The organism is Pseudoalteromonas sp. NSLLW24, from assembly GCF_015864725.1.
Taxonomy (GTDB): Bacteria; Pseudomonadota; Gammaproteobacteria; order Enterobacterales; family Alteromonadaceae; genus Pseudoalteromonas; species Pseudoalteromonas arctica.
Map to the genome: position 1 here is coordinate 57,672 of NZ_JADYWQ010000006.1, position 57,671 is coordinate 115,342.

The 57,671-nt window shown below is 38.7% G+C and carries 48 protein-coding genes; 25 read left to right on the plus strand and 23 right to left on the minus strand.

Annotated features, from left to right (window positions below; translation table 11 throughout):
• Positions 1-459: 459 nt before the first annotated feature.
• Positions 460-936, plus strand: coding sequence for a PD-(D/E)XK nuclease superfamily protein (locus tag I6E72_RS07975; protein WP_197111762.1), 477 nt, complete (start codon positions 460-462; stop codon positions 934-936).
• A gap of 314 nt (positions 937-1,250) precedes the next feature.
• Positions 1,251-4,403 (plus strand): DUF3427 domain-containing protein, encoded by a 3,153-nt coding sequence (locus I6E72_RS07980; RefSeq protein ID WP_197111764.1) that lies wholly within the window; start codon positions 1,251-1,253, stop codon positions 4,401-4,403.
• A gap of 13 nt (positions 4,404-4,416) precedes the next feature.
• On the opposite strand, the gene I6E72_RS07985 is transcribed toward I6E72_RS07980, so the two are convergent.
• From I6E72_RS07985 to I6E72_RS08005, 5 genes are all read right to left on the minus strand, one after another.
• Positions 4,417-6,951, minus strand: coding sequence for a tetratricopeptide repeat protein (locus tag I6E72_RS07985; protein WP_197111766.1), 2,535 nt, complete (start codon positions 6,949-6,951; stop codon positions 4,417-4,419).
• Positions 6,951-8,318 (minus strand): trypsin-like peptidase domain-containing protein, encoded by a 1,368-nt coding sequence (locus I6E72_RS07990; protein ID WP_197111768.1) that lies wholly within the window; start codon positions 8,316-8,318, stop codon positions 6,951-6,953. Before I6E72_RS07990 ends, I6E72_RS07985 begins: the two co-directional genes overlap by 1 nt.
• Positions 8,315-9,418, minus strand: coding sequence for a ComEC/Rec2 family competence protein (locus I6E72_RS07995; protein WP_197111770.1), 1,104 nt, complete (start codon positions 9,416-9,418; stop codon positions 8,315-8,317). Before I6E72_RS07995 ends, I6E72_RS07990 begins: the two co-directional genes overlap by 4 nt.
• Before the next feature lie 449 nt (positions 9,419-9,867).
• On the minus strand, positions 9,868-10,968 hold the full coding sequence (locus tag I6E72_RS08000) for an HNH endonuclease (protein WP_197111772.1): 1,101 nt from the start codon (positions 10,966-10,968) through the stop codon (positions 9,868-9,870).
• Entirely contained in the window at positions 10,965-11,561 is a 597-nt protein-coding gene (locus tag I6E72_RS08005; RefSeq protein ID WP_197111774.1) for a class I SAM-dependent methyltransferase, read from the minus strand. The genes I6E72_RS08000 and I6E72_RS08005 overlap by 4 nt, the downstream gene beginning before the upstream one ends.
• 341 nt (positions 11,562-11,902) lie before the next feature.
• Between I6E72_RS08005 and I6E72_RS08010 the strand changes: the two genes are divergently transcribed.
• The 7 genes from I6E72_RS08010 to I6E72_RS08040 all read left to right on the plus strand — a co-directional run bounded on the left by I6E72_RS08010 (position 11,903) and on the right by I6E72_RS08040 (position 18,431).
• Positions 11,903-12,643, plus strand: a complete 741-nt coding sequence (locus I6E72_RS08010) for a substrate-binding periplasmic protein (RefSeq protein WP_197111776.1) — start codon at positions 11,903-11,905, stop codon at positions 12,641-12,643.
• Positions 12,644-12,656: 13 nt separating this feature from the next.
• Positions 12,657-13,397 (plus strand): substrate-binding periplasmic protein, encoded by a 741-nt coding sequence (locus tag I6E72_RS08015; protein WP_197111779.1) that lies wholly within the window; start codon positions 12,657-12,659, stop codon positions 13,395-13,397.
• Between the two features lie 293 nt (positions 13,398-13,690).
• Positions 13,691-15,289 carry an ABC-F family ATPase gene (locus I6E72_RS08020; protein ID WP_010555514.1) on the plus strand — a complete coding sequence of 533 codons (1,599 nt, stop codon included), beginning with the start codon at positions 13,691-13,693 and terminating at the stop codon, positions 15,287-15,289.
• Positions 15,290-15,701: 412 nt separating this feature from the next.
• Positions 15,702-16,166 (plus strand): REP-associated tyrosine transposase, encoded by a 465-nt coding sequence (locus tag I6E72_RS08025; RefSeq protein ID WP_121954143.1) that lies wholly within the window; start codon positions 15,702-15,704, stop codon positions 16,164-16,166.
• 196 nt (positions 16,167-16,362) lie between these two features.
• Complete coding sequence (locus tag I6E72_RS08030) at positions 16,363-17,106, plus strand: ferredoxin--NADP reductase (RefSeq protein ID WP_101164395.1); 744 nt, start codon at positions 16,363-16,365, stop codon at positions 17,104-17,106.
• A 251-nt stretch (positions 17,107-17,357) separates the two neighbouring features.
• Positions 17,358-18,101 (plus strand): nuclear transport factor 2 family protein, encoded by a 744-nt coding sequence (locus I6E72_RS08035; RefSeq protein ID WP_165728790.1) that lies wholly within the window; start codon positions 17,358-17,360, stop codon positions 18,099-18,101.
• Positions 18,102-18,110: 9 nt separating this feature from the next.
• Positions 18,111-18,431, plus strand: coding sequence for a hypothetical protein (locus I6E72_RS08040; protein WP_197111781.1), 321 nt, complete (start codon positions 18,111-18,113; stop codon positions 18,429-18,431).
• A gap of 557 nt (positions 18,432-18,988) precedes the next feature.
• On the opposite strand, the gene hemH is transcribed toward I6E72_RS08040, so the two are convergent.
• Positions 18,989-20,008 (minus strand): ferrochelatase, encoded by a 1,020-nt coding sequence (gene hemH / locus I6E72_RS08045; RefSeq protein ID WP_197111783.1) that lies wholly within the window; start codon positions 20,006-20,008, stop codon positions 18,989-18,991.
• A 74-nt stretch (positions 20,009-20,082) separates the two neighbouring features.
• Positions 20,083-21,411, minus strand: a complete 1,329-nt coding sequence (locus I6E72_RS08050; protein ID WP_165735969.1) for an HD domain-containing phosphohydrolase — start codon at positions 21,409-21,411, stop codon at positions 20,083-20,085.
• Positions 21,412-21,610: 199 nt separating this feature from the next.
• Between I6E72_RS08050 and I6E72_RS08055 the strand changes: the two genes are divergently transcribed.
• From I6E72_RS08055 to arfA, 3 genes are all read left to right on the plus strand, one after another.
• The gene (locus I6E72_RS08055; protein WP_197111785.1) at positions 21,611-22,564 is read left to right on the plus strand and encodes a sensor histidine kinase; all 954 of its coding nucleotides are present in this window, start codon (positions 21,611-21,613) and stop codon (positions 22,562-22,564) included.
• A gap of 253 nt (positions 22,565-22,817) precedes the next feature.
• Entirely contained in the window at positions 22,818-25,358 is a 2,541-nt protein-coding gene (locus I6E72_RS08060; RefSeq protein WP_197111787.1) for a TonB-dependent receptor plug domain-containing protein, read from the plus strand.
• A gap of 215 nt (positions 25,359-25,573) precedes the next feature.
• Entirely contained in the window at positions 25,574-25,774 is a 201-nt protein-coding gene (gene arfA, locus I6E72_RS08065) for a ribosome alternative rescue factor ArfA (protein WP_002963106.1), read from the plus strand.
• A gap of 1,118 nt (positions 25,775-26,892) precedes the next feature.
• On the opposite strand, the gene I6E72_RS08070 is transcribed toward arfA, so the two are convergent.
• Entirely contained in the window at positions 26,893-27,873 is a 981-nt protein-coding gene (locus I6E72_RS08070; protein WP_197111789.1) for a helix-turn-helix domain-containing protein, read from the minus strand.
• Between the two features lie 220 nt (positions 27,874-28,093).
• Here I6E72_RS08070 and I6E72_RS08075 point away from each other — a divergent pair, with 220 nt between their 5' ends.
• The 3 genes from I6E72_RS08075 to eat are packed head-to-tail and all read left to right on the plus strand — an operon-like array spanning position 28,094 to position 31,850.
• Positions 28,094-29,500 carry an ethanolamine ammonia-lyase subunit EutB gene (locus I6E72_RS08075; RefSeq protein WP_165741313.1) on the plus strand — a complete coding sequence of 469 codons (1,407 nt, stop codon included), beginning with the start codon at positions 28,094-28,096 and terminating at the stop codon, positions 29,498-29,500.
• Positions 29,497-30,384: an ethanolamine ammonia-lyase subunit EutC gene (gene eutC, locus I6E72_RS08080; protein ID WP_165722936.1), complete on the plus strand. Its 888-nt coding sequence runs from the start codon at positions 29,497-29,499 to the stop codon at positions 30,382-30,384. The genes I6E72_RS08075 and eutC overlap by 4 nt, the downstream gene beginning before the upstream one ends.
• Before the next feature lie 59 nt (positions 30,385-30,443).
• Positions 30,444-31,850 (plus strand): ethanolamine permease, encoded by a 1,407-nt coding sequence (gene eat / locus I6E72_RS08085; RefSeq protein ID WP_197111791.1) that lies wholly within the window; start codon positions 30,444-30,446, stop codon positions 31,848-31,850.
• A gap of 129 nt (positions 31,851-31,979) precedes the next feature.
• Here eat and arfB read toward each other — a convergent pair whose 3' ends face one another.
• The gene (gene arfB / locus I6E72_RS08090) at positions 31,980-32,393 is read right to left on the minus strand and encodes an alternative ribosome rescue aminoacyl-tRNA hydrolase ArfB (RefSeq protein ID WP_007583522.1); all 414 of its coding nucleotides are present in this window, start codon (positions 32,391-32,393) and stop codon (positions 31,980-31,982) included.
• A 192-nt stretch (positions 32,394-32,585) separates the two neighbouring features.
• On the opposite strand from arfB, the gene I6E72_RS08095 reads away from it, so the two are divergent.
• Complete coding sequence (locus tag I6E72_RS08095) at positions 32,586-33,158, plus strand: hypothetical protein (protein WP_010555231.1); 573 nt, start codon at positions 32,586-32,588, stop codon at positions 33,156-33,158.
• A gap of 162 nt (positions 33,159-33,320) precedes the next feature.
• Here the strand turns inward: I6E72_RS08095 and katG are convergent, their stop codons facing one another.
• Positions 33,321-35,501 carry a catalase/peroxidase HPI gene (gene katG / locus I6E72_RS08100; protein WP_165728797.1) on the minus strand — a complete coding sequence of 727 codons (2,181 nt, stop codon included), beginning with the start codon at positions 35,499-35,501 and terminating at the stop codon, positions 33,321-33,323.
• A gap of 908 nt (positions 35,502-36,409) precedes the next feature.
• On the opposite strand from katG, the gene I6E72_RS08105 reads away from it, so the two are divergent.
• On the plus strand, positions 36,410-37,300 hold the full coding sequence (locus tag I6E72_RS08105; RefSeq protein ID WP_007583526.1) for a tetratricopeptide repeat protein: 891 nt from the start codon (positions 36,410-36,412) through the stop codon (positions 37,298-37,300).
• 1,414 nt (positions 37,301-38,714) lie between these two features.
• Here the strand turns inward: I6E72_RS08105 and deoD are convergent.
• A complete protein-coding gene (gene deoD, locus I6E72_RS08110) occupies positions 38,715-39,419 on the minus strand; it encodes a purine-nucleoside phosphorylase (RefSeq protein WP_002959109.1) in 705 nt (234 codons plus the stop codon).
• The gene (locus tag I6E72_RS08115; RefSeq protein ID WP_010555228.1) at positions 39,419-40,651 is read right to left on the minus strand and encodes a phosphopentomutase; all 1,233 of its coding nucleotides are present in this window, start codon (positions 40,649-40,651) and stop codon (positions 39,419-39,421) included. The genes deoD and I6E72_RS08115 overlap by 1 nt, the downstream gene beginning before the upstream one ends.
• Before the next feature lie 192 nt (positions 40,652-40,843).
• Between I6E72_RS08115 and udk the strand changes: the two genes are divergently transcribed.
• The 3 genes from udk (at position 40,844) to I6E72_RS08130 (ending at position 43,739) form a co-directional block, all read left to right on the plus strand.
• Positions 40,844-41,476 (plus strand): uridine kinase, encoded by a 633-nt coding sequence (gene udk / locus I6E72_RS08120; RefSeq protein WP_007583533.1) that lies wholly within the window; start codon positions 40,844-40,846, stop codon positions 41,474-41,476.
• A 17-nt stretch (positions 41,477-41,493) separates the two neighbouring features.
• On the plus strand, positions 41,494-42,720 hold the full coding sequence (locus I6E72_RS08125) for a NupC/NupG family nucleoside CNT transporter (RefSeq protein WP_007583535.1): 1,227 nt from the start codon (positions 41,494-41,496) through the stop codon (positions 42,718-42,720).
• Between the two features lie 308 nt (positions 42,721-43,028).
• Positions 43,029-43,739, plus strand: a complete 711-nt coding sequence (locus tag I6E72_RS08130; protein WP_197111794.1) for a substrate-binding periplasmic protein — start codon at positions 43,029-43,031, stop codon at positions 43,737-43,739.
• Between the two features lie 868 nt (positions 43,740-44,607).
• Here I6E72_RS08130 and I6E72_RS08135 read toward each other — a convergent pair.
• The 11 genes from I6E72_RS08135 to I6E72_RS08185 form a co-directional block, all read right to left on the minus strand.
• On the minus strand, positions 44,608-44,817 hold the full coding sequence (locus I6E72_RS08135) for a cold-shock protein (protein WP_002959120.1): 210 nt from the start codon (positions 44,815-44,817) through the stop codon (positions 44,608-44,610).
• Positions 44,818-45,052: 235 nt separating this feature from the next.
• Positions 45,053-45,769 (minus strand): hypothetical protein, encoded by a 717-nt coding sequence (locus tag I6E72_RS08140; RefSeq protein ID WP_024607818.1) that lies wholly within the window; start codon positions 45,767-45,769, stop codon positions 45,053-45,055.
• Complete coding sequence (locus I6E72_RS08145; protein WP_101216026.1) at positions 45,766-46,506, minus strand: iron transporter; 741 nt, start codon at positions 46,504-46,506, stop codon at positions 45,766-45,768. Before I6E72_RS08145 ends, I6E72_RS08140 begins: the two co-directional genes overlap by 4 nt.
• Positions 46,493-46,846, minus strand: a complete 354-nt coding sequence (locus I6E72_RS08150; protein WP_024591521.1) for a cupredoxin domain-containing protein — start codon at positions 46,844-46,846, stop codon at positions 46,493-46,495. The genes I6E72_RS08145 and I6E72_RS08150 overlap by 14 nt, the downstream gene beginning before the upstream one ends.
• On the minus strand, positions 46,839-48,152 hold the full coding sequence (locus I6E72_RS08155; RefSeq protein WP_197111796.1) for an ATP-binding protein: 1,314 nt from the start codon (positions 48,150-48,152) through the stop codon (positions 46,839-46,841). Before I6E72_RS08155 ends, I6E72_RS08150 begins: the two co-directional genes overlap by 8 nt.
• Positions 48,153-48,178: 26 nt before the next feature.
• Positions 48,179-48,838, minus strand: coding sequence for a response regulator (locus I6E72_RS08160; protein ID WP_008166960.1), 660 nt, complete (start codon positions 48,836-48,838; stop codon positions 48,179-48,181).
• A 10-nt stretch (positions 48,839-48,848) separates the two neighbouring features.
• Positions 48,849-49,493 carry a hypothetical protein gene (locus I6E72_RS08165; protein ID WP_197111798.1) on the minus strand — a complete coding sequence of 215 codons (645 nt, stop codon included), beginning with the start codon at positions 49,491-49,493 and terminating at the stop codon, positions 48,849-48,851.
• Between the two features lie 21 nt (positions 49,494-49,514).
• The gene (locus tag I6E72_RS08170; RefSeq protein WP_121953520.1) at positions 49,515-50,285 is read right to left on the minus strand and encodes an SDR family oxidoreductase; all 771 of its coding nucleotides are present in this window, start codon (positions 50,283-50,285) and stop codon (positions 49,515-49,517) included.
• Positions 50,282-50,971 (minus strand): TenA family transcriptional regulator, encoded by a 690-nt coding sequence (locus I6E72_RS08175; protein ID WP_101216030.1) that lies wholly within the window; start codon positions 50,969-50,971, stop codon positions 50,282-50,284. The genes I6E72_RS08170 and I6E72_RS08175 overlap by 4 nt, the downstream gene beginning before the upstream one ends.
• Positions 50,964-52,433, minus strand: a complete 1,470-nt coding sequence (locus I6E72_RS08180) for an AMP-binding protein (RefSeq protein WP_197111800.1) — start codon at positions 52,431-52,433, stop codon at positions 50,964-50,966. Before I6E72_RS08180 ends, I6E72_RS08175 begins: the two co-directional genes overlap by 8 nt.
• Positions 52,430-53,083, minus strand: a complete 654-nt coding sequence (locus tag I6E72_RS08185) for a thermostable hemolysin (RefSeq protein ID WP_024592423.1) — start codon at positions 53,081-53,083, stop codon at positions 52,430-52,432. Before I6E72_RS08185 ends, I6E72_RS08180 begins: the two co-directional genes overlap by 4 nt.
• Positions 53,084-53,357: 274 nt before the next feature.
• Between I6E72_RS08185 and I6E72_RS08190 the strand changes: the two genes are divergently transcribed.
• From I6E72_RS08190 to I6E72_RS08210, 5 genes are all read left to right on the plus strand, one after another.
• Entirely contained in the window at positions 53,358-53,981 is a 624-nt protein-coding gene (locus I6E72_RS08190; protein ID WP_007583564.1) for a fused MFS/spermidine synthase, read from the plus strand.
• A complete protein-coding gene (locus tag I6E72_RS08195; RefSeq protein ID WP_024607812.1) occupies positions 53,974-54,858 on the plus strand; it encodes a spermidine synthase in 885 nt (294 codons plus the stop codon). Before I6E72_RS08190 ends, I6E72_RS08195 begins: the two co-directional genes overlap by 8 nt.
• Positions 54,859-54,992: 134 nt before the next feature.
• Positions 54,993-55,460 (plus strand): MarR family transcriptional regulator, encoded by a 468-nt coding sequence (locus tag I6E72_RS08200; protein WP_007583567.1) that lies wholly within the window; start codon positions 54,993-54,995, stop codon positions 55,458-55,460.
• 8 nt (positions 55,461-55,468) lie between these two features.
• Entirely contained in the window at positions 55,469-56,533 is a 1,065-nt protein-coding gene (locus I6E72_RS08205; protein WP_024591513.1) for an HlyD family secretion protein, read from the plus strand.
• 10 nt (positions 56,534-56,543) lie between these two features.
• Entirely contained in the window at positions 56,544-57,593 is a 1,050-nt protein-coding gene (locus tag I6E72_RS08210) for a DUF2955 domain-containing protein (RefSeq protein WP_007583570.1), read from the plus strand.
• Positions 57,594-57,671 lie beyond the last annotated feature (78 nt).

The following is a 57,671-nucleotide window of genomic DNA, read 5'->3' on the forward strand; positions in this document are numbered from 1 at the left end:
CCATAGACAGCAACTAATAACGTGGGGAAGTTTTTATCGAATCCATCATCTACCAATGACTTTAATCGTTCATAAAAGTCTAAACTTAAAACCTGATGCTTAATCGTTGCCTCTTTAACTCGCGATACTAATAATGGTAGTCCTATTATAAATATAATCAGAGAAACTAATATCGAGATAACTTTTAGGTCTAAAATATAATCAGTAAATTGCAATTTTTTTCAACAAATCAAAACTATAGTTACCTATTTATACTACAAAAATATTTAAAATGTCATTGCCGATTGGGGTTAAGCATAACAGACCAGCTCTAAGAAGCTAAAGTTTGAGCTTAGCTTTAGAAAATCCAAGCCATCCGAGCATTTTTATTTTTCTAAACAAATAAATATAAACATCGCAGTTGCTTTGACTTCACCTTTTTTAGTATGTTAATTGTTCAAACCTAAAGGAGAAAGTTACATGGATGATCAATTACCTTTATTCGATAAAATACCTGATAAGAATGAATATACAGGTACGCCACAAGAATCAAACCGTAAGTTTTGTACTGAACTAGAAGAGGATCTTACCTCTATTGGCTTTACGGAATGTACAGACTCTCAACCGCAACAGCAAAAGTATATAAAGCGTGCAGCCTACCAAGATATGTACGGCAGTACTCGACATAGTACTTTTTTGATACACCATATAACTAAAGGCTTATTAAGAATAGAGGCTCATAGACAGGTACAAAGTGGCTCTGTAGATCAAAAATTTCCATTCTTCTATGAGTCGTTGAGTAATGCGCCTGAGAAAACTGTAATTATTGTTTTCGATGGGAAAGGCTATAAAAAAGAAGCATTTGATTGGTTGTTAACACAAACTGAAAATCATATAGGTAAAGAATTTAGAGTATTTTCATCAAAAGAAGACTTTCTTAATTACCTTATTAACTAGCCAATATCGCGTTGGCGACAGCAACCAAGGGGCGGATACCGCCGACCGCCCCTTGGAACCCCACGGCGCCCCGAGGATCACACTATTCCCTCAATTTAAATTAATGATATGAACGTAAACGCGATGAAAAGCGTCCTTGTGTAAGTATCGCTTAACGCGCATCCATGCGCTGTTATTACTCATCATTAATTAAATTTCGGGTGTGATCACGGGGGAGCGGCCTAAGCAACCGCCTTCAATTCAATAATGAGTTAATGCTTGTTTACAATGCACTTTTAAGTAAACTAACCACTCGCAAACAGGGAGTGGTTTTAATGCAGCAAATTGGTATTTACGAGCAGTTAATTACGCAAGTAATTAAGCAAAACTTAAATCGTGATCAATTTTATGTGGGCGAACGCCAGCTTGAAACGGCCGAAGCCGCAACATGGCTTTCACGCTTTTTAAGTAAACTTGTAACGCATGCAATCGATGCCATTCCCAACTCGAACGAGCGCCTACATGAACAGATTAGCCTAGCTAATAGCCTTGTACTTTGGCTTAAAGATCATATTCGCGATGACGAGCTAATTAACGAAAACCTTATCGACAGCCAAGGCCGAATACTTACCGCGCTGTTTAATACCCAAAACCCTATTGCGGCCAACCTTAAAGATTACTCAAGCGATATATTCCCACTTACAGGCCTTACGCAAAGCGAATTATTTAGCGGTGCTAATGCAGGTATATCACTCGAAACCGAGCTAAAGCGCGAGATTAAATCGTCCGACACTATTTACTGGCTTGTCTCATTTATAAAATGGACGGGGCTGCGCATTTTTAAAAATGAGCTTGAAGCGTTTACTAAAAGCGGCAATAAACTCAAAGTTATTACCACCTCATATATGGGCGCGACCGATGCTAAAGCCGTTGAGTTTTTAGCAAACCTACCAAATACCGAAGTAAAGCTAAGTTATAACAATCAGCAAGAGCGCTTACACGCAAAGTCATACTTGTTTATGCGCAATACGGGTTTTCATACAGGCTATATTGGCTCGTCTAACTTATCGCATTCGGCGCTTACCAGCGGCCTTGAATGGAACTTAAAAATTACCGCACAAGAAATCCCGCACATCATAGCTAAAACCAAAAGTACCTTTGAAACCTACTGGGAATCAAAAGACTTCGAGCTATTTACAGGCGCTGTTGAGTGTAAAGAAAAGCTCATTAATTCACTTAACGAGCAACGCGGTGTTGGACAATCAAGCAGCCAGTTTTATTTTGATATAACACCAAAAACGCATCAGCTCGCTATTTTAGAAAAGCTAAGTGCTGAACGCAGCGTACATAATCGTTTTAAAAACTTAGTAGTTGCCGCAACCGGCACAGGTAAAACCATAATATCGGCGTTCGACTTTAAAACTGTTTACGATAAAAACCCAAACGCACACTTTTTGTTTGTAGCCCACCGAGAAGAAATACTAAAACAAGCGCAAAGCGCTTACCGTGGAGTGCTTAAAAATAACGACTTTGGCGAGCTGTGGGTAGGTAACTACAAACCACAACGCTACAACCAATTATTTGCATCAATCCAAACGCTGAACAGCCAAATTGAATCACTCAACTTAACCAATGATTACTACGACTACATAGTGATAGACGAAGTACATCATGTAAGCGCTGCAAGTTACCGTGCCATTTTAAGTTACTTTACGCCCGCAATATTACTTGGCTTAACCGCTACACCAGAGCGACAAGATGGTGCAAATATACTCGATGATTTTTGTGGGGTAATAGCCGCTGAAATTCGCTTACCAGAGGCAATAAATCAACGCCATTTATGCCCATTTCAATACTTTGGATTGGATGACGACACCGACCTAAGCCAAATAACATGGCGAGGCGGCCGTTACGATATAAGCGAACTAAGTAACCTTTATACAGGGGAGAACAGCCGCGCTAACAAAATTATATCGAGCCTTGCTGATATCGTAACCAATGTTCAAACTATTAAAGCACTCGCGTTTTGTGTAAGCCAAAAACACGCAGAATTTATGGCTAAAAAGTTTAACCTAGCAGGCATAAACGCCGATGTGCTGACCAGCAAAAACACCAATGAGCGTGCAGCCAAACAACAAGCACTACGCCAAGGCGAAATACAAATACTTTGCGTGGTTGATATTTTTAACGAAGGTGTCGATATTCCAGAGGTCGATACTTTACTGTTTTTACGCCCAACTGAAAGCTTAACGCTGTTTTTACAGCAACTCGGCCGTGGCCTGCGTTTACCCGACAATAGCCAAAAGCAATGCTGTACCGTGCTCGACTTTGTAGGCAACGCCCGCCCAGAATACGACTTTGCCAGTAAGTTTCGCGCACTCATTGGTAAAAGTAATCAGCCAATAAAAACCGAGATTGAAAACAACTTCCCGCATTTACCGCTGGGTTGCCGCATAGAGCTACAAAAGCGTACGCAACAAACAATATTAAAAAATATTCAGCGAGCTATAAACTCTAAACGCCGTTTACAGCAACTTATAAATAGCTATTCGCAACACACTAACGACGCACTTACGCTAAGTAGCTTTTTACGCATAAACCCACAAGTCACGCTTGAAGATATATACAAACCAAAAGATAAAAAGCTCGGTGGCTGGCACTGGCTAAAAGGCGATGAAATACCCGCAGAGCAAGCCGATATTTACGCTGCGTATTACCGCGCCATCAACACTCAACTACTCGGCTGCGACTCACTCAGCTATTTGTGCTTTTTACGTGATTTATGTAATAACAACTTTAGCTTTACCCCAACAGCACAAAACCAACAGTACGCGCTTATAGCGCATTACAACTTTTGGGATAACGCAGGTAAAAGCTTGGGGTTTAAAACGCTTGAACAAAGCTTACAAGCACTTAAACACAAAGACCTACAGCACGAACTTGCTCAAGTAATTACACTATTAATAAACCGTATTCACCAACAAGAAAGTGATTTAGTGTGTTTACCTAATCACGCAATAAAATTACACAGCCGCTATACGCGACAGCAAATACTCGCAGCTTTTGGGGCTCACACGTTTGATAAAAAATCGACCGCCCGCGAAGGCGTTTTAGAATTTAAAAACCAAAACTTAGAGCTGTTATTTGTAACACTGAATAAATGCGAAAAAACATATTCACCAACCACGCTGTATCACGACTACGCAATCAGCCCCACCCTGTTTCATTGGCAAACGCAAAACAGCGCCCGCCCTGAACATGGCCGAGGTTTGAGTTACTTGCAACACAAAAAAACAGGCAAAACCATCCTGTTATTTGTGCGTGAACAAGGTAAAGACGAAAACGGCCGAACCATGGGGTTTGTAAACTACGGAGAGGTTAAATACCAAAGTCACAACGGCAGTCAGCCGATGAATATAACGTGGGAGTTAACCAACCCCATGCCAAGTGAAATGTGGCACGAGGCTGGGAAGTTGGCGGTTGGGTAAATGTTACAGTTTTTTAACTTAAAATTTCACATCGACCTTGCATTAGGTCTTTAGAAAACCTCTTGTACTTTCCTTTTTTAACGAGACCACCTATGTACCTAACACTCACTATTTCTTTTTGGGTATATTGGCGAGTATTCGTTTTATTCGAAGAAGGGAAAACTTTACGTTTACCAAATTCAAAATCATATTGCACTTCTTTCATTTTTTTCTCAAATCCAAATATAGATTCGAAATGTTCAACATTAAGATATTGAGTTTCTTTATAGTTAGAGTTATTAATTATCGAAGTAGTTTTAGTAAAATAAGCAGAAGCCTGATATTTATCATCAAGTAGGAGGTGCACTACGCCTCTCCAAAAGAAAATAGTAGAACTAGTAAGTAAGCTTATTTCGTTACAATCTTGATTACTCAGCCTCAACTCTAAATCTTTACAGACCTCAATGGCTTGAGTAAGTAATTTAAGATTATAAAATTCTTGTAATGCAATACCATAAAGATATAAATCTTCTTCAGCTAGCTCAAACATTTTAATTGAAGTTTTATTAAACAAATTAAAATAATATATAAATGACTTTGTACCGTGCGAAATTATAGATAACTGCCGATATAGCTTCAATTGAAGATTTAAATTTATCGTATCTATATATTTTTCAAGTTCAAATAAAATATCTTTATTTACATTATCTAGTATGGCTGCGTTAAAAATAAATTCATAAGTTGTTTGCTCATCCAGCCTCAAGTTATTATTGGCATATTTTACCAGCTGATTAAAGTGCGACAAATCACTTTTATCAAAAAGAACTTTCAAACACTTTATAAAAGTATCCTTGTTGAAACCCAAGTTAAACTCACTATGAGACTTAAATTTCAAGTTATTGTTTAATAAAGTTTTTACTAAATCTTTTTTATCTGATTCAGAATTTGAAATAGAACATATCTCTAACTTTATGGCGATACTTTCAGAAGGATTTGCATATTTCATTGCATCCTCCAGTGCCTCAATTGCTTTTGAGGGATTAGAGTTCTGAACCTGTATTTCATGCTGAGTATAAAGAGAAGCTAATTTGAATTGATTATTGCTTTCCTCATTTGAGGAGCTATCAATTTTCTTTAATAGAAATAATGCTCTTTCTTTATCTTCAATATTTTTTGCCAAATTAAGTAGTGCATTATTAGATGTAAAAGAGTCAGTATCATTGATAACTTTTTCTAACTCATCAAGCCCACTTTTATCATCTCTTTTTAATTTGCAAATACCACCTAAACATATAGCACGGTTTCGGTAAGGGTTTTCAGTGAAGTTGAAACAAAATACTTCTTCGGCTTTTTTTTCCAAACCTAACCTAAAATAACTAAAGCCCAAAAGGTATCGAATATCATCACTTACATCATCATTATTATTAATTAAGTATTCAAACACCTCTATTGCTTCTTTATAATCTTCACTATCGAAAAAAGCTAAGCCATACGAGTGAGTATATTTCTTTTTATCATCCTCATTCCATATTAATTTTAGCCAATTCAATTGCAATGACTTTTCTATTATAGGATTTTTAAACTTAGTTACGCCATTAAAATCCGATGTAATAATTCCAAATAAATATAATTTTTTCTTAATTTCATCTGTAATTTTAATATCAGGGTGTTCATGTATATCTATAAGAGAACTAATTATTTTCTTATTTGACTTGACCAACTCCCTGATATGATCAATAGGAGCATGATCATAACTAATTAAATACTTTTCTTCTATTAACTTATCTAAGGCCTTAGCATTGATTTGACCTTCCTCAATTACTAAACTTTCAACGTCTGAGCATATATCAAAAGTTAGCCTTGGATTACCATTGGTCCAATAAAATATTCGTTCTGCAATATCCGCATCGATACAGATATTGCTCATCTCAATGAAATTATTGAACTCAGATTTGTTGAAATCATCTAGATATATTTTATCTCCAATATTAAATGGAGATTTATTTCTATCTTTAATTAGTTCTATTGGCTCAATTACACCTGATAGGACATAAGTTAGCCTCTCAAATTCAGGAAAGCTTGTTCTTGCAAAATAATTACTGCGTATTTGCGCAAAAATATTATCGGAATAATCTGATGTTTTTAATGCGTCGATCTCATCAAGAATCACAACTAAGTCTCCATCGAAATCGTTCAGAATTAACTTTAAAGATCTTGTATATTCTTTATGAGGTGGTAAATCACGTTTTCTTAAATCATATATTTCACTCTCAAGTGATTCGGATAACTTCCTTTCATTAGGTTCAATAATTAAGTCTATAATATTTTGGTAGCATTCCCTCTCACGATTAAAGGCATTAGACATATCTACATAAGCAAAAATTCGTCTTTCATTCTCCATCGTCCTTTTCGCATTAAACAATAAATTCGTCTTACCCATCTGCCTTGCAACTAATACATAACCAGGCCTTTGCATATCATTAATAATGCCATTGAGCTGCTTATCCGCTCTACGATTAACATACAGATGAGGGGGAATAGTAGTATATTTCTTTAGTATTTTTTCCATTAAACAACCACTTCACTTATAGCTTTAACAATAGCACTTTCAATATTTTCACCTTCAGAGTTATCAAAAGATATAATGTTTTTTATAATTGATTTTAAAACTCTTGGAGAACCATTAGATGAACTAATTATTTCGTCTTTTTTATATGCAATTCTTAAATTTAAATTTTCACAAATTAAATCAAAAATATTATCTAATTCATTCCGCCAAACATCACAATGTAAAAATTGAAAATAGTCACTTGCCTTTGAACTATTTTTCAATAAAGACTTTGGATCGTAAATTGTTGAAACAGCAAAAATCAGGCTATCTTGCCTATAGTTTCGTGTGACGTATACAACGAGCCTCATCATTTTTTCTGCTATTTCAGCTAAAATATTTTCATCATCCACACTCAATTCATCTATCACAATGACTATTTTAGGCATTTTAGATTCACAAATAACATTTGAAATTTTCTTTATTATATTCTCATCAGAGTGCGGAATTGAAACATCAAGCTTTTCCTCTAAGCACTCTAACACTTCATAAAACACGTCGTCTGCTTTATCAATTATTATAGGGCTAAGGTCACAATAACAATATTGAATGTTATTTGTTATTAAATTTCTATTAATTATTGCTGTTTTACCAACTCCAGACTTACCAAAAACCCATACATTATTTACTTCTATAAATTTCTTAAAATCTAAATCCGTTGCCCTTTCATAATAATAGGGCTCGTTTTTAGAGGTGTAATTATTAAAAAGAACAACTTTTTTATCTGGTAAGGGGGTAGTTTTAATAAAGCTATTTAACTCTTCAATATTTTTCGATATATCCGCAAAAGAAATACAATATAATGAAGTACCAGCCTGTTGCGCTAATAAAACTCCAACTACAAAATCACCTAAGAATACCGGGGAACCAGACATACCCATATAATTATTAATTGTTTTAATCGGTTCAATTTCAAATGAGTATATAGTTGAACTTATAGATTCATACGTATTAGTGATTTTTGTAGTCATTGCAGCATGCTTGCCTGCCTTCTCTTTAGGGAAACCCCAACTATCAACTACAGAATTTAAGCCACAATATTTAATACCAATAGATAGATAGTTGTTCAATACTTTATTCTCTATCGATAATATTGCAAAATCATAAAGCTCACATACTTTATCTACTTTTACACTATATGATATGCCATTAATATAATCATCTGTCGTCAAGAAAACCTTGATTTTAATCATAGATTCAATTACATGTAATGCTGTTATAATCTTACTTTCGCTAATTGCGAAACAAGTTCCTTGTCTTACATTACCTTCTGTTTCCCCAGTTAATATGAAAATAGAGTTTAGAATAAGCTTATGATCGACACTCATAAGTTAAATTCTTTTACGTTAAGAATAATTTCAGTACCATTATAATCAAGAAAAGTTTTTACTACGTTTTTCGTAACATGCTTTATAGGGTTATTAATCATTATTTTAACTTTTTTATTAATTGAATATTTAGCTAGCAATGCCAAAGTCTCTAAATCAGGGTGTTTAAAAACCTCCCCATTAGTACTTACTAAATACATGCCACAGTTTAGCCTTTTAACAAGTTCCTTATTGATGTTATGTTTGCTCCCATGGTGAGATAGCTTTACTGCGTCAACTTTTAGCTCTTTGATATTTTTTTTATCTAACCACGTAAGAACATCTTCAGCGTGGCAATCACCAAGCATTAAAATAGAGCTTTTACCATTCTGTAAAAGAAAAGCCAAACTCGATTCATTAGCTAAGGAGGAGTCTTTTTTGTATATAAATTCAGCTAATGTATCTACATCTAAGTATGTATTAGCTGTTATTTCTTCAAAATTATCTTCTTTCAACGATCTTAAATAATTTTCAAAAGCTAAACTGTGACTTTTCGTCAATATTTTTCTTTTGACTCCCTCATCATTGAGCACCTCGAACCACTGATTTTTAAGTTTTTTTAAAGTTTTCATTGAGGGGCTTATGACCTGCATAGAGATTTCCCCAACATTTATTGAGTTATACACATCAGATGTTATAGCCTTTTTGTTTGATTTGATATTTTGGTTACGTATCAAGTAAGATAAAGAAGTTCCTTCTGAAAACCCAATATTAAAATCTTCGTCTGGCAGTGAAGCTAGCCTCGATGAAAGAGCATCCACCTCAATATCCTCAATGACACCGCACAAACAATCTTCTAACTCTAAGACTTCATTTGCACTATTAAATAAAATATTATTTATTATAGGCTTCTGATTACTTTCGAGTAATTTGATTATTCCATTGGTATGATCGCTATCAAAGTGGGTAACTACAAGGCAATCTAAATCCCTAAACCTATTGACATTCTCTTTCCACTTTGAGTATGAAGCGGCAGTACCACCATCAAATAATATTCTAGTATTGCCACTCTCCACCAAAATACAGTCACCATTACCCGCATAGTTTAAAGTTATTTTCAATTTTTAGCCTTATTTACTACCTTCGCAAAATTGTGTTTTTATATATTTAAAAATCAATTAGTTTCATTAACTTTTTTATAACGCTATTCATAAATAGAAGAGAAACGCCTACCGTCATTCATAAACACCAATCTACCAACACACTCCAATTCCCCGTGATTACACTTGAAACTTAGTTAATGATGAGTAATTTACAGCATGGCGGAATTTTGTTCCCGACAAATTCCAAGTACCTAAATCCCTTTAGGCAATGCTGTACAAAGCGTAGCTTGGCCATGGATGGCCTATCTACGCTGGTTACGTTCACATCATTCACGTAAGTTGAAGATAAAGTGTGATCCTGGGGTGCGCCGTGGGATTCCAAAGGGCGGTCGGCGGCAGCCGCCCTTTGGTTGCCATCGCCAACGCGAGATAAACTCACGCCTACAGCACGAACTACAAATTTTGTATTACACGTCATACCTTGGCTTTTCTTCCGCCACTAAATCAAACCCTGCACTTGGCTGCTGATATTTAAAGCTAGCCGCTTCTTCAAAATAACCTTTCTTTACCCATAATTTTGCACTGTTAGCCTGTGCAACCTGATACGCCCAATCACTAACCGAAAACGACTTATCTGAATCACAATTAAAGTAATCACTAAGTTCAGTTGTTAAATGCTGGCTATTAATCACTAAATTTTGTTCTTGCCAGCGTTCGCGGTGAAGTTGCGCAGCTAAAAAGTCACTTTTACTGTTATTACAGGTGCTATGTGCTGCCACAAAGTTATGACCTAAATCATTTGCGTAGCGAGCAAACGGTATAAAGTGATCAACCTCGGTTTTACTGTTCAATGGTTTTTCGCAATAAAAACAACTACCGTGCTGAAGTTCTATCAACACAGGCTTTGCCTTACTCAATGCATTGCGATCAAAGCCGAATAAAAAATCATGTAGTTGGCTTTGTGGGCCAATTAAGGCTTGGTTATGCTTAATACTTTGAATTTTTTGCAGCCATGCATTTTTTGCTAAATAAACAACTAGGTCGTAAAAACGCCTAAAGCAGCCTGCAATACCTTCATTTAAGGTAATGTATGATTGGCCTTTAATATGGGGATACAAGAAACACTCTTCTTTGCCATTTAATTTTTGTAATAACCAAAGCGGGCCGTCTTTAATGGTTTGTAATGTTGAGCTGCGTATATTTTTCCAACCGTGGCTCTTTTTTAATTGGCTAATTGAATTAATATTATTTAATTTTGCATCATGAAGCGTAGTTATAATTTTGGCTTGTTTATTAGAGTTGGTATTTTGTAAAAGTAGTTGCTCTCTATTATTACCAATTGCGTCAAATGGCGATGCTTGGTGCCAATATAAAGTAATAAATTTATCGACTAATTCATCAAATTTTATTTGTAACTGTGCTTGCGGATCGGCGTGATGTTTTTCGATACTAATATCAGCCAGTGCATGTAAAAGCGCAAACTTATAAGTAGCGCTAAAATCACCTTCAACTAATAAGCGCTGAATATAAGCAATAAAGTCGAGCTGTTGCTGCATTGCTCCAATCATAAAACGTGCACTCCTTTTATAAGCGCATTTAGCCATACTTCACTTTCTCGCTCTGGGCGCTTGTCAACACTTTGCCATTGTTTAATAGCTTTTAACTGCGTATGGCTAAGTAAATGCGTTAAAGCATTTTCGTTTAAATCGGTAAATTCACGACCATTATGCACACGCTCTGTATCGCCATATTTAAACGATACATACAAAACACCATTCGGTTTAAGCGCATTTTGTAGGTTTAAAAATACCTGCGGTAACTCAGCTTTTGGAACGTGTAATAAACTAGCGCAGCACCAAATACCGTCGTATTGGTTTACACTATTTAGCTCTTGGAATGTTTTAACCGCTACAGGTTGCTGTAAGTAACTACTTGCAAACTCTGCCAGCTCTGGGCTTGCATCAAACGCACTTACAGTAAAACCCTGCGCTTTAAAAAAAGCGGCATCGCGCGCACTGCCACAACCGGCATCTAAAATACTCCCATGTTGTGCAACGTGCGGTAAAAACTCAGCATAAAGCGCCGACATATCAACGTTAAGTGTTGAGTCGCTAAAGGCTTTGGCATTTTGGTTGTAATAAGTAAGTGTGGTGTTTGACACGAGACTCACCGCTCCTTGGCTAATCGTTTAACAGCTAAGGCACTGTTAATACTGCATTCATTATTTGTTTAATCTACAGGAACAAGCGCATTAAATATAGGCTTAATAAGTAGAAATTTTTAAATTAATACGCCATTGTTATTAAGCACTGATGTTAAGTGATACATACGCAGTATAAAATTTAAAATGCAATACAAACGCCCTTCAATAAACACCGGCATACTAGGCGCTCTCATAATTACGGATGGTTTTTACATATTCATACAAACCCGCGCCGCTAAAATACAAAAGCTGGTTTATACTGTTGTAATAATAAGCAAAAATAATAACTATGAGGCGCAATGAATAAATTAATTACTGTATTTTTATGTTTGCTGTTTACGGCTCCATTTAATGTATTTGCTTGTGAGAGAACCTTTAGCGTGGCATCGCACGATGCTTTTTGGCCGCCTTATGTAATGGGCATTAACGGTAAGCTGCAAGGCTTGGAGGTTGATGCGCTTAACATTATATTTGCTGACTCCCCTTTTTGTTTTGAAGTTAAGTTACTGCCAAATTCTAAGCGGGCTTTTATTGAGCTTAAATACGGCCGTATTGATTTAGGATGGGCTGCAAGTTATACAGACGAGCGCGCTAAATATGTGCACTTTAGTGATAACTACCGAACTGAGGTTATGCGCTTATACGAAAACAAAAATAATCAGCATAGTGTTAAAAACCTCGAAGACATTTTTAAACAAGGCTTTATTGTTGGCGCTAACTTTGGAAGCTATTACGGCGAGGAGTTTGAGCAATATAAAACTAAATATAAAAAGCAGATTGAATACACCAGTGCAACCAGTAAACGCTTTGAAATGCTTAATAAACAACGTATTGATTTTGCTATTGAAGACGAGTTAGTGGGGGCTTATTTTGGCAAAAAAGGCTCAAATATAAAATTAGTAACCAATATTGAGCATGTAAATAAAGACGATATTTATTTAATGTTTAGCAAAAATACGGTGTCGGTTACTGAACTTGCGGTAATTAATGAATATATAAACAAAAATAAAACAGCACTTAAAGCGCTGTTTGAACACTAATTTAAGGAGTGTAATGAAAACTTTATTTTTAGCGTTTACTACACTGTTATTTACTCAATTTAATGCCTTAGCATGTACAAAAACATTGGTGATGGGCACTAACGAAACCAATTGGCCGCCTTATCTTGTTAAACAAGGTGATACATTTTTAGGCGCAGAAGTGGATGCTGCAGACGCTATTTTTAAAGATTCAAAATTTTGTATTAAATGGACTTATTTCCCGAGTTTTTCACGTGTTCAAGCTGAGCTTAAAAATGGCCGAGTAGATATAACCTACGCGGCAAGTTATACAGAACAACGCGCTCAATATGCGCATTTTAGCTTGCCTTACCGCGACGAGGTTATGCGGCTTTATAAACATAAAGATTCGCCTGATGTAACAAGCTTACCTGAGCTTTTTAGTAAAAAGTTTACAGCGGGTATTAACCGAGGGAGCTTTTTTGGTAACGAGCTTGAACAGTTAAAAACTAAGTATCCAACACAGGTGGTGCTTACTGCTCAAGCAAATAATCGATTTAGTATGTTAGATAAAAAACGAATTGACTATGTTATTGAAGACTCTGCTGTTGCGCAGTACTTTGTAAAAAAACACCCCTCAATTACGCAGGTAAAGTCTATTACACCGATTAACGTTAACAACGTGCATTTTATGCTAAGTAAAGAGTCGCTAACTCTTGATGACGTGGCGACGGTTAATCAACTAATTATCAAAAATGCGGCCGCTATAAAGTTGATTTATCAGCCTGTGCATTAAAGCATGGGCAATAACGTGGCTATTTGGCTACAACACTTATTTAATGTTATTGGCGGTAGTGGTTATTTATATTCCTGTTATAGGTAAACCTAACGCCTCTTATGCTAAAAATAGTGACTTAAAATTGAGAATTGCCGTTATTTTCGCTTGGTTATAAATTAGCTACCTTTTATCTTTCATTCGTTGTGGCTGATCTGTATAATTCGCCAGCTAATTTACCCTATTGTCTGGTTCTTGTTTGTGGCGTTTTGCTGCAGCGTACTCCTGTCAGTACTAATCTAGGATTACCCTTTTTGATCTCCACCGCAAATATTACGATGCAGTTTGGCGCAGAGCCGTTGTTTGAAAACATTTCAGCTAAATTTGGTAACGGTAACCGTTACGGTTTAATTGGCGCTAACGGCTGCGGCAAGTCGACTTTCATGAAAATTTTAAGCGGTGCGCTTGTTCCAAGTGCGGGTAATGTATCTATTACTCCAGGGTTGAAATTAGGTAACCTAAGCCAAGACCAGTTTGCTTTTGAGCAATACAGCGTTGTAGACGCGGTAATTATGGGCGACGTGGAGCTTTGGAAAGTAAAGCAAGAGCGCGAACGTATTTACTCGTTACCAGAAATGAGCGAAGACGACGGAATGAAAGTAGCCGATCTTGAAAGCGTATTTGCTGAAATGGACGGTTACACGGCAGAAAGCCGCGCTGAAGAAATTTTGCTTGAAGCGGGTATCGATAAAGAATTTCATTACGGGTTAATGGCAAACGTAGCACCAGGTTGGAAATTACGTGTGCTTTTAGCACAAGCGTTATTTGCAAATCCTGACATTTTGCTACTGGATGAACCTACCAATAACTTGGATATTCATACAATTACATGGCTTGCTAACGAGCTTAACAAACGTAAATGTACGATGATTATTATTTCGCATGACCGTCACTTTTTAAACTCGGTATGTACACACATGGCCGACATTGATTACGGCGAGCTGCGTATTTATCCTGGTAACTACGAGAAGTTTTTAGATGCTGCGGGCCTACAACGCGAGCAACTTTTAGCTGAAAACGCTAAAAAGAGCGCTGAAATTGACGAGCTACAAGACTTTGTTAACCGTTTTGGTGCTAACGCTTCAAAAGCTAAACAAGCGAGTTCGCGCGCTAAAAAAATGGATAAAATCAAGCTTGATGAAGTTAAATCTTCAAGCCGTATGAGCCCATCACTTTCGTTTGACGAAGGTAAAAAAATGTATCGTCAAGCGCTTGAAGTTAATAAGCTTGGCCATGGTTTTGATGGCGAAACGTTATTTACTGGTGGCGACTTACTACTAGAAGCTGGCGCTAAGCTTGCTGTAATTGGCGAAAATGGTGTGGGTAAAACTACATTTTTACGCTGTTTAGTAGATGAGCTTAAAAGTAATGAAGGCGAAATTAAATGGTCTGAAAATGCGACCTTTGGTTATTGCCCGCAAGACAGCACAAAAGATTTTGAAAACGATTTAACGTTGTTTGATTGGATGTCGCAATGGCGTACAGCTAAGCACAACGATTTAATGGTTCGTGGCATGTTAGGCCGTTTGTTGTTTACAGCAGACGATTCAAACAAAAAAGCGCGTAACTGTTCTGGTGGTGAAAAAAACCGCCTGTTATTTGGTAAGTTAATGATGCAAGACGTTAATGTGCTTGTTATGGACGAACCAACTAACCACATGGATATGGAAGCCATTGAAGCGCTTAACAATGCGCTTAAAGACTTTGAAGGTACGCTTATTTTTGTAAGCCATGACCGTGAGTTTGTATCGTCATTAGCTACGCGTATCATTGATATTAAAGATAAAAAAGTAATCGACTTCCAAGGTACGTTTGACGAATACCTAGCAAGTTGTGAAGAGAAAAAAGCGTAAACTTTTTTCTAATTGCTAATAAAAACGGTGCTAAATTTAGCACCGTTTTTTTATGTGTGGTGAATAGTTAAATTTTTAGAGGCCATAACCCCTGTAGACGCGCAGCTTGCTGGCGTTTAAAAACGTAGTTTTTATGATGAGTGATTGAGTAATTAGAAGCTACGCTTCTCGCGTGAGCAAGCTCTACGCCTACCACAAAACTTGACACTGTGGTTTGATTTAACTTGTAGACGTGCAGCTTGCTGGCGTTTAAAAGCAACGCTTTTACTATAGGTGGTTGAGTAATTAGAAGCTGCGCTTCTCGCGTGAGCAAGCTCTACGCCTACCGCCAAACTTAACGCCGTGGTTTTATTTAACTTGTCGTATAACACATTTTATCTATATTTATAAAAACCAATAAATTAAAATCTTTATGTATTCCTCTAAAAAGCTATTAACAGGACGTCACTCCTCAAAAAATAAATTTTACTCTGTAACAATATGCACAAAACAAAGAACTCCGTTATTCAAGAGCTTTGAAAATGCATGTATTGCCACAAGAGGTTTGGTTTATATGCAAAATAAGGTGAATACAATCTGCTATACCCTAATGCCAGATCATCTCCATTGGTTGTTTCAATTGAAAGATTTACCTCTTAATGACGTTGTAAGGCAATATAAAAGTATTACCACGGTGAACATTAATAAGTTTAATTGTTCTAATGGGCAAATTTGGCAGCAAAACTATTTTGAGCACCAGCTTAAAGCAGAGGATGATTTAATTAACCAAGCACGTTATATAATCGCTAACCCTTTACGCGCTGGGCTTGTGAATAAAGCTGAGGAATATCCATTTTGGGATTGTGTTTATCTTTGTGATCATGAGTTAAGTAATTAGAAGCTTCACTTCTGACGTGAGCAAGCTCAACGTATACAGCATCGCAGAGCTAATTATTCACATTATTTTATTGGTAAATACTGCATACATCACTGCTTTAAATCTAGTCATATTCTCCTGTAAGTCTTTGTCACTTAATGCTAATGTTTATGGAGTGAGTTATTTAAAACTTTAATGGCTAAACCAAGAGGTAACTATGTCTAATTGGGTTGAAGCAACAGTAAAAAGCGTAACATGGTGGAGCGAAACGCTCTTTAGCTTAACCGTTAATGCTAATGTAGAGCCGTTTAAAGCAGGGCAATTTACAAAGCTTTCTATTATGGATGGCGACAAGCGTATTGCTCGGGCTTATTCATATGTAAACGCCCCTGAAAACCCCGATCTTGAATTTTACCTTATTAACGTTATTGACGGTTTGCTTTCTCCTCGTTTAGCTACATTACAACCTGGCGAAACCGTATTAATAGAACAACACGCAACTGGCTTTTTTACCCTTGATGAAATACCACAAAGCGATCAGCTTTGGATGTTAGGTACTGGCACTGCCATAGGGCCTTTTTTATCAATATTGCAACAGCCCGATGTGTGGAAAAAATACAAAAGCATAAACTTAGTGCATGGTGTACGTTTTAATAACGATTTAAGCTATCAGGCACTTATTAACGAGTTATTAAGAGTGTACCCCGAGCAACTCAACTATATTCCTGTTGTAAGTAGAGAAGAGCCATTACAAGGCTTAAGTGGGCGGATTACTAACGCAATTGAGAGCAACGGCTTGTTTGAACATGTAAAATTAAACCCTGAGCCTAGTAATGCACAATTTATGATTTGCGGAAACCCACAAATGGTAAAAGACACCACCGCGCTACTTCTCGATAAAAACTTTACGCGTAACCGCCGTAAAGCACCCGGTAACATTACTGTAGAGCAGTACTGGTAGGCTACAGTGGTGGTATTAACTACCCGATAACGTTAAAATTTGCTATGTTGCACCCTTATACCAATATTATCAAAAATATGATCATTCTATCGCATTAAATAACTCACTAACTGCGTTAAAAATTATTCATATAGAACAACTATATGTCACAATTTTCGCCTTATTATTGTGCTATTTTCTTGACGCTATAATAGATCGCTTATTTAATGTAATTGGTATTACACGTGTTTAGTGTTCATTTTAGGAAAGTTATGAAACCGTTATCTATTATTTTTGCCTCGTTAATTACCACCGTTGCGCTTATTACTTACGCCGCAGAACAAAGCGAGCCTGAGCAAAAAGAGCAGCAAGTTGAAGCTCAAGCAAACGTTGAAAAACCAAAAGTTGAAGATGAGCAATCAGTAACTCAAGTCAAAGCTGACGACAAAGTAAATACGCTTGAATACAAAGCACCTGAGCTTAAAAAGCCAACAATTGATGCGACTAAACCAGACGATTCAAAGGTATTGGGTAACGAGCAGATTAAACCTACTGAAAAGCCTAAAAATAAAATAGAAAAAGCAGTGGCTGTAGCCGAAGCTGAAAAAGCAGTTACGCAAGCAAAAGAAGCGCTGACAGTTAAGCAACAAACTAAAGCTAAGCAATCGCGCGAATCACTTGCGGTAGTAGAGCAGTTAGTTAAAGCGTATAACGCGCGTAACATTGAAGAGTTTCTGCGGGTATATGCCGAAGATGTTGAGTTTTATATTTTCCCTAATGAGCTATTATTTAAAGGTAAAGAAAAACTAATAGAACGTTATGGGCTAATGTTTAAAAAGTTAAAGTGTATTCACTCATCACCAATTAAGCGCATAGTTCACGGTGATATAGTGATTGATCACGAACTATCAGAAACCTGCTCAACTGACGAAAAGGTAGTTGATAAACGCTCAGAACTGATTTCGAGTTACCAAATTAAAGATGGAAAAATAGTACGCGTACTGTTTTTTAGATAAAGGCTTTATATGCAAATAAATGACGACAAAAAAATTCGCTTAATGTATCGCATCGAGCCCGGTTGCCTTGGCCCTAAGGGTGCTGAGCATGTTGAAGATTTTTGTCGTTTTGCAAATAAACATATTAAGTCACCATTTTATGGCCAATTTGTATTTTTACCTCGTTACGATAAAACCATAGACGAGCGACAATATAGCGTTAACAGCCGTAATTTATCTCTTGTGCAGGCTCGAGCTTACTTAAAGCACTTTGATATTAATATTGAAGAATTTGAAGAACAACTCGACAAGCTCCTCACCAAAGCGATTGATTTATACTTTAAGCGATAGCGTTTAATTGCTGTTGCTTAGGTATTCTCCCCCTCCGCAATACGTTTTTATTTTAATTATTATTAAAAATATAAGTAATTTCTTTCACAAAGATAAAGTAATCAGCAATAACTGAGAAAAACCAGATCGGCCAATATGTATCACTTACTTTAAAAGCGCAGCGCCTCTTAACCTCTTTGTGGATAATTCGCCCTTTAAAAGCTTCTATTTGCACGATGAGAAGTAAAAGAGGAGTAAATGAGAAAGCCAAAAACAGTATTTTTATGTTTTATCACTACTCTAAAAGCGCAGCGCCTCTTAACCTCTTTGTGAATTAATTAGCTCTTTAAAAGCTTTTATTTGCACAATGAGAAGTAAAAGAGGAGTAAATGAGAAAAGCTAAAAACAAAAACCAGTATATTTATGTTTTATCATTACTCTAAAAGCGCAGCGCCTCTTAACCTCTTTGTGAATTAATTAACTAAATATTTTAAAAGCCCTAAAAACAAAAAAGCGGTGTTAATTTTAACACCGCTTAATGCGAAATATGTTTAGCTATGTGCTTTAGTAAGCTTGGGTTACAACATAGGTTTTATAACATCAAACACAGCTTCTATATGATCGTCTCTGTCGTTTAGTGCCGCTATGTAACGGTACTTTTTGCCGCCTGCGTTTTCGAATATTTCACGATTTTCGCCTTCTAGCTCTTCAAGTGTTTCTAGGCAGTCGGCGCTAAAAGCTGGGCTGATAATGGCTACATCGGTAATACCCTCATCAGGCAGGGCTTCAAGCGTTGCGTCGGTGTAAGGCTTTAACCACTCGGCTTTACCAAATCGACTTTGAAAAGTACTAATTACTTTGTCTTTATCAAGGCCCAGTTTTTCGACAACTAAACGCGTGGTTTGTAAACATAGGCAATGGTATGGATCGCCGCGCTCTAAGAAGAGTTTAGGCATACCGTGATACGAAAAAACAATTTTTTGTGGCATACCATTCGTTTCTAAATCCTCACTAATACTATTAGCAAGTGACTCAATATAACGGGTGTTTTTATGATAGCCATTAATAAAGTGCAGCTCTGGCACCCAGCGCCATTTACGCAATACGCTTGATACAGCATCGAACGTTGAACCCGTGGTTGGGCTAGAATATTGCGGATACATTGGCAATATAATAATACGCGTTAAGCCTTTATCACGAAGCTCTTCAAGGCCGGCCTCTATTGAGGGATTACCATAGCGCATTGCCATTACCACTTCAGTATTGGTATAACCTTGTTCTTTTAATAAGGTATTTAGCTTTACGCTTTGTTGGCGAGTAATGTGGGTAAGTGGTGAGCCATTTTCGGTCCATATACTTTCGTATAATTTAGCCGAACGCTTAGGGCGCACACGCAAAATAATGCCATGTAAAATTATCATCCATACTAGGCGTGGTATTTCTACAATGCGTGGATCTGATAAAAACTCACGTAAGTATATACGAAGCGCAGCAGCTGTTGGTGCATCAGGGCTACCTAGGTTAGTAAGCAGTATTCCCGTTTTTTGGTTAAAACGCCCATCATGGGGATTGTCAGTAACCGCAGAAAATCGCGACACAGAGTGCTCCTTCAAGCAAATTCAATAATGTATTTTATGCACATTGTAACGAAAAAAACTGCCGTTTAGATCAATCATTTAGCAGTTTTAACCATAATTCTAAATGGGGCTGGTTTTTTAGATTCTAGTTGCTGCAGTTTTTCTATTGATTTGCGGCTAAACACATGACCTTTAGGCAGCAGCATTATACCCGAATGGCTGTGCAGAGCATGGCCGAGTATCATTTGATCTTTGAGTTCATGAGCATTACAAATTAATACTGATCCTGCTGAACTTTTTTGTTCGTGTAGTTTTGCATGGCTTGCTTCAAGCGCACGAACTATTTTAGGGTGGTAAAACGAACCACTATAAAGTTTTACACTTTCGAGTGCATCCTCATGGCGCTGCTTTTCATCGCTTGCATTGCTCTGCTCAAACGCATCCCAATAGTCGCGCGCTAACCCTAATACCATAGCCCCTATCGGTATATCGTTTCCAGCAAGGCCTTTGGGCATTCCATTTCCGTTAAAACGTTCAAACTGATAATAAATAGCATCCGACAAATCGTGTAAATGTATTGCTGGCATTAGCATTAATTGTGCAGTACTTGGGTGAGTATAAAAGGTCTTACGCTGTTGCTCATTTAACCGATTTAACGGTTTTTTATAAAGTTCAGGGTCCATAGCAAGCAAACCTATTTGTGCTAAATAACCAGCCATTGGGGCAAGATCAATGCTTTTTTGCGACAGGTTTAGGTAAAGCGCTATTTGTGTGCAGGTATTTGCAATATTTTGTGCTTTGTTGCCATCAAGGTAAGGATTCGCGTTAACAAAATTATATAGCAGCTCAACGGTCGATTTGTGCTCTTGTTTTTCGCGTTCGTTGGCGTCTTCAAGCTTTTTTAAAACTTGTTTGATTTGTAAGGTACGTTTTTCTACTCGTTGCTCTAACGTGTTGTTTAGCTCAAGTAGTTCTTGGTTTTGTGCCTTAACTTGTGTTTCTAATTTTTTGTTTTGCTTTTTTAGCGCAAATTTTTCTAGGCTATCTTTAATGCTTCGAAGTAATAAGTCGTTTTGCCATGGTTTTTGAATATAACCATTTATTTGCCCTTGATTAACAGCTGCTAGGGTTGTTTGTATATCGGCGTAACCGGTTAATAAAATGCGTTGAGTGTCGGGTGCCAGCGCACGCGCTTTTTCTAAAAACTCGGCACCGTTCATTACTGGCATCCGCATGTCGCTAATAATTAAACCAAATTCATGATTTTTAAAAAGTGTTAGTGCGTTTTGCGGATTATCGCAAACAATAACCGTTAAGCCATTTACTTCAAGTAGTCGTGTTAACGTACGTAGTACTATTTCGTCATCATCAATACAAAGTACATCAACCTGATTCATTGGTGTGTTTGGTGTTGCTTGAGTCATTGCGCCGCCCTTAAATTACTTCTGGCTAAATAATAGCTTAAAAAAATATTCTATGGTGAGTTTGTCCTGCCTTTATTTATAGCTGAATCTAAGTAATGTAGTTATTACCCATAAGTAGATAATTGCTAACACTAAAGTTGCAAATTTGCGTGTAACCAACTAAACATTAAGTATAAAGTTATCTATATGGATGAAAGGAATGAATGGATCAGATGGTAATTTTGAACCTGCCTTTTTAAACGAACAAAAGCTGCGCTTGGCCGCAGAGCAATTACTTAAAGATAAAAGCACCGTTTTAGTTGCCATAAATAATGAATTACAAAAAAAAGTAGCCGATTTAGAACATCAACAAATGCTGTTTGTGCAAACTGAAAAAATGGCGACCTTAGGAACGCTTTGTGCAGGCGTAGCCCATGAAATAAATACCCCGCTTGCCTATGCAATGAGTAATATAGAAAGCTTACAAAATTCTACCCCTTTGCTCATCACGTTGCTAAAGCTTAACGAGCAATACTTAAACAACGAAATTAAAGAGAGCCGTTTTAAACACGAAATCGACATACTCAACTTACAGTATCCGTATGCGTGGCTTTATAACAATTTGCAGGGACAAGTTAACGACAGCGTTGAAGGACTCAAACGAATAAAACAAATTGTGCATGACTTATTAAACTTTGCCCACCCCTCCTCCTCGCAAGATAAGCAACTAACCGATGTAACAACGGGTGCTAATAATGCTTTAAGGTTATTAAGTAACAAACTCAAACTATGCGAGATAAAAACGCGGTTTGAACCACTACCACTTATTTGGTGCAATTTATCATCAATTAATCAAATTTTTGTAAATCTCTTAATGAATGCTTGGCAAGCATGCGAGCTTGATTTAGAAAAAGGCTGCATTATTGAGGTCAATATTTTTGAACTAAACACAAATATCTGTATTGAGGTAAAAGATAATGGCTGTGGAATGAGTGAAGACACAATAGCGCATATGTTTGACCCTTTTTATACAACAAAAGAAGTTGGTGAAGGTACCGGTATGGGTATGACACTTGTATACGCTATGGTGAGCGATCATGGCGGAAAAATAGAAGTTAACAGCACATTAGGGACAGGTACGACCATCCGCTGCCTATTACCTTTAAAAGCGTAAACAAACGAGCAAAACCACAATGTAAATAAAAAGTTAATAAATACGTTTTTGAAGTTTAATGCCCTTGCAGCATGTATTTTAATCGATTAAAGGTGGTTTTTTCTTATCTTGAAATTTATTTGCATACTTAGACCAAATATTTAGTTTTTTTCATTTCTTTTTGTTTGCATATGTTGCTAGGATGTTTGCAACAGGTTATGAGCATCATAACCACACACATATTATAAGAACACAAAAAAACAGGGTCGTCACTATGCCAACATACCGTTTAAAAACACTTGCTGTAGCCGTTGCTTTCGCGTTTAGCGCACCAAGCATTGTTAACGCAGAAGAAGCACCAGTGCAAGCTGCTAAAAACATTGAGCAAATATCTGTATTAGGATCGCGTGTATCTAACCGTACTTCTACTGAGTCTTCTTCTCCTATTGATTTAATTGACGCAGATGATTTAACCAAAGGTGGCTTTACCGAGCTTGGCCAAAGCCTGCAAGCGACAGCGCCTTCATTTAACTTTTCGCGTACACAAGTATCTGACGGTTCTGATTTATTTAGACCCGCCACACTTCGTGGCTTACAGCCAGATCAAACCCTTGTATTAGTAAATGGTAAACGTCGCCATAACCAATCAATTTTTGGCCTTAACGGTACGGTTGGCGCAGGCGCTGCGGGTACCGATATGAATGCCATTCCGCTAACGGCCCTTAAAGGCGTTGAAGTATTACGCGATGGCGCAGCGGCGCAATATGGCTCTGATGCTATTGCAGGCGTAATTAACTTATCTCTTAATAACTCAACCGGTATTACAACGGGTTTTGTACAATACGGCGGCACAAGTGAAGGTGACGGCGACACTATTTCAGCAGGTTTAAACCGTGGTTTTGAATTAGGCAACGAAGGCGGCTTTATTAACCTATCGCTTGAGTACCGTGATGCCGATGGCACTAACCGCGCCGAGCGTGATACGGGTGGTTCGCTTAATGTTGAACCAGGTACGTTAAGTGAAGACGTACGCTGGGGCCAAGGTAACTCAGAAAGTGAATTTACGTCGTTATTTTACAACATGGCATTACCAATGGGCGACGGCGAGCTTTACTCGTTTGGTGGCTACTCAGAGCGCACGGCGCTGGGTAATGGTTTTTACCGTAATTTTAACGAAGCGTCTAAAAACGTAACCCAAGTATATAGCGATGGTTTTTTACCGCGCATATATAACGAAGCACAAGATATTTCAGTCGCGCTTGGTTTTAAAGGCGATATAAACACAGATTGGAATTACGATGTATCGGCTGTTTATGGTGAAAACCAATACGACTTTACATCACGCAATACATTAAACGCTTCTTACGCGGCTGAGTATTTATTTAACAACCCAAGTGCAAGCGATGCCGATATTGCAGCAAACTCAGGCCCTAGTGGCGGTTACTCAGGTGGTTTTAGATTTGATCAAACAACGGTTAACCTTGATGTAAACGGTATTGTAGATATTGGCCGTGGTGAACCTTTATATGTAACAGTAGGCGCTGAATACCGTAAAGAAAACTACGAAATAGTGCCTGGCGATGAAGCATCATACGCCTGTGGACTAGCAAATATGGATACCTCGTACCCATCAGTAAACGATCCGGATCAATTTGCACAGTGTGGTTTTCAGGCTTATAACGGCCTACGCCCTGAAGCGGCTAACGATAGCGACCGTAACAGCTACGCAGTTTATGTAGACGTAGAAACTATGATCACCGACGCATGGAACGTCAGTGGTGCGCTACGCTATGAAGATTTCTCAGATGCTGGGGATGATTTAATTGGTAAATTAGCAACACGTTATGAATTTTCAGATGACTTTGCAGTTCGTGGTGCGGTATCTACTGGTTTTAGAGCGCCATCACTTCAACAAAGTGGTTATACAGCCTTTACAACTAACTTAGGTTCAGACGGCACATTAACGCAATCGTTCACTGCAAACACCGGTACAGCCTTCCCAAGTGCGTTAGGCGTAGATAGCTTAGAGCTTGAAACTTCAACAAACTACAGTGCTGGTTTTGTTTACGATGTAACAAGCGAGCTTTCACTAACGGTTGATTTTTACCGCGTAGAAATTGAAGACCGTATTACGCTTGGCAGCTTACTTACGGCTGACGACGTATCGTTTAGCTCAGACGCTGTAGCAGCGCTACAAGCAACGGGAGCAGTACAAGCTAATTACTTCTCAAACTCGGTTGATTCTACTACGCAAGGTGTTGATATTATTGCATCGTACCGCACTGAAGTTGAAGGCGGTAATTTAGGAGTAACCTTTGCAGGTAACCTAAACGATACTAAAATTGACGGCGTAAATGCTGAAGACGGTATTCCTGAAGCGGTTGCTTTTGATGATTTACAACGTAGCTTTTTTACCGACGGACAACCGAGCGAACGTGCAACGCTTACGTTTGACTACGAACGCGATGCCTACACATCAACCATTCGCTTTAACTACTTTGGCGAAACAGATGTAAAATACTTTGGTAACGACCATATTTCATTACCAGGTGAGCTTTCGCCAACAGGGTCGTTTAAACCAACAAGTACGGTTGAATCTGCTGTGTTAGTTGACTTAAACGTGAGCTACCAAATTAACGACATGTTTGCGCTTTCGGTGGGTGCCGATAACGTATTTGACGAAACGCCAGACGAGCTAGGCGACGACGAAGTACTTAACTTTATCACCAACGGTGCATTTAAATACCCTGTACGCGCATTGCCATACGGCTTTGACGGCAGAACGTACTATGCAAAAGTAAGCTTTAGTTTTTAATTATCTTATAAAAAAGTAAAGCAAACTAAGTAATATTAAGCGCAGTTATTAACTGCGCTTTTTTTATGCTTTTTTATTATAAAAAAGTACCTGTTGGGCATTAAAAATACTTGCGCGGTTGAAAATTAAGCCTACAATCGCCATCTCTTAAATAGGCCAACATAAAAGCCTCTTTATTATTTAACTTAAAATAACCATTAGTTGATAGGTAATATATGACTAAAAAATCTAAAGCAAAAACCGCAAACACCAGCGCGGTAGATACAGGGCGAGGCGTTATAAACCACAATGCACTAGCGGCGATGGTCACCTCTAAATTATTTAAACCACAAGTGGTTAAAGCTAAAAAAGGCAAAGGTTCGTTTAAACGCAACAACAAGCATTCAGGACAAGAGTCCTATTTAATCGCGGCTTAAATAGCACCGATCAAATAGGGCTTTTGAATATAGTAAGCGAGGTTTTACACCTCGTTTTTACTTTTAAAGCATACAAGCCACGTTACATAAGCGCGAAATAAATTCGCACCTACGGGTTTGGTATTTGTACGGTGTAGGTGAGGTTTATACCTCGCGTTCACTTTTAGAGCATTTAAGCCATGTTACATAAGCGCGAAATAAATTCGCACCTACGGGTTTAGTGTTTGCACGATGTAGGTGAGGTTTTATACCTCGCTTTTGCTTTTAAAGTATTAAAGCCACGTTACATGAGCGCGAAATAAATTCGCACCTACGGGTTTGGTGATTGCAAGATGTAGGTGAGGTTTTATACCTCGCTTTTACTTTTAGAGCATTAAAGCCATGTTACATGAGCGCGAAATAAATTCGCACCTACGGGTTTGGTGTTTGCAAGATGTAGGTGAGGTTTTATACCTCGCTTTTATTTTTAAAGCATTTAAGCCACGTTACATAAGCGCGAAGTAAATTCGCACCTACGGGTTTGGTGTTTGCACGATGTAGGTGAAGTTTTATACCTCGCGTTCACTTTTAGAGCATTTAAGCCATGTTACATAAGCGCGAAATAAATTCGTACCTACGGGTTTAGTGTTTGCACGATGTAGGTGAGGTTTTATACTTCGCTTTCACTTTTAGAGCATTTAAGCCATGTTACATAAGCGCGAAATAAATTCGCACCTACGGGTTTGGTGTTTGCACGATGTAGGTGAGGTTTTATACCTCGCTTTCACTTTTAGAGCATTCAAGCCATGTTACATAAGCGCGAAATAAATTCGCAGCTACGGGTTTGGTGTTTGCACGATGTAGGTGAGGTTTTATACCTCGCTTTCACTTTTAGAGCATTAAAGCTACGTTACATGAGCGCGAAGTAAATTCGCACCTACGGGTTTGGTGTTTGCACGATGTAGGTGAGGTTTTATACCTCGCTTTCACTTTTAGAGCATTCAAGCCATGTTACATAAGCGCGAAATAAATTCGCGCCTACGGGTTTGCTGTTTGCACGATGTAGGTGAGGTTTTATACCTCGCTTTCACTTTTAGAGCATTAAAGCCACGTTACACGAGCGCGAAGTAAATTCGCACCTACAAGTTTGTAGAGCACGGTGGTTTAAACTGCTGTGCTGAATTTTTAACTGTTTGTGATGGGTTTTCACCAAATAGTTGCGTGTAATCTTTAGCAAATTGTCCCGCATGCCAAAATCCCCAATTGGCTGCTATTACTGAAATTGGCTTATCTTGGTTTGGTTTTTTTAGTTCCCGCCTTACATTATTTAAACGTGTTAAACGTAAAAACCGCAAAGGATTAATTCCTAAAATACTCTCAAAACTATACTGAAGTGTGCGCCTACTTACAAAAGCAAGCTCGCACAGCTCGGTTATGGTTATTGGGTTTTGTGGATTTGTGGCCACGTAATCTTTTACTTTATCTACTACGGCTTTTCGATGTTTATAACTTGGCGCAATATTTTGCTGCGGATTGTCTGCTTGTAATAAGTGTAGTGCCAACATGTTTAGCATATCTTGTTGCGATTCGGTTTTAAGTCCAAAGCCCTTGCCTACAACCATGCTATTAATTATTTGCCTTGCCGTTTGCAATGATGAGTTGCTTACCGATAAGCGAGCTGATTGTGCTGATGATAGGTTTTTCAATGTTACGCCTTGTAGCTGCGCCATATATTCAATTGAATTCCAATCGATTACCAAACCATAAATATTAAATTGCTCAGGGGTTATCAGCTCAAAGTCATTATCACTTGTGCGGCACATAAATTGATTACTTGCCACACTTAGACCATTAATCTTACTTTGCTGCGACTGACAAGGAATGCCAAGCCAAACAGAATTGGGGGCGATGTTACATTGCTGACGAAGCGCTCGCTCGGTGTATTCTTTAAACACATGAATATTGACGTAATCTGTTTCTTCAATAAAACCATAAAAGCTGCCGTCGCTCATTTGATCGTATTTTTGCTGCCATTGAGTAAGGCTATGCGCTTGCTCGTCTATATCGTGTGTTTGCACCTTGCTCTTTAGTGGTGCGTTGTAGCTACTTTGCTGCGCCATATAGGGGATGCTCTTTTTCGTTACACTTTTATTATGGTTAAGTTAACACCGCTTTGCGTGTGTAACCAATTGAATTGGATTAATAAATAATCTTTTGCCGAAATTCGATAGTTACTTGGTACAAAATAAGCTGTCTTGTAACTATTGAAAATTGATTTATAGCTAAAGATGCAGCAAAACCTATACCAAGGTTTATCATATTAGTTATGTGGAGTAAATCATGGGGCAAGCGTACAGTTACACTTTAGGTACACACACTTATAAATTCAAGAACTTAGCCCAGTTAATGGCTAAAGCAACGCCACAGCGTTCAGGTGATCGCTTAGCGGGTGTCATTGCACAATCAGCACAAGAACGTGCTGTGGCTCAAATGACATTGGCCGATGTACCTCTTAAAACATTTTTAAATGAGGCACTTATTCCCTACGAAGATGACGAAATTACACGCTTAATTATTGACGAGCACGATGCCAATGCCTTTATGGCTATTGCACATTTAACCGTAGGTGATTTTCGTAATTGGCTTTTAAGCGACTTTGCAACACCCGCTGTACTTGCAAGTATAAGGCAAGGTATTACGCCCGAAATGGCTGCTGCAGTTAGCAAAATAATGCGCAATCAAGATCTCATATTAATTGCTAAAAAGTGCCATGTTACAAGTGCTTTTAGAAACACTATTGGCCTTCCTGGGCATTTATCTACACGTTTACAACCCAATCATCCAACTGACGATATTAACGGTATTGCTGCATGCATGCTTGATGGGCTGCTATACGGTAATGGCGATGCCGTAATAGGTATAAACCCAGCAACCGACAACGTTGCCCAGGCCATTAAATTAATGACATTAATGGATGATGTTATTCAAAAATACGCCATACCGACGCAAAGCTGTGTGCTTACACATGTTACTAACACTATTGAATGTATAGAAGCTGGCGCGCCGGTTGATTTGGTATTTCAGTCGATTGGCGGCACGGAGGCTACTAACTCAAGTTTTGGTTTTAATTTAAATACCTTAGCTGAAGCGCAAGATGCCGCTTTGAGTTTAAAGCGCGGCACTGTTGGCAATAATGTGATGTATTTTGAAACTGGGCAAGGCAGTTCGCTTTCAGCAAATGCGCATCATGGCCTTGATCAGCAAACGTGTGAAGCTCGCGCTTATGCAGTTGCTCGTAAGTTTGATCCGTTACTGGTTAATACCGTGGTGGGATTTATTGGCCCTGAATATTTGTTTGATGGTAAAGAAATTACCCGAGCAGGACTTGAGGATCACTTTTGCGCTAAGTTACTAGGCATACCGATGGGGTGCGACGTGTGTTACACCAATCATGCAGAGGCCGATCAAAACGATATGGATAATTTGCTAACGCTATTAGGTGTTGCAGGTTGCTCGTTTGTAATGGGAATACCTGGCTCTGACGATATTATGCTTAACTACCAAACTACGTCGTTTCATGATGCATTATATGTGCGTCGAGTTCTTGGCTCTAGACCCGCCCCTGAGTTTGAAGCATGGCTAAGCAAAATGAAAATTATGCAAAGCACTACCGACATCACACTTTCAGATACCTTGCCTCCCGCTTTTGCTAAACCTCTGGGTGCAATTGCTGGAGGTGGCTCATGAAATCACGTTCAAAACCGACCACTCCATTAGATAACTCAGTAAATGAGCATAAAAATAACGGTAATGTAGTGCACAACCCTTGGAGTGATTTACGCCGCTTTACCGACGCCCGTATTGGGCTTGGTCGCGCCGGTATAAGTTTGCCAACCTCAGAAATGCTGGCTTTTCAGCTATCTCATGCACAAGCGCGTGATGCGGTGAGTTTTCCGCTTGATATTAACGCAATGACTGAGCAACTAGGCAATATTAGTGCTCTAAAAGAGGTTGCCCCTCCCCTGCATTTACACAGCCAAGCCGTTGACAGGGTTACTTACCTTCAGCGACCCGATTTAGGCCGTAAACTTGATGAAAATGGTAGGCAAGTACTTCTCAGCTATATGAATAAACAAAAGCACACTGCGCAGGCTAAATACGATTTAGCAATTGTAGTGGTTGATGGACTCTCGTCGTTGGCGGTACAAAAAAATGCATACCCATTTATAACAGAGCTATTAACGCACCTTACAACAGACAAGCAATTTAAAATTGCTCCCATTACTTTGGTTGAGCAAGGGCGAGTAGCGATTGGCGACGATATAGGTGAGTTGCTAAATGCGCAGGTGGTTATGGTGTTAATAGGAGAGCGCCCAGGACTTAGTTCGCCAGATAGCCTTGGCTTGTATTTAACATGGGAGCCCAAAACAGGACTTAACGATGCATGTCGTAATTGCATATCGAATATTCGCCCTGCAGGCCTACCTTATACAGAAGCGGCGAGACGCGCACTGTACTTATTACGTGAAGCTAAAAAACTGAAACTAACTGGGGTTAATTTAAAAGACCGCACACAAGATGATGTAATTGAGCATCAGGTTTCAACCACTAACTTTTTAATTGCTGAGTAATTTTAATTAAAAACACATGAAATAAAAAAATAAAAACTAAACATCAACGGAGAAAGGTTATGTCTACTAATAATAATACAGAGTACCTTGCTAAAAGACAGTTAAAACGTGGTACTGCGGGGTGGTTATTGCTCGCAGGTTTGGGTGTGTCGTATGTAATATCGGGTGACTTTGCAGGCTGGAACTTTGGTATCGCCGAAGCCGGTTGGGGTGGTTTTGCGATTGCTGCAGTATTAATGGCGGTTATGTATTTAGCGCTTGTACTATCGCTTGCTGAAATGTCAGCTGCAATACCTGCTGCAGGCGGTGGTTATAGTTTTGCGCGTCAAGCTATGGGGCCAGCGGGAGGCTATTTAACCGGGCTTGCCGTATTAATTGAATATGCCTTAGCACCCGCTGCTATTGTTATTTTTATTGGTTCGGCAGTTGAAGCCCTCACCGGGTTTAATGGCCCATGGGTATATGCATTATTTTACTTACTATTTGTGGGAATTCATTTAGCGGGCGTAGGAGAAGCGCTTAAAGTAATGATGGTAATAAGTGGTTTAGCGGTATTAGCTATTATTGCAACGGCTTTTGTTTTAATCACAAATTTTGATGCATCGCGCTTATTTGACGTCCCCGTAACAAATGCAGTGGGAGCCAGTGAGTTTTTACCTTTAGGTTGGTACGGGGTTTGGGCTGCATTACCGTTTGCCATGTGGTTATTTTTAGCGGTTGAAGGTGTACCGCTTGCTGCAGAAGAAGCAAAAGATCCCGCTAAAGATGTGCCAAAAGGCATTATTGGTGCAATGATCTTTTTGTTATTTACTGCTTTTTTAGTTGTTGTTTTAGTACCTGGTGCTGGCGGTGCTGCTGCAATGGGGGCAAGTGCTGTGCCTTTAGTTGATGCATTAAATGCATCCGGTAGTGAGGGCTTAGCAACCGTTGTAAATATATTAGGGCTTGCGGGTTTAGTTGCTTCGTTTTTCTCTATTATTTATGGTTATAGTCGCTTAGTGTTTGCTCTATCTAGAGCCGGTTATTTACCACGTTCGTTGTCTATTACGACTAATCGCAAAGTGCCAGCACGTGCGTTGATTGTACCGGCAGTATTTGGCTTTTTAGTATCACTCAGTGGTGAGGGTGACTTAATACTTGCAATGGCAGTAGTAGGTGCAACGCTCTCGTATGCATTAATGGCGCTGAGCCATATTTTACTCCGCGTTAAACAACCTGATTTACCTCGCCCGTACAAAACTCCAGGTGGCGTAGTTACGTCAAGTATTGCTTTAGTACTTTCGCTTATAGCATTAACGGGTGTGTATGCGTTTGACCCTCGTGCATTTTTATACACTATGGTGCTGTTTATTGTGGGCACCGCATATTACTTTGGCTATAGCTCAAAACACTTAGTTGCTAAAAGCGCTGATGAAGAGTTTGCAATGTTGGCAAATGCAGAATCTGATTTAGAAATGGCTAAGTAGGTATTAATAGTTATTAAATATAAGTGAGGCTACCCCTCACTTATATTTTTATACGTACAATACGATGTAAAAATAGTGCCTGCATGTAGGCATCAAGTCCTTTATCTACTTTATTAATACCGTTTAAAACTAAAACTTTATGTTGCCGCGTAGCGCTTTGTTTTGCCCGTGTTTGGTTTTTTTGTCCATGCGTTTTCGCTGTGAATTACGGCTGGGTTTGGTGGCACGACGCGCTTTATTAACAACGGTAGCACTAAGTATTAAATCTTTTAAGCGCTTAAGGGCATCTTCTCGGTTTAGCTCTTGCGTACGGTGGCTTTGCGCTTTAATTATTAAAACGCCCTCTTTGGTAATTCTTGTATCATTTAAGGCTAGCAAACGCTCTTTATAAAAATCAGGTAATTTAGAGCGGTTAATATCAAAGCGTAAATGAATTGCACTTGCGACTTTGTTAACATTTTGACCACCGGCACCTTGCGAACGAATAGCCGTTAGCTCTAGTTCCCATTCATCGATAGTGACAGTATTTGAAATTGTTAACATTGTGTTCAGCTCTATTTGTCAAAAATGTATTATATCATCAGTACATTAGCTTGTGGTGAATGAACTAAATTCTTAGAACTTAAATAAATTCTCATAAATTGTACTATAAAATCAGCCAATATATTATTTTGTGTTGGCAAGTGTTGCTTATTAGTTTCTAATTGGCACAACTTTAATACTAGGAAATGCTCAATGAAAAAAATACTTGTATCACTTAGCTTATTAGCAATGAGTTTCTCAAGCCTTGCAGTAGATATTAACGAAGGTCAACTTCAAAGCTATATGAAAGCACTGCCAGCTGTAACGAGCTGGGCAAGCAGCCAAGAGTCTTTAAAAGACTTAGACTTAGCAAGTATGTTAGGTGGTTCTGCAGATCAAAGTGTTGACGAACAAAGCTCTTTAGCTAATAGCGCACTAAGCATGATTAAAGAGCAAGACCTATACAAAAGCTTCGCGGGTGTTACAGGGCGCTACGGCTTTACACCAGAGCAACTAGTAACTGTAGGTTCTGAAGTATCAATGGCTTATATCGAAAACCTTAAATCGGGTTTATCTGCTGATAATCAAGAAACAGCGAATAAAGTAATGGGCGGTTTTCAAAGCATGAAAAGTGCTAAAGATAAAGGCGCTAGCTCGTTAATGGGTTCGTTTGGTAAATCGTCAAGCGCAGCTGAGGAGTCTACAGAGTCTTTAGTAAGCGAAAGCAACCTTGAACTTGTGAGCGAATACATGCCACAACTACAAAAGCTTTTTGCACTTCTATAAGTTTTATTGTTTTATAAAAAGGTGGCTTTTGCCGCCTTTTTTAATGCCTAATTTTAATATGACTTAGATAAATTACAATATTTTATAAGTAATACTGACCGGGACTATATGCAAAAACGGGGGAGTAAATTATTACTCCCCCGTTTTTATTTAGCGTACAGATTATTTAAGATCGAATCTGTCTGCGTTCATTACTTTTACCCATGCGTTTACAAAGTCATGTACAAAGCGCTCTTTGTTGTCGTCTTGTGCATAAAACTCAGCAAGTGCGCGCAATATAGAGTTTGATCCAAATACTAAATCAACGCGTGTTGCAGTCCATTTAGTAGTGCCACTTTTACGGTCTACTATATTGTATAAACCTTTTTGAGTTGGCTCCCAACGGTTTGACATGTCAGTTAAGTTTACAAAGAAGTCGTTGGTTAATGAGCCTACGCTATTTGTAAATACGCCGTGTTCGCTGCCAGCATAGTTAGTACCTAGTACTCGCATCCCACCAATAAGTACCGACATTTCTGGTGCACTTAATCCCATTAGTTGGCTGCGCTCTAGTAATAACTCCTCCGCTGACACTGCGTAATCTTTTTTCAGCCAGTTTCTAAAACCATCGTGGATTGGTTCTAGTACATCAAACGATTCTGCATCAGTCATTTCATCTGTTGCATCTCCACGTCCTGGAGCAAACGGCACGTTTACATCAACACCGGCTTGTTTTGCAGCTTGTTCTACGGCTGCTGTACCACCTAAAACAATTAAGTCGGCGATGCTAACAGGTTTACTCAAGCCAGCCTGCACTTTTTCAAGCGCACTAAGTACTGATGTTAAACGTTCTGGCTCATTACCTTGCCAATCTTTTTGCGGTGCTAAACGAATACGTGCACCATTTGCGCCGCCACGTTTATCAGAACCACGATAAGTACGTGCGCTATCCCAAGCTGTATTTATTAAATCAGCGGCACTAACACCACAATTTAATAATGTGGTTTTTAGATTGCTAATTTCGTCGTCTGTTAATGTGTAATCAACGGTTGGAATTGGATCTTGCCAAATTAAGTCTTCGCTTGGTACGTCAGCACCTAAGTAACATGATTTAGGACCTAAATCGCGGTGAGTTAGTTTAAACCAGGCACGTGCAAACACGTCTGAAAAGTAGTCAAAGTCGTTATAAAAACGCTCAATAATTTTACGGTACGTTGGATCCACTTTCATGGCCATATCAGCATCTGTCATCATTGGGTTTAAACGAATTGATGAATCTTCTACATCGACAGGCTTGTCTTCTTCTTTAATATTAATAGGCTCCCACTGATGAGCACCTGCAGGGCTTTTAGTGAGTTCCCATTCGTAGGTTAATAAAAGCTTACAGTATTCGTTATCCCATTGTGTTGGGTGCGTAGTCCATGCGCCCTCTACACCTGATGTAACTGTATCGCGGCCAATACCACGGGTTGTAGTGTTATTCCAACCAAGGCCTTGCTCGTGTACGTCAGCTGCTTCTGGTTCTGGTCCTAAGTTTTCTGCTTTGCCATTACCGTGCGCTTTACCTACTGTGTGTCCGCCTACCGTTAATGCAGCGGTTTCTTCGTCATCCATTGCCATACGTGCAAAAGTTTCGCGAATTTGGGCCGCTGTTTTAAGCGGATCAGGAATACCATTTACACCTTCAGGGTTTACATAAATTAAGCCCATTTGTACTGCGGCTAATGGGTTTTCCATGGTGTCTGGTTTATCTACACTTTCGTAACGGCCGTCACTTGGCGCTAACCATTCTTTTTCAGCTCCCCAGTAAACGTCTTTTTCAGGGTGCCAAATATCTTCTCGGCCGCCCGCAAAACCAAAGGTTTTTAAACCCATTGATTCGTATGCCATGTTGCCCGCTAAAATAATTAAGTCGGCCCATGAAAGCTTGTTACCGTATTTTTTCTTTATCGGCCAAAGTAAACGACGCGCTTTGTCGAGGTTACCGTTATCTGGCCATGAATTTAGTGGCGCAAAACGTTGATTACCTGTACCACCGCCTCCTCGGCCATCGGCTAAACGGTAAGAACCCGCTGAATGCCATGCTAGACGAATCATTAAACCGCCGTAATGTCCCCAATCGGCTGGCCACCAATCTTGGCTATCGGTCATTAAGCTTTTTACGTCTGTTTTTAGCGCGTCAAGATCGATTGATTTAAATGCTTCAGCGTAATTAAAGTCGCTATTGTATGGGTTTGATTTGGTGTCGTGCTGATGAAGAATGTCTAAGTTTAGGGCATTTGGCCACCAATCAGTATTGGGATTAGACGTTTTAGTATTACTGCCGTGCATGACCGGACATTGGCCTGCTTTAGGGTTGCTCATTCTGGAATCCTTATAATAGAAAAGTAAAATACTTAATCAATCAGTATTGTTGCTTATGTATTTATAACTTTTTAAAAAGTAACGGTTATTTTTATTTAATCGGCTTACTTATTATTTAGTGTGCCTGCCTAAACACTTACGTATCCTTAATATAGGCGCATAAATTATGCTACGCCAGCCTCAACATACTATTTAAAACGATTGCTCCAATTTATATTTTTGATTGGCCTTTTGCTAATGATGTATTTAACAATAGCTTTGTAATTACGTTCAAAATAATAGTAAAAATAAATTTGATGACGCTCGTATAAGGTATTACGTAAGATAAAAAAACAAATTAGTGAATTAACCTTAACCTTTTTACTAGACCTGTGATCGAATTGAAAAATTTCGGCGTAATGGTATGTGAAGGGTTTGAAAGTGGCTTTAATTTATTTAAAGCGCACATTGGAATACCCCCCTTCACCATGAAATTGTAGTTATATAGTTATAATTATAAAGGTGCATTACTTAAGCCCAATGCACCTTTACTTTATAAACCGAATACTTTGAGTATTCTTATATTTTTAACTAATTGAATTGAATTAAGTATTTGTTCATAAAGATTCAGTTAGTATGAAGTTGTTCTCCTGTGAATCCCTACGACATATTGTTGTTTTAAGCAGTTTTTGCCAGCTCATATTGAGCTGGTTTTTTTTTGCCTATTTTTTTCCTAAAACCACCTAAGTATTAGCAAAATGCTCATGCTTTACCCTATTATTGCTAAGCTCACTGGGCTAAAAAATTCTTACAACTATTGCTCCTATCTAAATTAGGTCAATTTTAATCCTGAAAAGTCAACGCGCCCTAGTGCCATTCAGCCCTGCATGTTAAAGTTATTACAGTAATTAATTTAATTAGGCGTACCGATGCGTTATTACCTATCTACACTTTTTGTTTGTTTAACTTTTTTTTCGGGCATAGTAAATTCTGCTGAACAAAAACCAGCAGCCCCTACAGCACAACAAGAGCAACAAGCCCTCAAACAACTTAAAGAGTCTATGTTTAAACCGCTAATGGAGCGCTACATACTCGACGAGCTAAAAGCCGTAAGGCAAGATCAACAAAAGCTCCGTGAGGATGTAACTAAGCAAGTTACTCATGCACAGCTTGATACTGCAGATCGCGCGTTAACATACACTACCGATACTATTAATAATGTATTTTTTATAATTACCGCTACGGCTTCTATTTTGGTTTTAGTGGGCTGGAACTCACTACGCGATGTTAAAAACAAAGTAGAAGATATTGTAAATACACGTGTAAGTGTAATTACTGACGAGTATGAAGACCGATTAAAAATTCTTGAAGAAAAACTACGCGTACGCTCAGAAGAAATACTCAGTAACCAAGAGCGTATATCGGTTACCAACGAGGTTCATTCGTTATGGATGCGTGCCAATTTAGAAAGTGATTTTGCTAATAAAATTGAAATATTTGATGAGATTTTAAAACGTAAACCAGAGGATGTTGAAGCCATTGCTTATAAGGCCGATGCGTTATTAGAAATAAATGAAACAGCACAAGCCATTGAATTGTGTAATCAAGCCATTGATATAGATAGTGTTTATGGTTATGCCTATTGGCAACGAGCATGTGCTTATGCGCTAACACATAAGCATGCAGATGCATTAGCCGACATTAAAATGGCACTTGAATACTCTCCAAATTTACGTAATGAGCTATTACATGAGAGCGCATTTGCAAGCTTACATGACAACGACAGCTTTAATACTATAGTAGCTGGTGAAGTTGTTTAAGCACTCAGTATTTGGCCTGTATGATTAGGCGCAACATCATAAAAAAGGGCCTTGGCCCTTTTTTTGTTTTTAAAGGTTAAGTTTGTTGTGTAATTAGAAGCTTTACTGCGCTCTACAAACTCTGCTCTACCGTAGAGTTAAGACCTAAAGTGATTAATTCACAAAGAGGTTTAGAGACGCTGCGCTTTTAGAGAAGAGCTTAGAAGTTAAAATAATCAGAAGTTGTGCTTCTAACATGAGCAACAAGTCATACTCTAAACTTGGTATAAACACTGCTATTCGCGCCGGTTACAAGCTTTTAAAGCAACGCTTGTACTTTTATAATGCCGAGTCAGCATTGGTTTTGCTCTTCTCATTTGCTCCTCTTTTTCTTCTCTGCGTGCATACTATTTTTTAGGGCTGTTATACACAAATAGGTTTAGAGACGCTGCGCTTTTAGAGAAGAGCTTAGAAGTTAAAATAATAAAAAAAATCAGAAACTGTGCTTCTAACATGAGCAACAAGTCATACTCTAAACTTGGTATAAACACTTCTATTCGCGCAGGTTACAAGCTTTTAAAGCAACGCTTGTACTTTTATAATGCCGAGTCAGCATTGGTTTTGCTCTTCTCATTTGCTCCTCCTTTTCTTCTCTGCGTGCATATTGTTTTTTAGGGCTGTTATACACAAATAGGTTTAGAGATGCTGCGCTTTTAGAGTAGTTAGCTTAAGTAATTAGAAGCTGTGCTTCTCGCGCGAGCAAGCTTAGCGCCTACGTGGAAAACTTAACGCGGTGGTTAAAATTCACTTGTAGACGCGCTGCTTGCGGGCGTTTAAAAACGCAGTTTTTAGGATGGGTGATTAAGTAATTAGAAGCTGTGCTTCTCGCGCGAGCAAGCTTAGCGCCTACGTGGAAAGCTTAACCGGTGGTTAAAATTCACTTGTAGACGCGCTGCTTGCGGGCGTTTAAAAACGTAGTTTTTAGGATGGGTGATTAAGTAATTAGAAGCTGCGCTTCTCGCGCGAGCAAGCTCTGCGCCTACGTGGAAAACTTAACGCGGTGGCTAAAATCCACCTGTAGACGCGCTGCTTGCAAGCGTTTAAAAACGCAGTTTTTAGATGGTTGAATTAATACCAACCCGCAATAATACTTAATCATTTTTAGGGGCTAAACGTGTCGCTACCTGCGTTAAAAAATTCTCATTTAGAACAACTAAATAGCGAATTTTTTGCCTAGCTATCAACACGTTTTTCCATCCTCAAAATAGATCACTTAATTAAGCGAATTGGTATAAGTAATTAGAAGCTGCTACCCATTTTCTTCAGGCATAAAAAAAGCCGCATAAAATGCGGCTTTGGAGGTTTAGTCTCACTTCACTTTGGGCGTGTCTCCAAAACTTAGTGAATACGTTACCAAGGAACTGTTATGTATTATTTAAGCTATTGACTCTAATGCAATTTTAACCATTTCGTTAAACGTGCTTTGACGCTCATCAGCAGGTGTTGCTTCGCCAGTGATTACGTGGTCACTTACTGTAAATAATGCCATTGCGTTTGCGCCGTATTCAGCTGCAACGCCGTATAAACCTGCTGTTTCCATATCTACTGCTAGCATGCCTAACTTGTCTAAGTCTTTATAGAACGAGTCATCTGCTTGATAGAATGTGTCTGTCGTAAATACGTTACCTACTTTTGCTTTAATGCCTAGCTCTTTAGCTGCGTTTACGCCGTTTAAAAGTAGGTCAAAGTTAGCAATAGCAGCAAAATCGTAGCCACGTACGCGTGCACGGTTTACGTTTGAATCTGTGCTTGCACCTTGTGCAAAAATTACGTCACGAATTTTGATATCTGTGCCAATACCGCCACACGTACCAATACGTATAATATTTTTAACGCCAAAGCTTACAATTAGCTCACGTGCATAAATAGACATTGATGGAATGCCCATGCCTGAACCCATGATACTTACTGGCTTACCTTTGTAAGTACCAGTGAAACCGTACATGTTACGAACGCCTGTAACTTGTACTGCATCATCTAAAAAGTTTTCAGCAATATATTGCGCACGTAGCGGATCGCCTGGCATTAATACTGTTTCGGCGAAATCACCAACGTTTGCACTGATATGCGGAGTACTCATTAATTGTTTTCCTTTTTATTTGGCGTTTTTAGCTCATTTAAAAAGCTGTCGCCGTAATCAAGCGCAGATAAGCTAAACCACTGTGCCAGTGTTTGACCTATATCTGCAAAGCTGTTGCGTTCACCTAATGGTGTGTTACTCATACCTGGTTGGTATGCAATAACAGGTACGTATTCACGAGTGTGCTCAGAACCTGGAAAGGTTGGGTCACAGCCATGATCTGCAGTGATCATTAATACGTCATCTGCTTTTAACTGATTTAGTATAGTTGGTAAATAGTCATCAAATTCTTTTAATGCTTTTGCGTATCCTACTGGATTACGACGATGACCAAATTTTTCATCAAAATCAACTAGGTTAGTAAAGATTAAGCTACGATCTGGCGCACTTTCCATTACTTCACTGGTTTTTTCTAGCAAGTTCATAAGCCCAGGTGCTTTATGCTTTTGGGTTATGCCCTGATGCGCGTAAATATCTGAAATTTTACCAATACTAATTACTTCGCCGCCGTCTTTTGCTAGTACATCTAGCAATGTTGGTGCTGGCGGAAGTACTGAATAGTCACGACGATTACCCGTTCGAGCAAAGTCTTGGCTATTTGAACCCAAAAATGGCCGCGCAATCACTCGTCCTATGTTCATTTCATCAAGTAGCGCCCGTGCGATTTCGCAAACTTGATAAAGCTTCTCTAGGCCGAATGACTCTTCATGCGCGGCTATTTGAAACACGCTATCAGCTGAGGTGTAACAGATTGGTTTACCTGTTTTTACGTGCTCTTCACCTAGCTGTTCTAAAATGGTAGTTCCTGATGCATGGCAATTGCCTAAAATGCCAGGAATACCTGTACGAGCAATAAACTCGTCTATAAATTCTTGTGGGAAACTTGGCTGTGTTTTTGGGAAATATCCCCAATCAAATAACACCGGTACGCCTGCCATTTCCCAATGACCTGATGGCGTGTCTTTTCCGCTAGAGATTTCTTTAGCGTAACCCCATGCACCTTGAGGAGCTTGGCGGTCTGAAATTAAACACGGTTCGCCACCGGCAGCTTCGCATGCATCCACTAACCCAAGTTTTGATAGGTTAGGAAGCGACAGCGCACTGCCTGTTTCGTCGTAATATGCTTTTAGTAAGTGAGCGAATGTATTAGCCCCAAGATCGCCGAATTTATCTGCATCTGGTGCTGCACCGATTCCTAGGCTATCTGCCATTAAAATAATTGCTCTTGCCATTTTGACCTCACTTTGATTCTAGGTGGTTACTTTATCCGCTGATCGAATTTTCCGTACAGGACAAAAGTCCTGTTTCATAAAACCTAAACATTATAAATTTGCACCCTTGAGCGAAGCAAAAGAGATTAATCGTGTCTTTTTTGCTATTGTGATCTACCAACAATATATCTTTCTGTGTGGATGAGAACTTTAGTGACACGAACTACTATTATAGCCATTGCAGGCGCATCAGCGTCGGGCAAATCTCTTTTTAGCCAAACAATTTACAATGAATTGGTTAATGAGCTTGAACCAGGCGCTATCGCCATTATTGAAGAAGATGCTTATTACAAGGATCAGTCGCATTTGCCGATGGCTCATCGTACGCAAACAAATTACGACCATCCAGATGCATTTGAACACGCATTAATGCTTGAGCATTTAACGCAACTTCGTTGTGGTAACTCAGTAGAAGTACCAACGTATGATTATGCTCAGCACACGCGTAGCGCAACCACACGCCGAGTGCCAGCTGCTAAAATACTCATTGTTGAAGGTATTTTACTACTGAGTGATAAAGCGCTTAATAAAGAATTTGATATTAAGGTGTTTATAGACACACCTTTAGATATTTGTTTAATGCGTCGTATGCAACGTGATATGGAGCAACGAGGCAGAACATTACAATCTGTTGTTGAGCAATATCAGGCAACTGTTAGACCGATGTTTTATCAATTCATTGAGCCTTCTAAGCATAACGCTGATTTAGTTGTGACTCGAGGCGGCATGAACCGCGTTGCGATTGATATAATAAAAAGTAAAATTAAATATTTACTACAAGAATAACAACGGGAAACATTTGTATGACAACATTTATGAGCTTAGTAGGCATGTGTGTGCTACTAAGCATTGCCTTTGCTGCGTCAACTAATCGCAAGGCAATTAATTTAAGAACCGTTGGTATAGCATTTGCGATGCAAATTGTTATAGGTGGTTTTGTTCTGTTTTTCGAAGCAGGAAAAAATGTGTTAACTAGCATGTCATCAGCCGTCTCGTCGGTTATTGGTTATGCTAATGATGGTATTGGGTTTTTATTTGGTCCACTCGCCTCACAAGACACATTAGGTTTTATTTTTGCAATTCAAGTTTTGCCAGTTATCGTGTTTTTCTCAGCGCTTGTTGCTGTGTTATATCACCTTGGCATTATGGATTGGATAATTAGGATTTTAGGCGGCGGTTTACAAAAATTATTGAAGACCTCTCGCACAGAATCGCTTTCAGCAACTGCAAATATTTTTGTAGGCCAAACTGAAGCACCGTTAATAGTTAAGCCATTTATAGCAACGATGACAAAGTCGGAATTGTTTGCAGTAATGGTAGGTGGCTTAGCCACTGTAGCAGGCTCTGTAATGGCCGGTTACGTAATTATTGGCGTAGATCTTAAGTATCTTATTGCTGCAAGCTTTATGGCTGCACCAGGTGGTTTCTTAATGGCAAAAATGATTGTGCCAGAAACTGAAACGCCTAGAGATAACTTAGCTGATTTAGATTTAGATGACGAAGATAAGCCTGTAAATGTAATTGATGCAGCTGCATCAGGTGCTGCAAACGGTATGCATTTAGCACTTAATGTAGGTGCAATGTTACTTGCTTTTGTAGCGCTAATTGCATTATTAAACGGTTTATTAGGCGGTATTGGCGGGTGGTTTGATTACCCAACATTAACGCTTCAAGAAATATTAGGTTATGTATTTGCTCCAGTTGCATGGTTACTAGGTGTGCCATGGGATGAAGCGATTATAGCCGGCAGCTTTATTGGTCAAAAGATAGTAGTAAACGAGTTTGTTGCTTACTTAGACTTTATAAATTATCGCGATACGTTAAGCGCGCACACACAAGCAATTGTTACTTTTGCTTTATGTGGGTTTGCTAACTTATCATCGATAGCCATTTTACTAGGTGGGTTAGGCGGTATGGCGCCTAGTCGGCGGAAGGATATCGCACGCTTAGGGCTCAGAGCAGTGTTAGCAGGATCTATGGCTAACCTTATGAGCGCAGCAATTGCTGGGTTTTTCCTCTCGCTAGCTTAGAAACTTATTGAGATGAACACCGGTGTTGCAAAACAAGAGGATAGCGCTTTAAGGGGTTAAAGCTCTATCTGACTTGAACGATACTTCACCAAGGGCCGCAAGGCCCTTTTATCGTTTTAGGCCTTAATTTTTTAGCCTCACCTACTTCAAACTTCAAGCCACTTATCTATCTAGCCTCCTTTATAGTTATACATAACTCAAATAAACCAATATCTTAGTAACAAGTTCACATAAATAATTTTTTGTGTTTTTCATATTTTCAGCCACACTTATTATTACTTAAGCTAACCGAATGACGATTCGCTATTGTGAAATATATTCTTTATTCTCTTTTTTTAATTTGCTCTGTGTATGTTCAAGCAAAGGAAGCCCTGCTTGTTGTTACAGAGTTAGCACCACCAAACCAAGTATTGATTAATGGCGAGGTAGCAGGTGAAGGTACTCAATTTATTAGAGATATATTTGCTGAGGCTGATCTAACACCTAACATTCAAATGTATCCTTGGGCACGTGCTTATAAAACTGCAGATGAGTTAAAAAACACCTTTATATACAGCCTTGCACGCACTGTAGAGCGAGAAAATAAATTTTATTGGATTGGACCAGTTGGACGATTTGAGATGGGCTTTATCGGCCTATCAGAACGAAATGATCTTATTATAAATAATACTGAACAAGCAAAAGTGTATAAAATTGCAATGCAACGAAATGACTTTTCAACACAAACCCTCACGGGACTTGGCTTTGAAGTTGTTTTAACCTCTGATATTCAAAAATCATACTCTTTACTATTAGCTAAAAAAGTAGATTTAATTGTAGACGATCCTTTATATATGCAGCAGATGAGCGACTACCTAAAGCTCAAACCAGCACACTTAAGGTTTATTTATAAAATAGATGAGCTAACAATTGATGCTTATTTAGCTGCAAATAAAAAAACAGATATGCGTTTAATTGAAGCACTGCAAGCTGCATTTTTAAAAATAAAGCAAAATAAAGGGCTGCCTTATGAAAGATAAATCATTGAAGGTAAGTATGCTTATAGGCGGCAAAATCATCTTTCATTTTTAACTTTTTATATTATTTGTTAAATCGCTTTATGACACGCACAACTACTTACTTATTAAATGCGATGCAATTGCTAGCAAGCGCACAAAGATGTAATTTTTGGAGCCTTTCAGCACCTTCCCCACTTTATAGTCAAAGGTTCCAGCTGATGCATTATTGTCATTATGAGCCCAAAATTAGATCTATTTTTCTTTTTAAAAACAAATCCATATATTGTTTTCGCCTCCAAACATTAGTAAGTTTTCGCCCGCTTTAAAACCAATTTTATTTACGCCTAGAGCTAAATTGTTTTTTCGGCGTAAAATTTAGACCGCATACTTAATGGAATTGGTATAACTTACTTATCAGCTATGAGCTTATAAAAGAAAGTTTGACTCGCGCCTAGCGGCCCAGCCCAATAAAATGGTGGGTCACGTTCGATGTTTTTAATTATTGAAACAATGCCAAAGTAAGGGGCTTTTAAACTAAGTTATAAGCACACTTCCAAGGAAGCAATTTAAACTCGCAGGTTATATCAATAGCTGTGCAAATATCTTTTACAATATCGAGAGTGCTACTAACAAGCTGGTCTTTGTCGTTTTGAATTTGTTGTTTTGAAATTATAAGGGAGAAATGTTCGGTATAAATTACAAGCTTAAACTCACTTGCATTAGCACAATGGTTTAGAAGAATAGAAAAACGAATATTAGGAGGGGCTAAATAATAGCAATATCATTTAGTTAATTTACATTGATAATGGGCGTTGCTTGGTTTGAGTCAAATTTCAGACACAAAAAAAGCGCCTTAAGCGCTTTTTTTCATTTTACTTAAAAAGTAAAATTATACAGCTGTGATGTTATCAGCTTGTGGACCTTTTTGACCTTGTGAAAGAGTAAACTCTACACGTTGGCCTTCAGCTAAAGTTTTGAAACCTTCGCTTTTGATTGCTGAGAAATGTGCGAAAACGTCTGGGCCATTTTCTTGCTCGATGAAACCAAAACCTTTAGACTCGTTAAACCACTTAACTGTACCTGATACGATGTTAGACATTGTAATATCCTGAAATAAAAATAAAAATATGCTCATAAGAGCGGGTGTAGCAAAAAATGAGATGGTACTTTAAAAACTTCAGGACGGTACTACAAGTATTACTTATATCGAAATGGAGATTTATAGCTTACATGCTTTCTTTCTAGCTGCGGCCCACTATATAGAGTTTAAATAATATGTCAAGTACCTATCTATAATCAGAATAATAAACAACCAAAACTACTTTTAGTTGTTATTAAAATTCAAATTCTAATGCGAGCCTAAAACTATGGTTTTTTTCTGATTGGCTTATCTCAGTGATGAAACCCGCTTCCCATTTTAATTGCTTTTGCCCATCAAAGCGCTGTAAACCTATAAAGCCAGGCCCTATACCAATAAAGTCTTCACCTACGTAAACCTCTATAGAAGGCTGGAAAGCAGAGCGATATCGATAGCGATATTGTGCTCTAAACTCACTTTCCCATTCGTTTTTAATGTCTTGCCCCCACTCATAAACCAAAAAAGCGTTTAGCGTAAGACTTGTTTTTCCAAATTCTTTTTCGATCACAAAACCCGAAGTTGCCTCATACACATCTTCGTTATGCTTTTTTTCAAGCTCAAATAACGCGCCCCAATCAGCCCATAATTTACCTTGCTCAATTAATTGCCAACGTAGCTCAAGCTCATAAGCTTCTAAACCAAAATCGCCGTTATCGTCTCGCTCACCAACTAAATAGCCTTCCAGTGCCATTGTATCGTTAATAGCACCACCGCCACCCAAACGCTGCGCTAGTATGTTGCCACTATCTGTTTGGTGCGACACTAATCGCCACTCAAACTCACGCTCAAAAGGCAAAACATAGGGGTGATATACCTTATCAACAACAATACCATCAGCCTTTACTTGGATTGAGAATACCAACAAACAAAGAGCGGTAAAACTAAGCGCTAAATATAGGTTGAGTGCTTTCATACACGTTCCTTAGTTATTGAAGCCGAAATAACATAACAAAGTAATAAAAATAACACGCTGCTTGTACTATATATAAGTACACTCATTAAATCAGGAGTGGCCTCGTAACCAACAAGAGCACGCAATACGCGGCCTAGCTCAGAGTTTTCGTTTAACAAATCACGTAAATCCCACACCGTTGAGGTGTTTGTAATTAAATCTATTTGGCTTGCCAAATCCAGTGCAACTAATAACTTAGCCGCGCTGTTAAAAGCAAGCAAAGTAAAAAGCGGATACATACCAAAACGGTGCTTAATTGCATTCATTAAAAAGTACAGCAATACGCTAAAACTTAAACAAATTCCAACACCTAATAAAGTGCCAATAAATAAGCTTTGCCCTGCATCATTATTTTGCCAAAAACTGGTGAGGTAAATAATATAATGGCTTAAATAGAGCGTTATTGTGCTTATAACTGCGATATAAAATGCCGCTGACTTTTGCTTTAGTGCAAATACCAATACAGCAATAAATATAGTGATACATAGCCCTATTTGTGAGTACTCTAACCCTTGGTGTTCAAACCACTGGCTCACCCACGACGCACTTTGCATGTACAAAAACGACATTACCGCGCCTATTACTAAAACAGAGCCTATTTTTAAAGAGCTTTGTTTTTTAACTACTTGTAGTAGCACTAATAAAATAGCCACTGGTAGTAATTGGTTAAGGCTCATGACTAAACTAGTTATTAGCATGCTGTGCCCCTTCATCGCTAACTATAACAACGCCCCTTGCTGTATTTGGCGAAAACTCACCAAAAAACTCGTAATGCCCTTTACTTAGTGGCCCTATATAAATAATGCTTTTACGATTTGGGTAGAGTACTTTTTCTCTGTTTAGATCAAAGCTATCAAACTCTTCTGGTGTGCTGTCTTGGTTTTCTATCAATAGTTTTACTTTTTTATTTGCGGGAATAATTATTTGCGAGGGATAAAACAAATGATCTTTTAAAATAATAAGGTACTCTTTACTCGCCGCGTTAAACGACAAAAATAGCAAACAACAAAGACATTGATTGAATAAACGTTTAGTCACTTTTTACTCCTGTAAAAGTAACCCTAACGGTTAGTCCACCTAAAGGGCTATTCGCTAAATGAATACTTGCGCCATAAATAGCAATTATGTGTTGAACAATCGCCATACCTAAACCCGCACCTTGCTCGCCTGATGGATGTTGATCGCCACCCACGCGATAAAAGCGATTAAATATTCGCTCTTTTTGCTCTTCAGTCATGCCCGCACCAGAATCATCAATTTGCCAACTATAGCTGTTATTACTTGATGCTAATTTAATTATAATTTGACCATTATTGGGTGTGTATTTTATGGCATTGCTAAGTAAATTAGCGATGAGTGTGGTTAATGTAAACTCATCACCATTAATAATAAAATCATCACCTTCAAGACTAATAGTTTGGTTTTTTTCATCTATTTTGTCGTATTGCTCCGATACGACTTGCTGAGTAATCGTTAGCAATGACTGCTCGCTAAACTGCCTCTGCCATTGCTCAGGCTGAGTGCGCCCTAAAATTAGCATTTGTTCAACAATATTACTTAAGCGATTAATGCCTTGTGACATAGCTTGTAATTCTTGATGGTTTTGCGAGTTGCTTTGCTTATTAGCTAAATTGTGTACATTAATTTTTAAACTACTAAGCGGGGTACGTAATTCGTGAGCTGCATCTGAGGCAAAAAAGCGCTCCCGTAAGTAGGCAGTTTCTACGCGTTTAAATAAGTCGTTTAAACGATTAATAACCGGTTTAATTTCTTCGTCGGTTACCTGCCAGTTAATTGGCGTAAAGTCGTTTGCTTGGCGAGTAGCCAGCTGCTTAGATAATCGAGTAAGAGGGGCTAATGCGTATTTAACAAAAAAGCTAATAAAAATAGCAAGCAGAGGGACTGCCCATAGCATAGGTAACATTGCAGATAAAATAACTGCTTCAGCTAATTCAAACCGCTTTGCCATAGGTTCAGCAACAATGACTTTACGGGTGTTTTTACTCATCACAAACACTCGCATACGCTGCCCTGCTACATTGGCAGTTTGAAAGCCCTCGCTAAAACTAATTTGGTTATTCGTTAAACTCGATGAGCCGCTAAGTAAACTATTGTTTTGCCAAATTTGATACAACAACTGAGCACTATTATTGCTTACTTGTACTGCATTTGTGCTTAGTGCTAATGGTTGCTCAATTAAAACGCCAGCCACTATTTTAAGTTCATTATCAAGCAAGTTTTCGCCGTGGCGCATGCTTTTTTGATAGCCTTTTACTAATGCTAAAAAGCAAGTAAGCACCATCATTGAAAGTAAAATTAAGGTCAGACGTTTACGAATAGACATTTTCAACCTCGAAAGATAAACACACCCTAACGCTTACCAACCACGTAACCAATGCCACGTAAGGTTTTGATAAAATCGCTAGGGAATTTTTTACGAAGATGATGAATATGCACCTCTATGGCATTAGAGCCAACTTCTTCACCCCATTGGTAAAGTTTGTTTTCGAGTTGTTGTTTTGATTGCACCCTTCCCTGATTTTCCATCAGTGCTTTTAAAAGCATGTATTCTTTACGCGGCAATGTAAGTGATTCCCCACTAACTGTCACCGTATGCGCTGAGCTGTCTATTACGACTTCTCCGTATTGTAACAAACTAGATTGAGTTTGATTAACACGTCGACTTGCTACACGTAGTCGAGCAAATAACTCAGCAGGATCAAACGGCTTTGCAAGGTAATCGTCAGCGCCCATGTCAAGCCCTTGGACTTTGTCATCAATACTGCCGCGAGCAGTTAAAATAACCACCGGAATAACTTTTTTTTGCGCTTTAATATGCTTTAAAACTTGCGAGCCGTCGCCATCAGGTAATCCTAAATCGAGAATAACAAGCTCAATTTCACCACTAGAAAGGCACTCTAAGGCGTGTTTTACTGTGCCACTGTGCTCTACGCTGTAGCCCTCTTGGCGCAAAGAGCGAATAAGCCCTTGCGCCACTAAATGATCGTCCTCAACGAGTAATAAATGCATTATGTGTTTATCATTTTAATTTTTTATCTACTTTTGCCAATAACTGACTTATTGCTTGTTGACGATATTTATCTGCTTTTGCACGAGTATCACGAATGCCCGCAGCTTGTGCTACAAGTAGTCGTGCTTTAGCTTGTTTATAATCGCCTTCGTCATACAAATATTCACCGTATAAGTAATTAGTATCAATGCCTTCGAGATTAAAAGCGAGCGCTTGTTTAAATAATTTTTCAGCTTTGTCGTCATCACCAAAACCAATTGGCCAACCAGGTACTTTGCTATAAAGCGTTGCAAGGCTTGCGTAAGCTGAGCCATTTAATGCACTGCCATCTATTGAGAGTGCATTTTCGAGTGACGTTTTTGCCTCTTTTGCTAAACCAAGTGCACCCAACCCGCCTTTTGCGCCTGCAAAGCTGGCTAACACAATGCCATTCCAAATATGTGTTTGCGCCGAACCTGGATAGTTTTGAACAAATAATGCGCTTTGCTCACTTAGTTGCGTAAACGCGTCTATTTGCGCATCGTCTTCAAGTTCGTAATTAGCAGTTGCCCACTTTTGTTGAATAGAGGTTAAGTCTTGTGTTTCATCTGCGTGTACTGCGGTTGCAAATACAATTGTTAGTACTAAATAAAATGCGAGTGTAAATTTATACATAATTTTGCCCTTGTGTGTTTGTTAACTTAAAAAACGTTTAATTTTGGGAAGTTGTTTTGCAATAGCGTTGTCAACAACGCTTGGGAATGCGCCATTTATGCGTGCAAATAATTTTTCAGGAAAACCAATAAAACGCCTTGTTTGATTCGAATTTATAAGTGCTAATAACTCTTGAGCAACTAATTCTGGCGAGTCCATTTTATTACCGAGCTCTTTATTCATTGCCCGCGCTTTACTACTATTAATGGATGTATCTGTTGCCCTTGGTGCTAAATAGGTCACTTTAACGCCTGAACCATTCAACTCACGCGAGAGCGCTTCTGTAAAACCACGTAAACCAAATTTACTGGCGCAATAAAGTGTTTGAAACGGGTAGCCAATACTGCCAAACGATGAGCCCACGTTAACAATGGTGCCTTTGGTATAGTGTAACTGCCCTAAAAATAGCTGGCATAATTTAATAGGCACCGACAAATTAGTAACGAGCATATTGTCTATTTGCTCAGAACTTGTGTGCTCTAAGCTTTGCATTGTATTTATACCAGCATTGTTAATAAGTAACTTAACGCCACCGAGTTGCTTGGCTTTTATTGCTAAGTTAATGCGTGTTGTATCGTCGGTTAAATCGCCCGTAAATATTTCACTGTCTGGGCATGCACTACTGAGCTCCTCAAGGGCTTGCGTATTTCGCCCTACAAGCAGTAACTTCCACCCTTTTGCATATAGGGCTTTAGCAATCGCTTGCCCTATTCCGCCTGTTGCGCCAGTGAGCACACATAAAGAGCTACTCATGCCAATTTGCCTTGTGCACTTGCTTTAAAAAACGGTTCGTCATCGAGCCCACGAAATATATCGCCGTATAAACGATAAAAGCGCTTTGCACCATGGAGTATGGCTTGCTGATCCGCCTCATCTGTTATTTGGTTCATTAGGTTTTCAAAAAACTTTACATGCTCTATATCAAGTGCGCCGTGAGAGGTTAAATAACTAAATGCTTTTTTAGGTAAGCCCACAGCATTTGCAATATTTGAAGCTGCGCCATCAGCAAGCGCTATAGAAGTGCCTTCAAGCACATGCACCATGCCAAAAAAGCTCAATGGATTTTTACGTGTAATGGAGTCGTACGCATACGACACCATCATTTCGGTAGCAAATTGCGGCTGACTACACCGTACTGTTTCTTTGTCAAAACCACAGGCTGCAATATCATTAAGTACCCACTCTTGATGACCTATCTCTTCTTCAATGTATTCTGCGACCGCTTCGCGCAGCCACTCTTGATCGTCGGTTAATCGCGCACCAACCGACATCATTAATGGCACAGTGTGCTTAACATGGTGATACGCTTGCGCTAAAAACGAGGCGTATTCTTCAAGTGATGCTTCGCCTTTAAAAACACGCTGAATAATAGGTGCTGCAAGCAGATAGTTTTGCTCTTGTTTAGTTTGCTCTTTAAGGGTGTTAAAAAAATCACTCATTAATTACTTCTCCAAGTCGGTAAAATTGCTCAAACACAGCATGGTACTGCTTACTTATGGCATCTCGTTTTGGACGATTATTTGTGGTTAATAATCCTTGTTGCACACTTAATGGGGCAGCTAAACGATGCCATTTTTGAATTCGTGCATAGTCGGGTAGTTGTTTATTAATTGCGTTAATGTATTGAGCTAACGCTGGGTTACTTAGCTTTGAATCGGCATAAATAATGGCGGTTAAAAAAGGTCGACCTTCACCAAACACAACCGCTTGTAAAATACCGCTTTGACTAAGTAATAGTGATTCAGGCCACTCGGCACTGATATTGCGCCCCATGCTGGTAATAATTAGGTTTTTTAGGCGGCCTTTAATAAATAAGATATTTTGATGCTGATCGACCAGATCACCGGTTGCATACCACTGGTTTTTGTCGTGAGGTTGATGATTTAAGTAACCTAAAAACAAATCGCCTTTTATAAAAAGCTGGCCATTTTCAATTTTGGTTTGAATATGAGGTAACACAGAGCCTGCACTGTGAAGGTTATCGTTTGTGGGCGTATTTAAACTAACTACAGATGCCGCCTCAGAAAGCCCATAACCTTGGTATACCGGTAAATTTAAGCTACGCGCTTTGGTTAATAGCATTTCACTGACACGCGCACCACCTACCGCAATAAACTGTAACGAACTAGGCGGTTGCCACCCATCTTCTGCAAAAGTAACTAAGCATGCTAATAGTTCAGGCACTAAAATAAGCGTATTTGGCTTAACTTTATCAATAGCAGCTATAAGCTGTGCGGGCTGTTTTAATGCAGTTCCAACAAATCCTAATTCATTTAACGGCATTAAATGCACTGTACCGCCACTTTTTAAAGGGGCATACACACCGGCTATATTTTCAAGCAATACAGCAAGCGGCAATAAACATAAATGAACAGGCTTTTTAATATTAATCTTATCGCACAAAGATTGAGCTACCTGCATTTGGCTCTTTGCAGATAAACACACGCCTTTTGGTTGCCCAGTCGATCCTGATGTAAACGTTACTTTTTGAGTTTCTGGAAAATAACTGACGGCTTTAGCTACAACAATTTCGTAAATATATAACGTGTAAAACTCAAACATAGTAATCAATGCAGTCGGCTCCCCAAGTAAAGGGTTTGCCGTGTCGCTAATAAATAAATTTGCGCCACATTGTGCTAGTACATATTGAGTTTGTTGTTCACTAAAAAAGTGAGCAATTGGCACAGCCACTTTATTAGAAACTGCAGTAGCGGCATCAATAACAAGCCAAGCTGGCGTATTATCGAGCTTATAAGCGACACATTTGCCGTTAAAGCTTTGTAGTATTTTTACTACTTTTTGTATTTGCTGGTTAAACTCATCACCGTTAATTTCAAGTGTTTGCTCTTTATTATGGGCAATAATTAATGGCGGTACTGAATGTGTATTATAGTAATTCATACATTCACCAATGCATTTACCAAAGAATTAATACTTGAGTGGTTTTGCTGCATCAAACTATAAAGCATTGGGGTATTTAATACTTGTTGGTGAGCTTGCTCTAGGCTCACAATGCATACTGTTGGTTGGTTGGCGTAATAGCTGCCCCACTTTAATGGGTTCTCAACTACAAAACTGCTCGCAAGTGCAATTTCAGTACACGTAACACCAAGTAAGCGCAATAAAGCACGCACTTTGTTGGTTGCACAAAACACTAAATGTTTTGCCCCCACACTTTGCAGAGCTTCGTTAACAATAATAAAATGTGCAAGTGTTGCTCTTCGATTTGTAGAGCAGAGATTACCAAGTTCAAAAATTTTATTGCGAGAAATACTTTCATCTAAAAAATCTTCAACGGGTGATGCTAAATATTGCTCAATAAACAATGGCGAAGTTGCTTGCCTTAGCCCTAACGTGCACTTTCCTTGCTCGGTAACGTATTGGCAAAGTAGGGGCATAAAAGAAGTAAGCTTAGCGTTATACGCAACTAAAAAACCTTCTTTAACTGTATTTTCGAGATTTTTTCGATGCACATCATCAATACGAGCACTAATAAACTGACTGTTATTTTGTGTTAAATCTAATGATGTAGAAGTGTGGGCTAATTGCATAAGCTCGCTCATTTAAACCTGTTTATATTTCAGGGTTTAAACTTAACGAGTGAAACTTAAAGAAAACTTAAGAAAAAATTAATTTAAATGAAAAAGCGTCTTAAGTGTTAAATCGCGAGGGCCTAGGCAAGCTAAATAGATCAGAATTCAACTAACTAACAAATCGCTATAACAAAACTTCTTTTTTAAATTAAACTTAGGTCAACAGGCTCTAGCAGCTTTGTATGCATCACGTTAGTATAGTGTTCTACTTAAGTTACATAAAGATAATTACATGAGCATAAAAACAAACGCGTTAATTTACTTTTTAGCTTTTTGCAGCGGCTTTTGCATAATGGGCATTGAGCTTTTAGGTGGGAGAATTCTTGCCCCCTTTTTTGGCAGTAGCGTGCATATTTGGGGCAGTATAATTACTGTGTTTATGCTTAGTTTATCTTTTGGGTATTTACTTGGTGGTAAACTCAGCACTAAAAATGCATCCCTTACCAAATATGGTTTAATATTTTTAATTGCCAGCATTATGGTTGTGCCTATTACATTATTTTCGCAGCCAATAATGGAATTTATATTTACCCATATTGAAGATAGCCGCTACGGCTCGCTCTTAGCGTCAACTGCTTTATTTTTTATACCTACCGTTATTTTAGGCATGATCTCGCCCTACTCTGTGCGCTTACTGGTAACAGATAGCGATAAAAGCGGCCAAGTGGCTGGGCGTTTATACTTTGTAAGTACGCTTGGCAGTGCCCTGGGTACTATAATTACCTCGTTTTACTTTGTACTCGCGTTTGACGTGAATACAATTATTAGCGCCTTTGCTTTAACGCTTGGGGCACTGGGTTTAGTCGCGATTGTTATTAATACCTTGGTTAATAATAAGGGGCTTGCTCATGCTTAAATATTTGCTACTGCCATTAATTGTGTTTTCAGGTTCTGCGTTTAGTAAGGTTATTCATGAAGAACGCTCGCTTTATCGCAATATTATTGTTGAAGAAACGAGCGACTTACGTTGCCTTAAATTTAATACTAAAAGTAGCCAAACAAGCCAAAGTTGCATGTATAAAAGCAATCCCGACAAACTTGTTTTTAATTACACAAAATTGACGTTTGCGAGCCTTTTAGTAGCCGACAACCCTAAAAGTGTACTTATTATAGGATTAGGTGGCGGTACGCTTTCTAACGTTATTCATGAGCTATACCCCACTGCAAAAATTCATAATGTTGAAATAGATCCTGCAGTAACTAAAGTTGCACGCGATTACTTTAACTTTATAGAAAACGACTTAGTGACATCAAGCGTGCAAGATGGCCGCATTTTTATAAAGCGCGCCGCTATTAAAAAGCAAAAGTACGATTGGATTATTTTGGATGCGTTTAACGGTGACTATATTCCGGAGCATTTGCTCACTAAAGAGTTTTTTGAAGAAGTGCAAAGCGTATTGGCCGATGGTGGCGTTATTGCCGCAAATACGTTTTCAAGTAGTAAACTTTATGAGCATGAGTCGGCAACTTACCACGCTGTATTTGGCGACTTTATAAATGTAAGCCGCGAAAATCGCAGCAACCGTATTATTTTAGCGGGACTTAAATCAATACCGAGCGAAGCCCAAATTAACACGCGTGTTAATGCTCTCGCCCCTAAATTAGTAAAATACGGTGTAGATATAAAAGCGATTAGCCAACTTATGCACTTTACTAAAGACGGCCAAGATTGGCCTGCAGATACAAAAGTACTTACCGATCAATACTCCCCAGCTAATTTACTTAACTTTTAAAACTCCCTAAACCTCACCATTTTTATACAGGTGAGGTTTAGCAAATATTTTGCCACTTCCCGCACTTACACATATTTACTTAGCTTGCTAAGTAATGATAAAATAGTTAGCTTGCTAACTATGTTGGGATGGCTATGCCTACACAAAAACCTTTTCACGAGACGCTCGATTTAACAGTTATCGGTAATATGGGCCGAGTTCATCGCTTATGCCGCGAAGCAGTAACCATTGCTGTTGAGCCTTTGGGGCTTACTCAGTCGCGCTGGACTGCACTAATGCATATAAATATGCGTGGTGAGGGACTAACACAACTTGAACTTGCTAATAGCTTAGGGATAGAAATGCCTTCACTGACTCGCACGCTTAAGCAATTAGAGGAGCAATCGTTAATCGTTCGCCGTGTAGACAAACATGATAAGCGCAGTAAAAGACTCTATTTTACTGAGCAAAGTGATGCCATTTTACATTCATTGCAAGAGACCATTTCCGATATAAAAAATCAGTTATACAGCGGTTTATCTGTTGAGCAGCTAGATGCCATTGCATTTGGTTTGATCAAAATAGAGCAAAACGCCCTTAAATGTATTCAAGTTAATAAGTAAGGCTAAAAATGACACCGGATCAAAAGTTTGCACGCTATGTAAGGTTTTCTCTCATAGGGTTTATCTTAGTATTTATTTACTATTTAGTGGCCGATATGGTTTTGCCTGTGACACCACAGGCACGTGTATACCACCCTGTTGTGCAAATATCACCGCAAATTAGTGGCCGAGTCACTAGTGTGCAAGTTAATAATAACCAATCAGTTAAAGCGGGCGATATATTATTTAGTATCGATGAAGGCCCATATAATTTAGCCAAAGAGCAAGCTCAACTCGCGCTTGATGATGCCAAATTACAAAATAAGCGTCTTGATACCAATGTTAAAGCCCTTGAAGCACAAATTAGCGCTGCAAATGCTAAGCAGCATGAGCAAAAACTATTAAAAAGCAGAGGCGAAAAACTCTATACTCAAAAGTCTATATCAGAGCAAGAGCTTGAAAGCATTCGTGCTAATTTTGAAGCCAGTAAAGCAAATGTTGCGGCCCTAGAAGCGCAATTAGCTGAAGCAGTTTTAGCTAGAGGTGACTCAGGTAATAAAAACTTAGCTATGCGTCATGCTGCTAACCAGTTAGCGCAGGCTGAGTTAAATTTATCCTACACGCAAGTACGTGCACTAAGTGACGGCGTAGTTGCTAACTTACAGTTATTAGACGGCGCGTATGCTGTTGCAGGTAGCCCATTATTAGCTATTGTCGCTAAAAAAGCCGATTTAGTTGCCGACTTTAGAGAAAAGTCACTCTCAAATATGAAGCAAGGCACTCAAGCGCGCGTAGTATTTGATAGCCGCCCAGGTGAAGTTTACGACGCAATACTAGAAACATTTGAAGCAGGTGTTAGCAATGGTCAACTTAGTGCAAATGGTTTACTAAGTACAACAGAAACCAGCAATCGTTGGGTACGCGATGCACAGCGTCAACGTATTCATTTAAAGCTCGTAAATCATCAAGACTTAATAGCAAACATGCCAAGCGGGTCACGTGCAACAGTACAATTATTGCCCGAATCGACAATTGGGCAATGGTTTGGCTCTGCACAAATTAGGTTTATTAGCTGGTTACACTACATTTATTAATGGAGGATTTATGACTCAAATTGTTAGCCAAGGCCCACAATTAGACTCTAATGGCCTTCGCCAAGCACTACGCATTGCAGGTGGATGCACCCTTGGCTTTACTATTAGTAAATTAATGAACTGGCCTAATGGTATATTTTTTACCGTTTATCCTATGTTGATATTGGGCATGGTACCTACGTTAAGTCGTGGGCTCATAAATCAATTTATAGCATCTGCTGCATTTAGCGCGCTTATAGTGCTGATAATGCAGGGATTGTTTTCTCACTTACCAGTAGTTATGACATTATTAGTGTTTGGTGTTTTTTGCTTTTTATTTTACCAAATGAGTAGCGGTAGTGCCTTTTTATTTGGCGCTTTAGGCGTGATAAGCCTTTCTATTCAGCTACATTTTTCGAGCTATGTTGATGAAGGAAGTAGTATTTATCCGTTAATTTTAACTAATGGTTTGGCTATATTTTTAACCGTTGTTATTGGAGCATTAATGCATGGCCTATTTCCTGATGTAACCGCAAGGCCCGGGCGAGTAATGCCAGCTAAAGCAAAAGAAAGTATTCGCCATGAGGTATTGTTATGCTCAACCGTGGCTACGCTCTCTTTTGTGGTTTTTCAGGTTCTTGATTTACAAGACTCAATATCTGCGCAGGCAGCATCTGTGCTTATTTTGTTTTCATTGTGCTGGAAAGCCGCAGGTATGGCTGGTTGGCAGCGAGCAATTGGAACGCTTATAGGGTGTAATGCAGCGTTACTATCGCAACTATTTTTGTATAGTCACTCTGATTTTTTACTTTTTCCGATGGCTATTTTATGGATACTTTCGTTTCTTTTTGCGCGTTTTCATATTTTAGGCGGAGGCATACCTGGTATTGGTTTTGGTGTGCTGACTACGTTTGGTATTTTATTTGGGAACTCACTCGGGCCAGGCCAAGATCTTGTTTATAGCGCAATGTACCGGTTTAGCTCGGTATCGGTGGCTATAATATTAAGTCTGTGCGTTGTGTATATTATGCACCATATACTTAATCGGTTTAGTGTAACTCGACATCATACTTTTGATTAGGTAAATCTTGTTTTATAAAACTAAAGGCTGCAATTGCAGCCTTTTTTATAAGCTTAGTTAAGCTATTTTAATGATATA

Excerpts from the sequence above, each read along its gene's own strand:
- I6E72_RS08125 (WP_007583535.1), top strand. The coding sequence starts at position 41,494 with ATGACAACATTTATGAGCTTAGTAGGCATGTGTGTGCTACTAAGCATT.
- I6E72_RS07990 (WP_197111768.1), bottom strand. The coding sequence starts at position 8,318 with ATGAGTGTCGATCATAAGCTTATTCTAAACTCTATTTTCATATTAACT.
- I6E72_RS08035 (WP_165728790.1), top strand. The coding sequence starts at position 17,358 with ATGAAACCGTTATCTATTATTTTTGCCTCGTTAATTACCACCGTTGCG.
- I6E72_RS08055 (WP_197111785.1), top strand. The coding sequence starts at position 21,611 with ATGAATGGATCAGATGGTAATTTTGAACCTGCCTTTTTAAACGAACAA.
- I6E72_RS08180 (WP_197111800.1), bottom strand. The coding sequence starts at position 52,433 with ATGAATTACTATAATACACATTCAGTACCGCCATTAATTATTGCCCAT.
- I6E72_RS08105 (WP_007583526.1), top strand. The coding sequence starts at position 36,410 with ATGCGTTATTACCTATCTACACTTTTTGTTTGTTTAACTTTTTTTTCG.
- I6E72_RS07980 (WP_197111764.1), top strand. The coding sequence starts at position 1,251 with ATGCAGCAAATTGGTATTTACGAGCAGTTAATTACGCAAGTAATTAAG.
- I6E72_RS08185 (WP_024592423.1), bottom strand. The coding sequence starts at position 53,083 with ATGCAATTAGCCCACACTTCTACATCATTAGATTTAACACAAAATAAC.
- I6E72_RS08095 (WP_010555231.1), top strand. The coding sequence starts at position 32,586 with ATGAAAAAAATACTTGTATCACTTAGCTTATTAGCAATGAGTTTCTCA.
- arfB (WP_007583522.1), bottom strand. The coding sequence starts at position 32,393 with ATGTTAACAATTTCAAATACTGTCACTATCGATGAATGGGAACTAGAG.
- I6E72_RS08030 (WP_101164395.1), top strand. The coding sequence starts at position 16,363 with ATGTCTAATTGGGTTGAAGCAACAGTAAAAAGCGTAACATGGTGGAGC.
- I6E72_RS08115 (WP_010555228.1), bottom strand. The coding sequence starts at position 40,651 with ATGGCAAGAGCAATTATTTTAATGGCAGATAGCCTAGGAATCGGTGCA.
- I6E72_RS08000 (WP_197111772.1), bottom strand. The coding sequence starts at position 10,968 with ATGATTGGAGCAATGCAGCAACAGCTCGACTTTATTGCTTATATTCAG.
- I6E72_RS07975 (WP_197111762.1), top strand. The coding sequence starts at position 460 with ATGGATGATCAATTACCTTTATTCGATAAAATACCTGATAAGAATGAA.
- I6E72_RS08010 (WP_197111776.1), top strand. The coding sequence starts at position 11,903 with ATGAATAAATTAATTACTGTATTTTTATGTTTGCTGTTTACGGCTCCA.
- I6E72_RS07985 (WP_197111766.1), bottom strand. The coding sequence starts at position 6,951 with ATGGAAAAAATACTAAAGAAATATACTACTATTCCCCCTCATCTGTAT.
- I6E72_RS08195 (WP_024607812.1), top strand. The coding sequence starts at position 53,974 with ATGCTTAAATATTTGCTACTGCCATTAATTGTGTTTTCAGGTTCTGCG.
- I6E72_RS08015 (WP_197111779.1), top strand. The coding sequence starts at position 12,657 with ATGAAAACTTTATTTTTAGCGTTTACTACACTGTTATTTACTCAATTT.
- I6E72_RS08175 (WP_101216030.1), bottom strand. The coding sequence starts at position 50,971 with ATGAGTGATTTTTTTAACACCCTTAAAGAGCAAACTAAACAAGAGCAA.
- I6E72_RS08140 (WP_024607818.1), bottom strand. The coding sequence starts at position 45,769 with ATGAAAGCACTCAACCTATATTTAGCGCTTAGTTTTACCGCTCTTTGT.
- I6E72_RS08210 (WP_007583570.1), top strand. The coding sequence starts at position 56,544 with ATGACTCAAATTGTTAGCCAAGGCCCACAATTAGACTCTAATGGCCTT.
- I6E72_RS08060 (WP_197111787.1), top strand. The coding sequence starts at position 22,818 with ATGCCAACATACCGTTTAAAAACACTTGCTGTAGCCGTTGCTTTCGCG.
- I6E72_RS08190 (WP_007583564.1), top strand. The coding sequence starts at position 53,358 with ATGAGCATAAAAACAAACGCGTTAATTTACTTTTTAGCTTTTTGCAGC.
- I6E72_RS08160 (WP_008166960.1), bottom strand. The coding sequence starts at position 48,838 with ATGCATTTATTACTCGTTGAGGACGATCATTTAGTGGCGCAAGGGCTT.
- katG (WP_165728797.1), bottom strand. The coding sequence starts at position 35,501 with ATGAGCAACCCTAAAGCAGGCCAATGTCCGGTCATGCACGGCAGTAAT.
- deoD (WP_002959109.1), bottom strand. The coding sequence starts at position 39,419 with ATGAGTACTCCGCATATCAGTGCAAACGTTGGTGATTTCGCCGAAACA.
- I6E72_RS08145 (WP_101216026.1), bottom strand. The coding sequence starts at position 46,506 with ATGCTAATAACTAGTTTAGTCATGAGCCTTAACCAATTACTACCAGTG.
- I6E72_RS08205 (WP_024591513.1), top strand. The coding sequence starts at position 55,469 with ATGACACCGGATCAAAAGTTTGCACGCTATGTAAGGTTTTCTCTCATA.
- I6E72_RS08025 (WP_121954143.1), top strand. The coding sequence starts at position 15,702 with ATGTATTCCTCTAAAAAGCTATTAACAGGACGTCACTCCTCAAAAAAT.
- I6E72_RS08040 (WP_197111781.1), top strand. The coding sequence starts at position 18,111 with ATGCAAATAAATGACGACAAAAAAATTCGCTTAATGTATCGCATCGAG.
- I6E72_RS08075 (WP_165741313.1), top strand. The coding sequence starts at position 28,094 with ATGGGGCAAGCGTACAGTTACACTTTAGGTACACACACTTATAAATTC.
- I6E72_RS08135 (WP_002959120.1), bottom strand. The coding sequence starts at position 44,817 with ATGTCTAACATCGTATCAGGTACAGTTAAGTGGTTTAACGAGTCTAAA.
- eutC (WP_165722936.1), top strand. The coding sequence starts at position 29,497 with ATGAAATCACGTTCAAAACCGACCACTCCATTAGATAACTCAGTAAAT.
- I6E72_RS08165 (WP_197111798.1), bottom strand. The coding sequence starts at position 49,493 with ATGTATAAATTTACACTCGCATTTTATTTAGTACTAACAATTGTATTT.
- I6E72_RS08200 (WP_007583567.1), top strand. The coding sequence starts at position 54,993 with ATGCCTACACAAAAACCTTTTCACGAGACGCTCGATTTAACAGTTATC.
- arfA (WP_002963106.1), top strand. The coding sequence starts at position 25,574 with ATGACTAAAAAATCTAAAGCAAAAACCGCAAACACCAGCGCGGTAGAT.
- I6E72_RS08050 (WP_165735969.1), bottom strand. The coding sequence starts at position 21,411 with ATGACTCAAGCAACACCAAACACACCAATGAATCAGGTTGATGTACTT.
- I6E72_RS08170 (WP_121953520.1), bottom strand. The coding sequence starts at position 50,285 with ATGAGTAGCTCTTTATGTGTGCTCACTGGCGCAACAGGCGGAATAGGG.
- eat (WP_197111791.1), top strand. The coding sequence starts at position 30,444 with ATGTCTACTAATAATAATACAGAGTACCTTGCTAAAAGACAGTTAAAA.
- I6E72_RS08070 (WP_197111789.1), bottom strand. The coding sequence starts at position 27,873 with ATGGCGCAGCAAAGTAGCTACAACGCACCACTAAAGAGCAAGGTGCAA.
- I6E72_RS08155 (WP_197111796.1), bottom strand. The coding sequence starts at position 48,152 with ATGTCTATTCGTAAACGTCTGACCTTAATTTTACTTTCAATGATGGTG.